The following is a 57,671-nucleotide window of genomic DNA, read 5'->3' as shown; positions in this document are numbered from 1 at the left end:
ACGGCGATGATGAGCGTGTTCTTCACCACGATCCAGAATTGGCCGTCCTTCAGAAACGCGAAATTATCGAGCCCCACCCACGGGGCGTTCCATATGGTGTAGCCGATATGGAAGTTTTTGAACGCAACTTGAATGCCGGCCATCGGAATGTAGCTGAACAGAAACAGCAAAACGACGGCCGGCGCGATCATGATGTACTGGGAGCGGTATTTTGCCAGTCGATCGAGCATGGGATCACCTCTGTACGCTCCATTATACGGACCGGACGAAAGCGGAGGTAGAACACAACGGTTGGATTTCTATCGCTATGATTAGCGATTTCGGGAGGAGGAGGGGCATGGCGGATGAAAATACTTTCATACGCGGAAGAACGCCTGCGGACCGCCCGGACCCGGCGAATGCGCCAGAAACGCGCAAGAACGCGCCAAAACGGCCGCTCTTATGGGAACGGCCGCCAACGCGCCGGACCCCGGGACGGCAAAAACAGCCGTCCGGATAACATCATGCGTTCCGTACGGCTGCTGCTGCTTGCTATAAACGGACCCTCCGGGCGCCGGCGCATTGCTTGCCTGCTTCCGAATGAGTTTCATGCGAACTAAGCCGGCGGCAGGGCGAAGTTTACTGTAATTTTGGGGAAATACTGTACAATCGCGATGCGTGCCGGTTTGCGCCGCGCTCCTGGTACCCTCCGGGATAGGAATGCGCCGGGATGACAAGCCGCTAGTCCAGCGCGCGCCATCACGCTATAATAGTGGCAAGCTTGTCCAAAAAAGATACCCGAAGGAGCGTATTCCCTATGTTTGAGCATCTCGTCATTTTCAAATTCAACGCATCCATTACGCCCGAGCGCGAGCAGGAGCTGTTGAACAAGCTGCTGTCGTTCAAAGGCCGGATTCCCGGCATCGTCGACATGTCTGCAGGCATCAACGTCACGGAGGAAACGGACAACATCCACGGCTATTCCCTCGGCCTTCGCGTCACGTTCGAGAGCCAAGAAGCGCTGCGCGCATACGGCCCGCACCCGCTTCACCAGGATTTCGTCGGCGGATTAGCCGGCGTGCTGGAGGGCGTCGTCGTCGTCGATTACCCGGTCCGATAATCCGGCGGCAGTTCCGTCCGCAGGCGCCGAAATCAATTTCGGATAGGAATCGGCCAATGCCAGCCATTGGCGCCGCGCTCCGCCCGAAGTACGATGGAAGCATCAGAAGCGAGAGGGGCATGACCGATGAGAAATATGATTCCGGCGCTTACGACGCCGATTACGCAAGCGCAGGTCGATCAATTTCATGACCAGGGGTACCTGATGCTGAAAGGCGGCTGCTCGGCCGACCTGATCGATGCCTTCAACGGCCATATCTACGACCTGCGCAATCAGGATCCGATGCCGGAGTGGGCTGCGGTCGACGAGAGCAAGAAATTTTCCATCCGCCTGTTCAACCCGCATTTGCACGACAGCTTCTCGCGCCAAGTGATGAAGCTGCCGGTCATCCGCGGCACGCTCGCCCAGCTGATGGGACGGGAAGCCAACTGCGTGCAGAGCATGTTCTTCTACAAGGAGCCGGGCTCGCCGGGACAAGCCGCGCATCAGGACTACTACTACATCAAGAACGATCCGATGACGATGATCGCGGCCTGGATCGCCATGGAAGAGAAGGTCGACGTGGAGAACGGCTGCCTCTGGGTCATTCCGAAGTCGCATCGTCTCGGCCTGCTGCCGCACGGCGCCGTCAAGAACCTCGACGAGCACGAGGCATGGACGGACGAGACGGAAGGCATCGACCTGAATACGCAAGTTCCCGTCGAAATGGAGAAAGGCGACATCCTGTTCTTCCATGAGCTGCTCATCCATTCGTCGAACCGCAACCGCAGCGCGGACCGCTGGCGCCGCTCGTACGTCTGCCACTATATCCGCGAGGACGCGACGACGACGCGCAAGGATTTGCAGAAGAAGTTCCCGTTATACTAAAACTCCGCTCGGGGTGCTAGGCAATCGCTTGCCCGCTGCAAAGCTTGCGGCAACGATTGGCGTTTTGGCGCTTGGCAATTGCCTCTGCGTGACTTGCGGAACAGCGTAACGCTAGGCGCGGGCTCGCTGGATATTTGGCAATTTCCTGTTGCGTGACTTGCGGAACGCTAGGCGCGGGCTTGCTGGTATTTGGCAATTGCCTGTTGCGTGACTTACGGAACGGAGGCGCGGGCTTGCTGGTATTTGGCAATTGCCTGTTGCATGACTTACGGAACGCTAGGCGCGGGCTTGCGGACATACGTTCCGCTATTAACGCGTTTTTCGGCCTTTCGCATATTCGTGCGGACACAGGATCCGCTATTTGCATCGGGAGGCGCGTTTTTCCACGCATTCTGCGCCTATAACGGATCTACGGTCCGTTAAGTCCCCGCTTGGCGCGGGGGCTCGAGCCGTGCTTGGCGCGGGGCTTCGAGCCCGCTTGACGCGGCGCGGGGGCTCCGGGCCCGCTTGGCGCGGGGGCTCGAGCCGTGCTTGGCCTCGGGGCTCCGGACCGCGCTTGACGCGGGGCTCCGGGCCGTGCTTGGCGCGGGGGCTCCGAGCCGCGCTTGGCCTCGGGGCTCCGGGCCGCGCTTGGCGCGGGGGGCTCGCCGCCCTTCCCTGCCCTTCCCTGCGCTACCCGGCCCGGCCGAACCGATTCCCGCAGCCAGTTCAGAGCTCGCTTGCTCACGAGCACCGCAACGCCATGCCATCTCCCTGCCTCATCGGGGCGGCTTGCACCTTATTACAGCCCGACCGCCCGCGCCGGGCTGTTCCCGTCCGCTCCGCAGCGAAATACGAAAGCCAGAGGAGCTGGACAACCATGCCGATAAACCTGCGCCATGACAAAATCAAGTCCGCTTACGCGGGCTCGATCGTCTATCCCCCCAAAGGGACGTACGGCCCCCGGATGCAGCACGACTTGCAGCTCTTCCTGCTGCATTCCGGCGAGCTCGACATTCATATCGACGGCGAGCCGCATGCGGTAAAGCCCGGTCAAGTCGTGCTGCTGAAGCCGCAGCACAACGAATACTTCGTGTTCGCCAAGGACCAGGAATCCTGGCACCGGTGGATTACGCTGGCGACGGAAGCGCTGTCAGCGCAGGAGCTCGCCGGCCTGGACGGTCTTCCGTTCAGCATGCCGATCCCGGAATCGCTTAATGCGCTCGTCGATCTGATGCTATCCATGCACAACGAATTCACGTCCGGCGACGAGCCCGTCCGCAGCCTTGGTTACGCCGCGCTCAGCCTGTTTGCCGCGTCCGGAAGCTCGCAGGCGAAGAAGCGTCGGCAGCATCCGTGCATTTTGGCCGCGCTCGGCTATATCCGCCAGCATTACGCCGCAGACATAACGCTGCAGGCGTTGGCCGCGCACGTGAACGTCACGCCGGAACATCTCGTCCGCCTGTTCCGTGCGGGGCAGCACCCGACACCGATTCGCTATCTCTGGCAGTACCGCGTCGTGAAAGCGACTGAGCTGCTGACGCAATCCGGCCTGACCGTAGCCGAAATCGCGGGTCGCTGCGGGTTCAAATCCGCGTTCCATCTGTCGCGCCTCGTGAAGGAACAAACCGGAAGCACGCCAACGGAGCTTCGCAAGTCCGCTTGGGGCGCAGAGCCTTGATCGCCAGGCTTGGCCGGACGAATGTTGGACGGTAACGCAGGTTCCGAACGGCTCGGCCATACGCACGCAAGGAACCCGCCGCGCAGCTCGTGCTCCTCGCGATATCGCAAACTCGCGAACTCGCAAGCCCAAGCTGCCCACGCGATTACTGTCGGGCACGCACACGCAAACCTATCCCCTAGCCAAACGGCTGCCCCTTCGGGCAGCCGTTTGGCATTTATGCGGTCGGAAGGCCGTTTATTGCTGCGGCCGATCATCCACAACCGCCAACCGTTGGCCCGCGCTCATCTCGCGGCCGCTTCGGATGGATGCCGTCCCAAAGCCAGTGCTCCGGAAGAGCCCGCAGTCCAGTGTCGCCGAACGGCCCTTGGCGAGGCGAATCGCCTTCCCGCGAGTCTCTGCCCGCTCGCGCGCCGCCTGTCGGTAGTCCACCGGCTTCGCTTCCCTGGCCTACCGCCGCTCGACGCTGCCGGCGCGCAGCATGAACGGCTCCGACCGGGCCGACCGTTCATCCATCCCGGCGCCGATATCGATTTGCTGCGCCACCCGCTGCCGGATCGATGAACAGCCAATCTTGGAACCTGGCTGCGGAAGGCCTTGGCGGCAGGACTGGACGGGCTGTTCCTGTCGGCTTTGCAGCGTTATAATAGGAACAAGGAGTGTGTTCACGCATGTTATTTATCGACAACGGCAACTGTACCGATCCGGCCTGGAATTTGGCGCTCGAGGAATACGCGCTGCGCAGCTTGGCGGGCGAGCAGGATTTTCTGCTGTTCTATATCAACGAACCTTCGATCATCATCGGCAAAAACCAAAATACCGCCGAGGAGGTCAATGCCGGCTACGTCGAACGGAACGGCATTCATGTCGTACGCCGTCTATCCGGCGGCGGCGCCGTGTACCACGACCTCGGCAATCTCAATTTCAGCTTCATCACGAAGGATGACGGCAAGTCGTTTCATAATTTTCGCAAGTTCACGGAACCGGTCGTCGCGGCGCTGCGCAAGCTAGGCGTCGATGCCGAGCTGTCGGGACGCAACGATCTGCAGGTCGGCGAGCGCAAAATATCCGGCAATGCGCAGTTCGCGTCCAAAGGCGTCATGTTCAGCCACGGCACGCTGCTGTTCGACTCGCAGGTGGACGCGATCGTCTCGGCGCTGAACGTCAATCCGGCGAAATTCGAATCCAAGGCGACGAAATCCGTACGCAGCCGCGTAGCCAACATTTCGGAATTTCTGAAGACGCCGATGACGATGGCGCAATTCCGCGCGTTCATTCTCGAATCGATCTTCGGCAGCGCCGAAGACGTGCCGGCGTATACGCTGACGGAGGCGGATTTGGCCGCCGTCGACCAGCTCGCGGACGAACGGTACCGCAGCTGGGACTGGAACTACGGCCGCTCGCCGAAGTTCAACGTCCGCCAGGTGAAACGGCTCTCCGCCGGCACCTATGACGTGCGGCTGTTCGTGGAGAACGGCGTCATCGCGGAAGCTTCCGTCTTCGGCGACTTCTTCGGAACCGGCGAAGTGTCGGACGTCACGGACAAGCTGATCGGCGTCAAGTACGACGCGGCTTCCGTCGCCGAGGCGCTGCAGGACGTCGATCTGACCGTTTATTTCGGGCCGGTGGACCGGCAGGAATGGTTGTCGCTGCTGTTCTGATATCAAGTAGGCTGCCAAATTCTGATGCATGGGAGTGGAATGAAATGAGCCGATCCGAGAATGTGACGTCATTACAAGCGCTTCAGCAATGGAAAGCGATTCCCCAGCAATATCGGGACAAGCTGGTACGCAACGTCTTCTGCGGCAAGTGCGGCGGCGCGGTCGAAATCGTGGATTACAGCATCAAGCAGGAGAAGTCCGCGCTGCTGCTGACCGGCAAATGCAAGACATGCGGGAAGCCGGTTGCCCGCGTCGTCGAGAACGAATAGCGCCTGCCGTCATTGCATATGATGCACAGGCGCGTAGATCAGTTAGCGGTCGTACACGCTGCGCATGCAGCTGCTGTCGGCCGTTTTTTTTGGCCTGTATCGGTTTCTCGCTCCCATAACGGGACGGCTGCCGGGAAATACTACATCCAAGCTTCACGAAAAATTATATTGTCTCCCACTCAAATTTGAGTATAATAACTAAGGGTATTCAAATTTGAGTAAGGTCTCAAGACGAAAGGGATGACAATATTGGACGCAAAACGCAGCAACGTCAAGCTCGTCATTGCAGGTCTGCTGCTCGGCTTATTCATCGCCGCGCTCGACCAAACGATCGTTTCCACCGCCATGGGCACGATCATCAAGAAACTCGGCGGCCTCGACAAGTTCGTGTGGGTCTATTCCGCCTATATGATCGCGATGGTTGTCGCGACGCCAATCTTCGGCAAGCTGTCCGACATGTACGGACGAAAGAAATTTTTTCTGACCGGCCTCATTCTCTTCATGCTCGGTTCCGTTCTGTGCGGCACCGCAACGAACATGGAGCAGTTGATTATTTACCGCGCCGTTCAAGGCATCGGCGGGGGCGCGATCATGCCGATCGTATTCACGATCATATTCGACCTCTTCCCGGCCGAGAAGCGCGGCAAGATGATGGGCCTCTTCGGCGCCGTATTCGGCATCTCCAGCGTATTCGGTCCGATCCTCGGCGGTCTGATCACGGACAACATCAGCTGGCGCTGGATATTCTACATCAACGTTCCGCTCGGCATTCTCGCGGTGCTGTTCATTCTGAACGCATACCACGAAACGAAGAATACGCGCAAGCAGTCGATCGACTGGCTCGGCGCGGTCATGCTCACGGGCTTCGTGCTCTTCCTCATGTTCGGCCTGGAGCTCGGCGGCACGGACGGCTGGGCGTGGAGCGCTGCCAAGACGATCCTCCTGTTCGTCGCTTCCGCGCTGTTCCTGATGGCCTTCCTGTTCGTGGAATTGAAAGTGAAGGAACCGATCATCAAGCTGAGCCTGTTCAAGAACAAAATCGTCACGAGCAGCATGGGCATCAGCCTGCTGTACGGCGGCGTCATGATCGCCGCCGCTTCGTATATTCCGCTCTTCATCCAAGGCGTCTTCCATAAGACGGCCACGCAGACGAGCACCGTCATGATTCCGATGATGCTCGGGGTCGTCTTGAGCAGTCAGGTCGGCGGCCGCGTCGTCACGAAATTCCGCTACCGCGACGTCATGATCGTGTCCGCGCTCATGTTGATTCTAGGCACCGCGCTGCTCGGCTTCGCGATGACGAACGAATCGAGCCGTCTCGTTATCTCGCTGTTCACGGTCATCGTCGGCCTCGGCATGGGCGTCTCGTTCTCCCTGCTGAACATCTCGACGCTCAACGCCGTGCCGCCGCAATACAAAGGCACGTCCTCGTCGCTGATCACGTTCTTCCGGACGATCGGCTCCGCGCTCGGCATCGCCGTGTTCGGCGCGATTCAGAAATCGTCGTTCCAGTCGAACATCTCCGAAGTGCCGAACTTGAATCCGCAGTTGGCGGAGAAAATCAAAGGCGGCCAAGCGCTGCTCGATCCGGACATCCAGAAGCAAATGGGCCTGCCGGGCGATCTCGCCAACAAGCTGCTCGATCAATTCGCGCATTCCGTTATTGCGATCTTTCAATGGGCGGTCATTCTGCCGGTCGTGGCCATCGTGTTCGTACTGATGATGGGCCGCGCTCGTATGGAAGTGAACAAAGCCGGCCAGCAAGGCGCTCCCGCAGCAGACGCTCCCGGCAGACCGGGACCGCAGGACGACAAAGGCAAGCCTTCTTACCAAGGGAGATAATGCGCGATGTCCATGAAGCTCTTGATTCTGGGGCTGCTAATGGAGCGCGAACGGCATCCCTACGAAATCCGGCAGACGATTAAACTGCGCAACTGGAACGAATGCTTCAAGCTCCGGGACGGTTCGCTCTATTATGCGGTCGACCAGCTGCGGCAGGACGGACTGATCGAGGCGGCGGAAGTCGTCTCGGTTCCCGGCGAGAACCGGCCGGACAAGACGATTTACCGCATCACGGACAGCGGGCGCGAAGCGTTCCTCCAGCTGCTGCAGGAGCAGTTCAAGCATACCTCGTACCCGCAGCATCCGCTGTTTCTGGCGATGCCGTTCGTGCGGCACGGCAGCAGCGACCTCATCGAGGCGTTGGTGCTTAAGCAGCTGGAAGATTGCGAGACCCGGCTCGCGCGGATGAAGTTTATCATGGAGCTGAAAGGGAGCCTGATACCGCGCGGTTCCTCGCTCATGATCGAGGGCTTCATCCGATTCGGCGAGACGGAACGGGCATGGCTGCAGCAGCTGCTCGAAGAGACGCGTTCCGGCAAGCTGTTCGAGCCGCATAAGATGACGACCGAGCAGTTGGAAGCCTACGTAATCCAGCTCAAGGAGTTCGAGAAGTCCGACTCCGGCGGCGAATAACGCGCTCGTTTTGCGAAGACCGTCTGCGAAGACGATGAATCGAAGCACATACTGCATCAACACCATACTGCATCAATCAACAGGCCGCTTGCCATGGGAGAACTAACTCCCTTTGGACAAGCGGCTTGTTTGCATCTCTCCGTCGGTTAACCGAATCATGTATTGACCAGTTCTCGCGTCATGAATTAAGGTTATATCGGACGGCTTGCTTGCGGGCGGCCGATCGCATCGGTCCCTCGTCGTGAACAACTGTAACCTTTTTCCGGTTTCCTGCGTCTATCATTCACAGCGTCTGCTTCGCGGAAGCTATCGGTATCACTATTGATTCGCTAGGAGCGTGCCGCATCGATGTTATTCAATACATACGTCTTTATTTTCGCCTTCTGGCCCATATCCGTCGCCGTCTATTTCATTCTGAACCGCTTCCGTTTCACGTTCGCCGCCAAATGCTGGCTGACGTTCTCCTCGCTCTTCTTCTACAGCTGGTGGAATGTGCGCTACTTGCCGCTGATACTCGGCTCGATCGCGTTCAACTATCTCTTCGGCCGGCTCATTCAGGCCGGGGCCGGGACGAAGCGCGGCAAGCCGCTGCTCGTCGCCGGCATCGCCGGCAATCTGCTGCTGCTCGGCTACTACAAGTACGCCGATTTCTTCCTAGGCGCCTTATCGGACGCGACCGGACATGCCTTTCCGGTACTCCGCCTGATTTTGCCGCTCGGGATCAGCTTCTTCACCTTCACCCAAATCGCCTATCTCGCGGACGCCTACAAAGGCAAAGCGAGCGAATACAATCTGGTCAGCTACATGCTGTTCGTAACGTTCTACCCCCACCTGATCGCCGGGCCGATTCTCCATCACAGCGAGATGATGCCGCAGTTCGACCGGCTGCGGAACAAAGTGTGGCAGTGGGCCAACGCTTCAAGAGGCGCGTACATCTTCTGCATCGGGCTATTCAAGAAGGTCGTCATCGCCGATACGTTCGCGAACGCGGCGAACGACGGCTTCGCGGGCGCAACGCATTTCATCGCCGCCTGGACCGCCTCGCTGTCGTACACGTTCCAGCTCTACTTCGATTTCAGCGGCTATACCGACATGGCGATCGGCGCTGCGCTCGTGTTCAACATCAAGCTGCCGCAAAATTTCAATTCGCCCTATAAGGCGACCAGCATTCAGGACTTCTGGCGGCGCTGGCATATGACGCTCAGCCGGTTCCTGCGGGATTACATCTACATTCCGCTCGGCGGCAACCGCCGCGGCGAAGCGGTCATGCTGCGCAACCTTGTCGTGACGTTCCTGATCGGCGGCTTGTGGCACGGCGCGGGCTGGACCTTTATCTTCTGGGGGCTGCTGCATGGCCTCGGACAAGTCGTCCACCGGTTCTGGGGCAAATTCGGCCGGCCGCTGCCCGTCTGGCTCGCCTGGTTCGTGACATTCATGTTCATCAACGCCACGTGGGTGTTCTTCCGGGCCGACAGCTGGGGACAGGCCATGCGCATTCTGAAAGGCATGGCCGGCTTGCAGGGCGTTTCGCTCGCCGACGTGAAGACGCTCTTACCGACGCTGCTGCTCATCGCGCTCTTCCTGCCGATCGTGCTGGCGCTGCGCAACTCGTCGCAGCTGAGCGAGACGTTCCGTCCGACGAGGCGCATGGCCGCCGCCGTCGCCGCGCTGTTCGTCTTCTCGCTGCTCTACTTCAACCGCATCAGCGAATTTCTCTATTTCAACTTTTAGAAAGGCATGTGACCGTTCGTGCAAACGCCCAATCCCGCTCCAATCCATCGTCCGAACGCGGCGCAGCCTCCCGTTCGGGGCGCTGCGGCGCAGCCGGCCCGGGCAACGGCCAAGGCGGCCAAGCGCATGCTCGCCTGGACGGCGCTGTTCGCCGTCGGCTTCGCGCTGCTGGCCTCGTTGGTTACCTATGCGGCGGATCCGCTGCAGTTCTATCATAAGCCGTTCGGATACCGCCCGGTCTTCTCGTCCGAGCAGCGGTACCAGAATCCGGGGCTGGCGCTCCATTACGACTACGATACGATCATCATCGGCACCTCGATGACGGAGAACTTCCTGCCGTCCGAAGTCGACAAGGCGCTCGGCGGCAAGACGCTGAAGCTGTCCATCCGCGGATCGACGGCGGACGAGCAGTACAAGATCGCCAAGCTCGCGATCGAGACCGGCAAAGTCAAGCGCGTGCTGTGGGGGCTCGATTATTTCGCGCTCAAGACCGGGGATCAGGATGCGGCAGGCCCTTTTCCCGATTACCTGTACGACGACAACCGCTGGAACGACTACCGGTATTTACTGAATTACAGCGTCTACGGGCAGTTCTTCAAAGGGATCTTCAAGCGGGTGACGGGCTCGGCGCCGCAAAGCCTGGAGACGCTGTATAACTGGAACGACAGCGTGCGCTTCGGCAAGAAGCTCGTGCTGAAGGATTACCGGTCGGCCGCCAACGAAGAAGCGTATTTCGGCTTGAACGAGGAGCCGCTCGACGTCATCAAGTCGCATTTCGAGACGCAGGTGCTGTCGTTGGCGAAGGCCCATCCGGAGATTGACTTTATTTTCTACTATCCGCCTTACAGCGTGCTGCGCGAAGCCGTCTGGGCGGCGACCAACGAGGCGCGGTTCGGGAATCAGCTGGCGATGGACGTCTGGATGTTCCGGCAGTTCGATGCGCTTCCGAACGCCAAAGTATACGACTTCCAAACCGCTGGCGAATGGACGTACGATCTCGACCTGTATAAGGATTTGTCGCACCACAATCAGGATGTGAATTCGGCCATTGCCGCGGCCATCGGCCGGGACGATCCGCGCTACCGGATGACGAAGGAGAACGCGCAGTCGTTGTCGGACGAGCTGGCGCAGCAGGTCCGGACGCTGGCAATGACGGAAGCCGGCGATCCGAAGAGCGTACGCGTGTATGCCGGCGGCGGCAAGACGGCCCCGCCGGAGGCGAGCTTCAGCAGCCGCATCATTCCGGGCCAAGGCGAGCTGCTCGTCCCCGCCAAGGAAGCGGCCGCGCTGCTCGGCGCAACGTTCGACTGGAACCAGTCGGCGAAGATGCTCGTCATGGCGCACGGCTCCGCCCGCGTCACCTTGACGCTGGATAAACCGGCGGCCGGCACCGGAGACGGCGGCAAGGTCGAGCTGGCGTATCCCGCCCGGCTCGTCGGCGGCAAGCTGCATGTCCCGCTGCTGCAGCTGGCAGAGCTGCTCGGCTTCCGCGTGGATGCGGAGCAGCCGAACGGCTGGAGCTTGCAGTATACGCTGACATTACAGGCAGCGAAATAATATGCGCATGCCGACAGCATTGTGCTCCTGCAACTCCCGTAATCCTGTGACTCTTGCAACCCTGCAACTCCTGCAACTCCTGCAACTCCTGCAACGACAACGAAGCGCCCGGCTGATCGCCGGGCGCTTCTTCGTTCGACGGCGCCAACGCGCTTACGCGCTGCAGCCTTCGCATTCGTAGTACTGATTGCCTGTCGTTTCCTTCGCTTCGAGCACCTTGCCAACGACGATATCGTCCAATTCCATGAACTCGAAATCGGCAACCTTGGCATGAACCGCGGCGCGGGCTTCTTCTTCGCTCTTGCCGATCCAGCTGAACGTCGCTTTCTTCCCGGTGGACGGTACTTCATATTCGAACAAATAGCGTGTCATCGCATTCGTCTCCTTCTCCCGATCGTCAAGCGATCTCTCTACTCTAGTATATCATGATTCGGTCGTTCGTTCTTTCATTCTCCTGAAAATAGGGCGCATGGCCGGGGCTTCCCTGCCGCACTCTCTTCCGCTTCCGGGCAGCGAGACCGCTAGCCGCTTCGCGAACATTATTCTGGAATATGAAACCCTTCGACATCTAAATCAAAAGAATAATATTTCATTTCTTTATGTTGTACCCAATGTTCCAGAGGTATAATCCAGGGGCGAAACGTGATAAAGCTGCGCAAGTCCGCAAGCCGAACATATCGAGCCTGGTTTATATCGTCATCGGGATCGGCGCTGCATTCGATTTGTCCAGCTCGCGCGCTGCCTTCATAATATACTTGAAGGTACTGTCCATACTTCTCTGAAGTGTATTCGGTCACGAATGCTGCTTCTTTCGCTATTACCTCGATTCCGGCTTCCTCAAACGCCTCTCTCTCTGCGCCTTTAAGAAAAGTTTCGCCGCGTTCGAGAGAACCCTTCGGTAAGCTCCAGCCATATTTGTTACTAACAGCACCGCGTTGTCCTCTAGAACAATGACACCGGCAGCAAGATGATGAGCCAATCCACCCACTCCTTGTAAAATTGTAAAAGATTCCGAAGCCGCCCCGCGATCCGCTGCTGCCCCGTCAAGGCCGCTCTACGTATCGCCGCTCGGCATCTTCCTTCAAGCGCGCTCTCTTATGCATGCGATGATTTCCCCCACGCAAGACTCGATCGCCTTATTCGTGCAGTCCACCGTCATATCGCCGTATTTTACATAGAGCGGCATTCTTTCGTCATAGACGTCTCGCAGGCATTGCCCGCTCTTCATGACAATGCCCCTCGCCGCCATGCCGCCGATTCTCCGCTCGATCTCTTCATAGGGGACATGCAGGTAGACGATCCGGCCGCCTTGTCTCAGGGTATGCATCGCTTGCTCCGAATAGACGACGCTGCCGCCCGTCGATACGATGCTATTGTCCAGCCGCAGCCCGGAGACGATTCGTTCTTCGACAGCCATGAAATGCGCGATGCCGTCACGATCGATTATGTCTTGCAGCAGTCTGCCTTCCTGCTGCTGGATGACGATATCCGTATCCACGAAATCCATTCCGAGCGCCTTGGCGAGCAGCACGCCGAGCGTGCTTTTTCCCGCGCCGGACATGCCGATCAGTACGATATTCATGCTTCCCCTCGCTTCCGCGGCCCAAAGGCGCCATGCTGAAATACCGGCACCGTGCCGCTGACGTTCAGTTCGCCCGCCAACGCCACGTCTTGCGCGAAGCCTTTCTCGATCAGCTCGCGCCCGGACGAGCACGCCAGCACCGTCTGCCCGATGTCGTGTTCAGCGCTTCTAAAGGCGGCAACGGCCATGCCCGCTTCCGGCGATAGATCGGACGGATCGAATCTGCTGAGGATAGCGCCCGCCGCAAGCATATCTTCGATTGCCGGACGCAGTCCGCCCGCCGCCCACTGCTCGCCGCAAGCGATGACGCTGACGATCTCGCCCGGATGATGCCGATCGATATAATCCGCAACCGCGGCGGCATTCCGCAAGCATCCGGCAATCGTTGCCGCCTGGGCAGCCTGGGCAATCAGAGTGCATGCCGAACCGTTCTGCGACGGCAGCACGATGCGGGAATGCAGAGGCAGCGCGCGCAGCGATGACGGCGACAGGGACGGCGTCGTGCCGCGCTTGCCGGCCAGCACGGCATGAACCGATTCCGCGAACGCGGCTGCGGACTCGTCCTTGTGCCCGTACGGGAACACCAGCGCTTCACTGGACACGGCGACTTCGACGCAAGTCGTGAACGATAACACGTCGACGATCACGACGGCGCCCGATAGCGGAGCCAGCCGCCGTACCGCTTCCGCGCCCCATTCGAAGCGAATGCGATAGGGAGTTTGGTGGAACACTTCTTCGTTAATCGGAAACCTCTCCTTTGCCTGGGCTTTCCCCCAATGTTCACCGTCATCGGCTGTTATAAGCTCGAACTTGGTGTACACTCTACGTTACGATTATTTTCCATACCACTACATTCGGGAATGGCGAAGCGGTTTCCTGTCGGGAGCGTCGTGCATGGAGGACTTGGAACAACTGCTCTGCCAGCATTGGACCACTTCTCCGGACGTATTGGCATCGGCGAAAAGGGGAATCTCAACCATAAGATCGCCGTTCGAGACCGAACTTCTGCTGCGGCGGCAGCTTATTCGGGCCCGGCGGCAGTAGCCTTGCAGAATGGCGAAAAGTCGAAAAGTTGCTACACGAGCAACTTTATTCGCGTCAGACCGGCAAAAATGCCGGTAAAGTTGCTGTTCGAGCAACTTTTCCTGCCTCTGACCGGCAAAAAGGCCGGTAAAGTTGCTGTTCGAGCAACTTTTCCTGCCTCTGACCAGCAAAAATGCCGGTAAAATTGCTGTTCGAGCAACTTTTCCGATGACGTAAATTTGTTTGTGTACCAAAGTTTGGAGTCTATCCAGACATAAGAAAAGTAGGGTATTCTCGGGATTGCGAAGTCACCAAGAAAGGAACCCTACTCAATGAATACTATACCCGAAATGGCACTATCTAATCTATTTGAAAATGCTGTCACTCAGTTCGTTAAAGACAATCTCGAGTCCATCATGCGTGCAGAAATTAAACAGTTCATGGAAGATGCGCCGGAAGGACACCCGAATAGCCGCAATGGCTACTACCGGCGCAGCCTGCACACCAAGTACGGCAATATCGAGGATTTATCCGTTCCTCGCGACCGCAATGGCGAGTTCCAGACGCAAATGTTCGAGCCCTACCAGCGCCGAGACGGGTGGCTCGAAGAAGCGGTGATTCAAATGTACAAGAGCGGGATGGGAACCCGCGATGTCGCACGATTCATCGAGGGGATGTTCGGAAGTCACTACTCGCCTACGACCGTGAGCAACATTACCGCCACCGTGCTTGAGGACATTCAGAACTGGCAGCAACGTCCCCTGCAGAAGCGTTACAGCGTGATCTACCTGGATGGCCTTTACGTCAAGCTAAAGCGCCGTACGGTCAGTGGCGAGGTCGTTTATTTCGCGATGGGAATCGACGAAGAAGGGCATCGTCAGATTCTGGGTTTCTACGTTGGCGGCCAGGAAAGCGCCAACGGCTGGCGTGACGTACTCAAAGACCTGTATAGCCGTGGAGTTCAAGAAGTCCTGCTGGGTGTGTTTGATGGGTTGCCCGGGCTAGACACGGCATTTCGTGAGACCTATCCCAAGGCCGACGTGCAGCATTGCGTCGTACATAAGGTACGGGCAACTTTCCCAAAAATCCGCGTGCAGCATAGAGCGGACTTCCTGGACGCGTTAAAGACCGTCTACAACGCGCCCGATCACGAGCTCGCGCTCGCCGAGTTCGATACGCTGAAAGCGAAGTGGGACAAGTTATACCCAAAGGAAATAAAGGCTTGGGAAGAGCAATTGACGACGCTACTAACGTTCTACAAGTACCCGTCCTTGATTAAAGAGGCCATTTACACATCCAATCCCATCGAGCGGATGAACAAAGAAATTCGCAAACGCCTAAAGCCCATGAACAGCTTAACGAATATGGATGCAGCCGAGAAAATTATCTATCTGGAGCTAACCGACTACAATGAGCGCTTTGAAACCCGGGTGATTCGCGGCTTCGGAGACCCGGTTGTGAAAAAGAAATTGACTGAGTTATTTAACAAGCGTTACCCACCAAATACGGGCGCGGAATAATCCCCCAAATCCATTAATCGCTTGAGCTACGTCCTTGACTACCGAACAAGTTCAGAAAATTCAATTTGTTGTTGGTGCGTTTCGGTGGGGGAATTTCCCCCACCGAAACGCACCAACAACGGTGACATATCCATCGTCCCGATGGATATTCCTACTAGCTTACACAAACTTCTTGACGCTACCACTTTTCCTGTCTCTGACCGGCAAAAATGCCGGTAAAGTTGCTGTTCGAGCAACTTTTCCTGCCTCTGACCGGCAAAAAGGCCGGTAAAGTTGCTGTTCGAGCAACTTTACCGGCCCAGCGGCACTTTCGGAGAGTGAATTTCAATTCCTGCTTTCAGGAAGGTTTTCGCGGCTGTTCTCCGCACGGAGCAGCGAATTTCTGCCTCCGGGAAGGATTTGTCCGAATAGCAACTTTAGCGACTATTTCGGCCAACGTCGGTGAAGCCGCCCGAGCAGCTTTTCGACTATTTCGCTATGCTGATTGCCTGCTGCTGCGGCAGCCTTTCTGGCCCAGCCGCACTTTCATGAGCGGCCGTAGCCCTTCCGCTCTCGTTGTCTTCAGCTTGGACAAAAAAAGGACCTTATCCGCTTGCAGCGGATTGAAGGTCCTTTCGCGTTTAAATCGGGATACTCCTATACGATCCGATAATGTCCTATTGCTGCTTGTTCGTTGCGCCGCCTGTCGCAGCGCCGGTTCCCGTGCCGGCGCCTGCCGCCGTGCCCGTTCCGGCCGTACCGCCGGTGCCTGCCGCCGTATCGTCCGGCTTCGGGTGCGGCGTGCCGTCCAAGCCGACGTACTCGTCGTACGCATCGAATATTTTCCGCGCGATCGGCGCGGCGCCATAAGCGCCGAAGCCGCCGTCAGGCACGACGACCGCTACTGCGAGGACAGGGTCCTCGGCGGGCGCCAGGGCGATGAACACGGAGTTCTCGACCTTCTTCCGATCGCCGACGTCCTGCTCGGACGTACCCGTTTTGCGCAGGAAGTTGTATTTGAACCCTTCGAAGCCCTGAACGGAAACCCTGCTCATGCCGTTATAGATCTCGTCCCAATATTCTTGCGGGAACGTTACGGTATTCAGCACTTTCGGCATGAAGCTTTGCACGGTCTTCCCGTCCTGATCGACGATTTTGTTGACGAACTGCGGCTGCAGCCGTTTCCCTTGATTGCCGAGCATCGCCGCGTACTGCGCCAGCTGCAGCGTCGTGTACTTGGCCTGCTGGCCGAAGGACGCCCGGATGAGCGCCGATTGCGAGCTCGCCGTCTCGGCTTCGTGGTAGTAATCGATAACGCCTTTGCTCTCGCCAAGCAGCCCGCTTCCGGTCAATACGCCGAGTCCGAACTGCTTGACGTAGTCGTCCCATACGTCTACGCCCTTGATGCCCTTGTATTTCTGATACAGCTTGTTCCCGACCTCCGAGGCCATGAACGTATTGGAGGAATGCGCGATGGCGTCCGCCGCGTCGATATTGCCGTACGCATGGCCTTGCGAGTCATGGATCGCGACCTGCGGCTTCGATTTGCCGAAATAGAACACGCCGGTGTCCCTGTACACGTCATGCGTCGTGAACAGCTTCTCGTTCAGGCCGATGAGCACGGACAGCGGCTTCTGCGTGGAGCCCAGCGGCACCATGGAGGACGGGTGACGGTTGCGCTCCTTCTCGTCGTCATAAGGCGGATACGCTTGGCGAATCGTGCCGTTCGCCTGGAAATACGTCGTCTTGGCATAGTCTTCCGGACTGATCGAGCCGCCCGACCATACGCTCGGATCGTAATCCGGCATGCTGGCCATGGCGACGACCTTGCCCGTCTTCACTTCCATGGCGACGGCGTAGCCCGTCGTCGCGTCCGCGCCGTCCCGATAGTAGCCCGGAGCGGTCTTCATGAACGCGAGATGATCCGTGATCGCCTGCTGCGTCATCATTTGCACGCGCTTGTCGATCGTCAGGAACAGATTATCCCCTTTGACGGGCACCGTGATCTCGGGCGGTCCGATAATCGTTTCCTTCGCGTTGACGGGATACTCCTTCAGCCCGTTCTCGCCGCGAAGCACATCCTGGTACATATATTCGAGCCCGTCGACCCCGACGTCCTCGTCGTCCAAATATTGCAGCTTGGCGTCTTCCTGATCCGCGATGTTCTTGTACTTGTTCATCGATTCCCGAACGCCGCGGTATTTCTTCAAATAGCCGATCAGCTGCACCGCCACATCGTCCTTGTCGTAGTTGCGGACGCTCTCTTCCATGATATCAAAGCCCGGATACAGCTCGCGGTTTTCGGAGAAATAAGCAATTTCCTTCTCCGACAGGCCCATCTTGATCCGCCGTGGAACCGCGTACGTGTTCTGGATATGCGCGAGGTCCATCCGTTTCTTGATTTCCTTGACGGTAAGCGACTGGGCCGGATCTCCGTATTTCGCGAAAATATCGAACAGCTGCTGCGCCAGCTTGTCCGCGTCCGCATCCTTCAATCCCGGCTGGATCGTGTAGTAGAGCGACTGCGTCGACGTTGAATAAGCCAGCTGCACGCCTTGGGAATCCAATATATTGCCGCGGATCGGCGGGATCTTCACGGACCGCGTGCCGTTGTCGTTCAATTGCTCCTGAAACTTCGGCGAATCGACGAATTGCAGGATCGCGAGCCTTACGATCAAAATACTGAATACGATGAAAGTCATGCCGAAAAACATATTCAATCGCAGCGTAAACCCGTTACGCTTGCGGTTTTCTTGGCTTTTGGCGTCATCATCCTGTGGTCTCATGCCAGCACTCCTTTGAAACGGTTGAACCGGCGCCGAACGCCTTGCCGCGATGCCGGTTCTATCTCCTTCGATTATGGCTAACTTATTTATTTCTAGGCGCGCGCGTCCGTTCCTGCCTGGTCAAGGAACGGCCACAATATAGCCAAATCCTGCCGCGCTTCGCCCGCATCCGGCGTCTTTAGAAACGTCATGTACGCCCAGAAAGTCCAGTCATTCAATACGACGAATGATAACGGCGGAAAGTTTCATGTCCGCCTGCGGCCGTCGTCATTAATTAATGGCAATTTCCTTGCGGCATAGGCGGGAAGACGAGCTCGACAAAAGCCTGTGCAGGCATGAAAATAACGGAGACGCTGCGATGATGAATCCGGGGCCAGCGCCGCAAGTCTCGGCAGGCGATTCCTGGCGAATCGCCAAGGCGCCGCCGCTTCTTCCGGCCGCAACGAAAAACGAAAGGCGCCTGCCCCGGGAACGGGACAGGCGCCTTTCGTATCTATTCCTGCTTCGCAGCCTTGCGGCCGGTCAGCTCCGGCCTCATGCCCGGGCTCGCTGCTAGGCGCCCGGCGCGCTTATCTGCCGCCGGATCCCGACGAACCGGCTCGCCGCGCCTCAAGCAGCAGGCCGTACAGCAGGGCGCACCATTCGCCGACCGATACGGCCGGGGCGGCTTCCCCGGCGCCGCCGGACGCGGACGGGCCGCCTTCGGCCGCAGCCGCGCTGTCCGTGCGCAGCCACGCGGCCGCCGGGCTGCTCGCGCGCGCCGCGGCGGAGGCGCTCACGCTGCCGCCGGCCGCTCCTGCCGTGCCGGCGGACAGCGCCCTCCCGGCCGCCTGCAGCCAGCGGCCGGCAAGCCCTTGCGTCAGCAGCGGGTGCCGCTGCCAATACGCGGCGGGCGACGGCTCTTCCCGCGGCAGCCGCGGCCCCATGTCCGCTCCCGCGGGCAGGACCGCGCCGGCGGCGGGCAGTGCCGGGAAGCGCGAGCCGCCCGGAAGCAGGCGGGCCAGCGCGAGCAGCGCGGAAGCCCGCTCGACCGTGAGCGGCTCGTCCGGCCGCGCTTCGTACGAGCGGAAAGCGCCCTTGGCTCCGAAATATTGGATCGCTTTGCCCATCAGGCCCGACGCGTCGATATCGCGGTAGAACCCGATCAGCTGATCGGCGGCGAGCAGTTCGTCCTGCAGATTGTCGATCGGGATGTCGCGCGGCGCGGCGCCGCCGGCGATCGCCAGGTCGGCGGCGACGCCCGCCGCATAGCCGAGCTGCATCCAGCAGGGCTCCATCCGGATCGTGCCGAGACCCATATGCGTCGCCGACACCGCCACCGGCACGAGCAGCCCGTCGACGCCGAGCGGGACCATGACGCCGTACGGAATTTGGTACACCTCCGTCAGCCAGCCAAGCCCGAGGAAGCCTTCGAGCGCGACGTTCCGCCCCGCGGCCTCGCGCTTGCGCGTCGCATGGGAATCGATCGCGTAGGCGCCTACCGCAACGCTGTCCGCATGAATCGGCGAGCGGCCGAGTCCCGGAGCGAGGCGGGCGTCGTTCTCGGTGAACCGGTATTCGCCGAGGATGCGTCTGCCCTCCCGGACGTACAATTGCGGCGGGAAATTGTCCGTATCCGCGAACTCGTCCGCCGCGTACCCCCAGCGCTGCGCGTCCTCGCGAAACGCTTCCGGAAGCGACTCGTCATGCTGAAGGAACCAGAGCAGCCCTTGGTAATAATGGCGATGGCGGTCCCGTACCCTCTGGCGTTCCTCTCGCCCGCCTTCCAGGTAGGTGCCGTTCTCCTCCGGCAGATCGCTCGAGCACATGCAGTAATGATGGTTATTCGTATCCGTCTTCCCGCCCGGCACCGGCAAAATATTCAGCACATCGCGGATCGAGCGGACTCTCCCCTCTGCCGCGTCGACGCTAAGGCTGGCGTATTCCTCTCGGTTATACGAAGCCGGCTTGCCCGGGGCAACCCGGTTCTCCGGCACGTCGGTCAGGCACAAGCGGTAATTGTAAGCCTGGATCCGGTCGTCGCCTTCGCCGGTGCTGCCCGGAAGCACTTCCTTGGACGGGCCGAAATTCATATAGAGCACGCCGGCGTACTCTTCGTTCCATTCGTCCCGCGATTCCCGTCCGACCTCATAAGGAACTCCGGCCATCGCCGCCAGATCCCCTTCGTAGGTGCCGTCGATGAACACATCCGCGGACAATGCGCTCCGGCCCTGCCATTCCCCTTCCCCTGCTTCCGTCTCAATCGCGATTGCGGTCAGCCGGCCGTCAACGGCCTCGGCGGACAAAAGCTCCGAGCGGCGCACCAGCGTCAGGCGGCTTTCCGCCGCGAGCATGTCCTCCAGAATCGCGCGCGCGACCGACGGTTCGAAGAACATCCCGCGGTTGCACGCTTCCGCCTCGGGTGAAGCGGTTCCGTATTGCGCCGTGTAATGGGCTTCCACGCGGTGCGCGAACTCGCGGTAAATCGCGCCCGAAGCATCGAGCCAATCGATGTCCGTGCGTCCGAGCCCGCTCGTCATCATGCCCCCTATGTATGGCGACGGCTCGAGCAGCAGCGTGCGCCTGCCTCTGCGCGCGGCGGCAACGGCCGCTCCGATGCCGCCCGGCGTGGCGCCGTATACGATGATTTCATAGTGCCGATCCGTTATCATCTCATCGCCTCCTGAACGTTTGCGCCTATTATACACGCTGCGAAATCCAGTCACGATGCAGAAAATCGTTTAATCGATGCACTTTTGTGCCAGCTCACTTGTTACAAGCGCAGGGTTGTACGGTGAGTTCCGTCGATGCATGCCGCGTCTCCCTCTCCTGCCTGTCCATACGCCTGAAAACCTTTTGTAATTCTCCGCCCCGGACGTTACACTTTTCCTATCGAGCTTGATAAGGAGCGTGTCCCGATGGAATATCCGCTGCAGGTCGGCTTTCACCATTATTCGGTCAATAAACCCCGCTTCGTGCTGCCGATCGGGCGGGATGACGACCATTGGCTGCTGTTCGCGCTTACCCACGGCCATTTCCGGTATCGGATTGCGGGTATCGAAGGGACCGCCGTGCCGGGCGACGTCATCGTCTGCCCGCCCGGCATCGACGTCAGGCGGGAGGCGCTTGCTCCGCTCACGCTCCATTATGCGGGCGTGCAGCCGACTTCCGGAGAGGCGCTGCTCCCGACGCCGCGCGAATTCGGTTCGGGCGGCCCCTATCGCTTCGCCGTCCGGGACACGAAGCGCCATTATGCGAACCTCCGCCGTATCGCGGCCGTCTCCGGCAGGCGCGACGCCATGTCCGCGCTTCGGCTGTGCCACGGCTTGAGCGACCTGTGGCTGCAGCTGCAGGAAGAGCTGGAGGATCGGCTGCAGGCCGCTTCGGCTCCGCCCGATTCGACGATGCAGGCGGTGCGCCGCGAGATCGAAGCCCGCGCCTTCGATGACGGCCGGCTGCAAGACATCGCCGCCGGCGCGAGCATGAGCCGCACCGTCATGACCAAGCGGTTCAAGGCAGCCTACGGCATGACGCCGCAGCAGCACGTGAACGCGCTCAGGCTGAGCAGGGCCAAACAGCTGCTGATCCATACGGATTATACGCTCGACCATATCGCCGGACTGTGCGGCTACGACAGCGGCTCCTACCTCAGCCGGGTGTTCCACGACGCGGAAGGCGCGCGGCCCTCCGAATACCGCAGACGGAACCGCTTGTAATGGAAGCCGGCCTGACTCGAGACTTTCAAAGTGCGCGCCCCTTCGGCAAACATTCCGCTTGTCTCGCAATCGCGGCGCTCGCGTGCCGTTTCTGTCAACGAGCGGTACGCGCACCGTGATGCCTTATCGATGACGACAATATGGCGCTTATTCGCGAAATTTAACGCGACCTATTTACATGCGATGCCTGGGCATGGTATATTTCAACACATATCGAAATAATGGCGAAAAGGCGGTGGGAACCCATGGTCGAGGACAACGAGGAGATCAAACAAGCGGTGAAGGTGTACAAAGCGCTCGGTGAACCGACCCGGATCAAAATAGCGATGCTGCTTACGGAAGAGAAGACGCTCTGCTGCTCGGATATCGGAAGCAAGCTCGAATCCGTCGCCGGCTCCACGCTGTCCCATCACTTGAAGCAGCTCACGGATTGCGGACTGCTCTCGCTGCGCAAGGACGGCACGTACATTTATTACAGCGTCAACAAGGAAGTCGCGCGGAAATACGCCCCTTATTTGCTGGGGTAGCCTTTTTTCGTTCTTTGTTTCGATAAATTTAGAAATATAAAAATAGCTTGACTAAGGGAGCTGGAGAGAATGTCTACCACATTGAAAATATATATGCTGGCCATCGTAAGTTTTCTTGTCGGCACGTCGGAATTCATCATCGCGGGCATCCTGGATCAAGTATCGTCCGATATCGGCGTCTCGGTGGCCGCAGCCGGTCAATTGATCACGGTGTTTTCCCTGGCGTACGGATTCGGTACGCCGTTCCTCATGGCGGCCGCATCCCGCGTCGACCGCAAGCGGCTCATGCTCTATGCGCTGGCGGTATTCGTCCTCGGCAACGCCGCCGCCTTCGTGCTTCCGGGCTTCGGCGCCCTCATCGTATCCCGCATCATCGTGGCGCTCAGCAGCGGCGTATTCGTCGTCACGGCGCTGACGGTCGCTTCCAAGCTGGCTCCGCCCGAGAAACAGGGCAGCGCCATCGCGACGCTCGTCATGGGCTTCAGCACCGCTCTCATCGTCGGCGTGCCCCTCGGCCGCCTTGCCGCTTCCGTCTATGATTGGAAAGCGGTCTTCGGCGCCATCGCGCTTCTCGGCCTGTTCGCGCTGTTGCTCATCGCGACCGCCATTCCGAAGACGGACAACGAGCTGCCCGTGCCGCTTCGCCAGCAGCTGCTGCTGCTTAAGAATCCCAAGATCGCCGTCGGTCTCGGCATTACGTTCTTCTGGATCGGCGGGTACGCCATCGCCTACACCTATATGTCTCCGTTCTTGCTGGACATTACCGGCATGAGCGGCGGCACCGTCAGCATCGCGCTCTTCGCCTTCGGCGTCGCCAGCCTGATCGGCTCCCAGCTCGGCGGGTACGCCACCGACAAGTGGGGCTACCGGCCGACGCTGGTCGGCGGCATGCTCCTGCACGCCGTATGGCTCATCGTCATTTCCTTCGCCGCCCATTCGCCGTCGCTCATGTTCCCCCTGCTCATGCTATGGTCGTTCTCCGCTTGGTCGTCCGGCCCGACGCAGCAGTACCATCTCATCACGCTGGCTCCCGGCGCGACGAGCATCATGCTCAGCCTGAACAGCTCCGTCCTGCAGTTCGCCATGGCGGCCGGAGCCGGCATCGGCGGCGTTATCGTGGAGGGAAGCTCGCTGACCGCCATTACCTGGATCGGCGCCGCCGGCGTCGCCGTCGCCGCAGCGATGGCCGCCGGAGCCTTCGGCTACTTCCGCGCCGGCGCAGGCGGCAGGCTGCCGAGGAAGGAAGAGACGCAAGAGAACAAAGCGAGCGCCTAAGCATCAGTCTTGCTGCTGCTTGCGCAGGACGCCGCTTGATTATCAGCTCGGCTCAATAATGACCGGCCGCTCTGCCGGTGCTTGCAAGCCCGTGGAGCTCCCGACGCCGAAGGAACAACCAATGAACCAACGGCTTGGGCGGCGCCTGGCATCGACGTCAAGCTGCGACGGAGCGGCTTCAACTATTCTTGCATAATGACGAATAAACGGGCGATTCTCCCGCTGCTGTCAGCAGCAGCGGAGAACCGCCCGTTTGCTTGGCGTTCGGTAAGCGTTCGTTATGCGTTCGTTAATCGATCGCGATGCCAAGCTCCTTCTTCAATTCATGAATGATAGCCGTGCCCGCGCTTTGGGGCGTATAGAGATTATTGACGTATGCGACCGCCAGCCGCCGTTCCGGATCGGCGAAACCGTTGGATCCTCCGTATCCGCCATGACCGAACGCGGAAGCGCCGCCCATAATGGAGCCGGGGGATCCCACCTGATAGCCCAAGCCTTTGTACTGGGGTTCCTGATTCGGCAGGTCTTGCAGCGCGGTCGCCAGTCGGATGCGGGATTCCGGCAGCAGCCGGATGCCATCCGCTCCGTCCTGCAGCAGCGCCGCGTAATGCTTCGCGATCGCCCGCGCCGACATGATGCCGTTGCTGGCCGGCACGCATGCGCGCCTCGCGTCCGAGCGGTTCATCCAATCGGCGAGCGGACAGATCCAAGCCGGAATCGCCTGCAGGCCCGTCGCCGGGAACGCGGACGGATCGAAGCCCGGTTCCTCCAAGAAAGCAACGCGAGCTTCCGCTTCCTCCGGAATCCCGACGAACAGCTCGGCCTGAATGCCGAGCGGATCGCAAATGTCCTCCTTCAGAATGCGCGCGAAAGGCCTGCCGTCCAACCGGCTGGCAATCTCTCCGACGATCCAGCCGAACGTAATCGCATGGTATTCCATCCGCTCTCCCGGCGGCCATTGGGGAACGAGCTTAGCCGTTTCCGCCGTCATCCGGTCCCAATCGACGACCTCGGCTAGCCCTACGCCTTCCGGCATATGCGGGATGCCGGTCGTATGGCTGAGCGCATGACGAATCGTAGCCCGCTCTTTCCCATGCACGCCAAACTCCGGCCACAGCTCGGCAATCCGCAGGTCGTAATCGGTCCCTTGCCGTTCCATGACATGATGGAGCACTGTCGAAGCAATGCCCTTGGTCGTGGAGAATACGGGAAAAATCGTGCTGCCGTCCACCGCTTGTCCCGTGCGCCGATCCGCGATGCCGGCGGAAGCGTCCACGATCAATTGCCCCTCGTAATAAGCGGCGAGCTGAACGCCCCGTTCCCTGCCCTCGTCGACCATTCGTTCGAGAAACGCTTGCATGTGCTGCTGGATGTCTTTCATTGGATAAGAGCTCCTTCTCAGCATGATATGAACCGTTAGACCTGTTCATCATATCATCCTGCTTGAATGGGCTACAATGCCCAATCCTCCGGCTTTTTCCGCCCGCTTCTTACGCCGGCGCCATCCAAGCTCCCGCCTGCAGCGCGCGGTCCGCCGTCTCGGCCGTCGCCACGGATCCGAGCGCCGCGGAACCGTCCAGCAGTCCCGCCCACTCCGCCGGAATTTCCGCGCCGAGAATGGCGTCGCGCAGGAAAACCATCTCGGCGATCATCGCCTTGCGGATGAAGAGCGGCGGCCGGACCGACGGATTGCCGTATACGATGCCGCCCTCCAGCTTGACGTATTGCGCTCGGCGCTCCTCGTTCTCTTCCGGCGTCTCGTGCATGTCGTACGCGATGACCCGGTCGTCCTTCCGCACCAAGATGCGGGAATCCTTGAAATCCAAGTACAACGCGCCGAGCGTGCCGTTGATTTTCACATAGTGCTCGCCCCAATGGAAGCCCGAGCCGTATTGCATCGTGCCCACGGCGCCGCCCGGGAACTCCAGGCTGAGCATCAGCACGTCTTCCTCGTCCCCGAAGCCTTCGCCTTGGTGAGCCAGATTCCCTCCGCTCATCGCGACGCGCTCGGCCGGACCCATAATGGATTGAATGATGTCCAGCTCGTGGATATGGTGAAACAGATGGCCGCCGGACATTTCCTTCTTCTTCTTCCAGCTGACCGTCTGCTGCTTGTTTTCCCATCCGGTACGTTCCCCGTGCGCCACGATCGGCTTGCCGATGACGCCGTCCGCGATCATGCCCTTTACCTTGCGGATGCCATGCATGAAATGCAGGATATGCCCGGCCATGAAGAGCACGCCGGCTTCGCGGCAGGCCGCGACCATCTCCTTGCAGTCCGCCAGCGACAGCGCGATCGGCTTCTCGCAGAACACGTGCTTCTTGTTCCGCGCGGCCAGCAGCACCGGTTCCTTATGATAATGGTTCGGACTGACGACCAAGACGACGTCGATATCCGGATGCTGGCACAGCGCCTCCAGTTCCTCGATGTATAAGCAGCCATGCCGTTCGGCGACGGCCTTGGCGGAAGCCCCGCTCCCGCCTTGGACCGCGACCAGCCTCGCGCCTTCCATATCGCTAAGTATCGCGGCGAACTCCGCCCCGAAATAACCGCAGCCGACGATGCCGAAGCCCAGTTCTTTCATTGTTCTCCATCTCCCTATCGTTGTATTCTATCGAACCGCAAACAAATCGACATGCAGTTTGACGACCGCTTTGCGCGCGATCGCTCCGCCCGTGTTGCCGGGCCGGTGCAAATCATGCGGGAACATGACCGCGTATTGGCCGGCGCGCAGCGGAAGCTCGTATGCTTCGGAGCCTTGCGGAAGGTACAGGGCGTAATCGCTCGCGTCAAGCTCGTCCGCATAAGGCGCGCCGCCCTCGGCCAATGGCAGCCAGCCGATCGTTTCGCTCCCTGCCAACACGTAGTGGATGTCGATATAGCGCTCGTGCCGTTCGAACGGCTTCTCCTCCGACGGCGAGCCGCAAACCTCGGATACGATAACGTACATCTCGCCCCCCAGGATGTCATGACGCCCGTTCGCGGCAGGATCGGCGCAAGCCCCGCTTCGCAATTCTTCCAGCGCCCGTACCAAGGCGGGATGCAGAAACGCGCGATCCGCGTCCAATTGCCCGATGTTCCCGATAATCATCCTTTCACCCCTCCGAGCGTGATGCCTTTGACGAAATGCTTCTGGAACGCGATGAACACGATGAATACCGGGATGAACCCGATCGTGGCCGCGGCCATCTGCAGCCCGTATTGCGCGTTGTATTCCGAAATCAACGAGGAGATGCCGACGTTGATCGTCATTTTATGCGGCCCGCTGAGCATGATCAGCTGCCAGAGATAGTCGTTCCAGACCGTCGTGAACGCGAAGATGGCCAGCGCCCCGGTCGCGGGCTTCACGATCGGCAGGAAAATCCGGAAGAACAATCCGATCTCCGTGCAGCCGTCGATTTTTCCGGCTTCGAGCAGCTCCGTCGGTACCGCTTGGCTGAATTGCTTCATGAGAAACACGCCGAACGGCAGCGCCAGCAGCGGCAGGATGACGCTCGAGAGATGGTTGACGAGGCCCAGGCCGCGCATCATCGAGAAGAGCGGCACGAGCGTAATCTGCTTCGGTATGAACATCGCGATAACGATGATCCCGAAAGCGGCGGAAGCGCCGGCGAACTTGCGTTTCGTCAAGGCATACCCCGCCATCGCGCAGATCAGGCAGATCAGGAAGCTCGCGACCGTGGAGACGAAGACGCTGTTGAACAGCCAATAGAAGACGTCCCCTGCCTTGATCAGATTGCGGTAATTGGCCAGCACCGGGGAGCTCGGGAAGAGCTCCGGCGGGAACTTCAGGGAGGAGGTCTGGTTCTTGAACGAACCGGTCGCCATCCAGTAGAGCGGGAAAATAAACAGCCCCGCGGCGACGTACAGCACGACGTTCGCGGCGATTTTCAACGTACGGTCCAGCATGGGTTTCATGGTCATCGGCTCCTCCTCCTATCCGTCCAGATTCGTTCGCATCAATTTGAATTGCAGCGCGGCCACGATGGCGATCAGCACCGCGATGACGACGCCCATCGCCGAGGCAAGGCCAAGCTGGCCGTACACGAATGCCGTGTTGTAGAGCAAGTACATGACGGTGGACGTCTTATAATTCGGACCGCCCCCGGTCAGCATCTGCACGACGACGAACGTCTGGAAGGCCCAGATCGTCGCCATGACCATGACGTACAGCAGCGTCGGCTTCAGCAGCGGCAGCGTGATATGCCAGAACTTGCGGGCCGGCGAGGCCCCGTCGATGTCCGCGGCTTCGTAATAGTCGGGCGAAATATTGCCGAGCGCCGCGAGCAGCAGCACGATCGGCTGTCCCACGTTGAAGGAGATGACCACCACGATCAGCGCCCCCAAGGCGAAACGGCCGTCGGCCAGCCACGCGACCGGCTCCATCCCCGCGAGCGATAGCGCATAGTTCGCTACGCCGTTCACCGGATTGTAGATCCAAGCCCAAACGATCGACAGAATGACCTGCGACGTGACGAGCGGCAGGTAGAACGCGCCGCGGAAGAACGAGGCCAAATGCTTGTTTTTGTTGAAAATAAGCAGGGCCGCGAACAACGAGAAGACCAGGACGACCGGCACGGAGCCGATGACGAACCCGAACGTGTTCGCGACGGAGACGAGAAAAACATGATCGTGCAGCAGGTACGTATAATTGCTCAGGCCAGCCCAGGATTTGCGTCCAAGCCCGTAATCGAACAAGCTGAGGTAAAGCGCGTTCAAGAGCGGATATACCTCGAACAGCAGGAAGAGAACGGCGAAAGGAGCGATGAATAGCAGGCCCGGCGCATGGTTTCGCAGCCCGGCGACGGGCAGGGAACCGATTCGTCTCATGATGTCAGCTCCTTTTCTTGAGAAAGATCCGCCCGCGCGGGCAGCCTGGGCGGCTGCCTCGCGGACGTTGCCAAACCGGGTTTACTTCGCGTTGCGGGCGATGATTTCGTTCGCTTTGGCCGTCCAATCGTCCAGCGCCTGCTTCGGCGTTTTCACCTTCGTGAACGCGGCCTGCAAGGCAGGGAAGAAGGCAGCCCGCGTCTCCGGATAGCCCGGGACGCCGAGTCCGATGTTGCCGACGTACGGCAGCAGCTTGATCGATTTGCCTTGGAAGGAGTCCTCGGCGTACAGATGCGCGAGCGATTTTCTAGGCGAGATCACGGACGGAAGCTTCGCGAAGTCCTCGACGCTCTCTTTGCTGTTGGCGTACGCCACGAACTTCTTGGCCCAGTCCATCTTGGTCCGGTTGCCCGTGTTCCATACCCACATGCCGTCGCCGAACAACGCGGTGTTCGTGCTCTTGCCGTCCTTCGACGGGAACGGCACGAGATCCATGTCGAACTTCGTTCCGTTGCCTTCCTTGAACGCCTGCTCGAAGATGCCGAGATGGCCGACGTTGCCCATCGTCATGCCGATCTGGCCGGCCGGGAACATCTTGTTGATGACCTCGGTCGCCTTCAGCCCCGCCGCGCCGGGAGGCACGACCTTGGCGTCGAAGAGGCTCACGAGGAATTGCAGGCCCTCGACGCCCTCCGGCGAATTGAGCGTGGCCGTCTTGTTGTCGTCGCTGAACGTTTTGGCGCCGAAGCCCCACAGCATCGCATGATGCGCTTGATCGCCGCCGGTATCCGCGGCGTACATCGCGTAGCCGTACTGGCCTTTCGCCGGATCGGTGACCGCTTTGGCCGCCTTCATGAACTGGTCGGTCGTCCAGAACGACATGTTCTTCGGCAGCAGGTCGAGCGCGCCTTTCGCCTTGAACATATCCTTGTTGACGATCAGTCCGATCGTCGCGACGCTGTTCGGTGAAATGTACGTCTTGCCGTTCACGGAGACGGCATCCAGCACGGCGCTGTCGAAGTCGTCCTTATCGATGGCGTCGTCGAGCGGAACGAGCAGGTCCTTGGACGCGTAGGACAGCGGCCAGAAAAACGAGCCCTGCTCGATGTCTGGCAGTTGGTTCGTGTTCGCGGCGATGCTTATTTTCTCGTTGATGTTGTCCGAAGGCACCACTTCTTTTTTTATCGTGACGTTCGGGTTGTCCTTCTGGAAGCCGGCGATGACCTTGTCGTACCAGCCGCCGATGGCTTCCTCGTCCTGCTTGACCCACCATTTCAGTTCTACCTTCTCGGCGTCGTTGGCATTCGAGCCGCTGCCCGCGCCGTTCTCGTTCGAGCTGCCGCAGCCGTACAGAAGACCTGTCGCAAGCACCGTCGTCAGTCCCGCCAGGATCGCTTTCTTCAATCGAACCCTCTCCCTTGTCTTGTTGTAATCGCTAACATTTACAATTGTACCGCCGGTTCGGGAGTGCGATAAGGAACGATATCGCGGCTAATGTTCACTTTCTTATGCCGTTATGAGAGCGTTCACATTCTTCCGGTCAACGTTCACGATCCCGTGACGAAAGCCGTTTCGTCATTCGTACCGCGAACGATATTGGCTCGGCGTAATGCCCGTCAGCCGCTTGAATACCCGGCCGAAATAATTGATGTTGTCGTAGCCGACGGTCTCCGCGATCTGGTAGCTCGGCAGATCCGTTTCCTTGAGCAGGACGGAGGCCGCGTCCACCCGGACTTGATTGACGTACTCGGAGAACCCCGTTCCCGTCTCTTTCTTGAACACGTAGCTGAGATAGCTCTCGCTCATGTTGACGATCTTCGCCGCGCTCTTGAGCGACAGATCCTCGCGGTAGTTGACCCGGACATAGTCGACGAGCCGCCCGATTTCCTCCCGGAACGTGTTGCGTTTGATTTCTTTCACATGCTCGCTATATAAAGAAATGAACGACAGGAACCAGTCTTCCAGCTCACTCAGCGTTTCGAAGGACAGCACCCGTTCGTAGATCGGCATCTCCGCCGCGCCGTCCTGGAAGTCGCTCGTCATCTCGAAGCCGTACTGCTTGCATGCGCGCAGCATGCAATGCGCGATGTCGAGGCATACCTTGAGCGTCTCCTTGACGGGCATTTGCGCTTCCCTCAGCTCGTCGATCAAGCCGGTCACGGACGCGCGGATCATCTCCTCGTCGTTGCGAGCCAGATAGCCCGTCAGCTCGTCTTCCCTGGCTTTCGCGAAGACGGCCCGAGTGGCGGGGGCGAACGGCTCGTCCCGCCACGCATACACGCGTCCCTTGCCCTTGTAGAAGCTTAACCGGCTTGCGCGCTTCGCCTCGTCGTAGGCGCGCTTGACCTCGGCGGGCGATATCATCGGCGCGCTGATCCCGACGCTTGCCGTCAGATCGAGAAACCTGCGCGCCGCCGAGATGATGGCTTCCCCCAGCTCCAGGGCGGCGCGCGCATTCCGGGCGGCTTCGCCATTCGGATCGGCTTCGCCTGTCCGGCCGGCTTGCCCGCGCTGCTCGGAGCACCCTTCCGCCAGCGGCAGCAGCACCGCCAGTCTACTCGGCGCAAGCCGGATCAGGCGGCTGTCCGGCCATTTTCGCAGCTGCTGCTCGGCCAGTCCGGCGAGGGAACGGTGCGCCTGCGTGTCCTCCCCCTCCTCGGCGGAATCCCGATGAACGCGAATCGCCATCAGCAGGCAAGGATGGTCGGCATCCGGAGGCGTCGCGAACAAGGCCGACAGGGCAGCCTGCGCTGCCGGGTAAGCCGAGTAAGCCGGGTTAGACAAGCCAGCCGGGTTCGAGCTAGCCGAGCCAGTCGGGCTAGCCGGGCCGCTCAAGCTAGCCACGCCGGTCGCCGCGCCGGTCGCCGCTCCGTCCAGCAGCGCCATGAACTGCGCCAGACGGGACGCATCCTCCCCGGACGACTTGTCCATCGCGAGCTCCATGCGTTCGTTCCGGATCTTGGCCCCCGCCTCCCCGATGAGCGCGGCGAGGTCCTGCGGCTTCATGGACGCCTTCAGGATATAGTCGTCCGCGCCCGATTTCATCGCTTTGCGCACGTACTCGTAATCCGTATGGGTGCTGAGCACGATGAAACGAATCGACGGATAGCGCGCCCGTACCTCCTCGATCAGCCGAAGTCCGTTCATGCGCGGCATGACGATATCCGTCAGGATCAGATCCGGCGGCTCCGCCGCTATGCGCTCCATCGCTTCCAGGCCGTCGGCCGCGTCCGCGGAGCAGACGAATCCTAACGACTCCCAGTCGATCAGCGTCCTCAGACCGACGCGGACCAGCATTTCATCGTCGACGATCATCACTTTAAGCATCGTCTCCGCCTCCTTCTCCGACATGCAGGCGATACGGGAGAACGAACGTGACGAGCGTTCCGCCGCCGGACGCCCGCTCGACCTGAAGTCCGTAACCGTAGCCGTATTGCAGCTGAATCCGCTGTTGTACGTTCGCCATGCCAATCCGGTCATGGCGATTATTATCCTCGCCGCCCGATTCCTGCAGCGACCTGCGAAGCCCGGCCAGCCTGGCTTCGTCCATGCCGATCCCGTTGTCTTGGACGGCAAGCACGAGATGGCCCTCCGTCGCCTTCGCGGCGATATGGATCTCCCCTTTGCCGTGCATCGGCTCGATGCCGTGATAGATGGCGTTCTCCACGACCGGCTGCAGCATGAACTTGATGACCTCCGCGTCCAGCAGCGATTCGGGAATCTCGTACGTCACCGTCAGCTTGTCGTTGTATTTGATTTTCTGCAGCGTAATGTAGTGGTCGATATACCGGACTTCCTCGCGCAGCGCGATCAGGCTTCCGCCCTTGCCGAGACTCATCTCCATGATCGCGCCCAAGCTGCTCAGCATGTCCGCGACGTCGCCGTTCTGCCTGAGATAGGCCATCCACTTGATGTTGTTGAGCGTGTTCAGGATGAAGTGCGGATTGATCTGCGACTGCAGCGCCCGGAACCGCAGCTCCTCCCGCTTCTCGTATTCCTGCTCCAGCCGGCGGATCAGCTCCAGGATGCGAATCGTCATCTTGTTGAAGGTACGCATCAGGGAGGCGATTTCCCTCGGCCCCTTGACCTCGAGCTCCGGCGCGAACGGATTGCGCTCCACGTCGCTCATTTTCTTGTTCAGCCGGTTGAGCGGCTTCGTGATCTGGAAGCTGAACAGCAGCGACACGACGGAGAACGCGATGAATATCAAGCTGATCAGAAGAAAATTGATTTTGCGCAGCTGCGAAATCTGTTTGAACAGCTCATCGTACGGCACGATCTGCACGACCTTCCAGCCGTTATTGCGAATCGCGCGATAGAATACGATGTTCTTGACGCCTCCCGTCTCCGCGACGAGGCTTCCTTGATCGCCCGCGCCTTGCAGCCCGCTGACGCGATCGTAGATCCGGCTGCCGACCGGATTCGCGCCGTCGCCGTACATGACGCGGCCTTCGTTGTTCACGATCAGCACGGAGCCTCGCAGCGATTGCAGCAGCCGGCGGACGTCCGCTTGGGTAATGCTGAAGAGCACGATGCCCGTCGGCTCGTCGTCCGGTTTGATTTTCATGGCGACGGAGAATAGCGGACGAATGTCCGCGGCCGTGTAATTGCTCGAATCGGGCAGCCATGCGAAGGAGCTGTCGCTGCGCAGCAACGCTTGAAACCAGGCGGAGCGCGCCAGCTCGGCATACTTGCCGGGCGGCGTGAACCAGGACGCGTACAGATGGCCGCGCAGATCCAGGACGGAAGAATAGCTCTCGGTAATGTAGGAGGTGTTGTAATTGCCGAACATCCGGTTCTTGTACGCGATCACTTGAAAATCCGACAGTCCGCCGTTCGAAGCCGCCAATTCGGCGGTCTCGGGCGCATTGGCGATGTTGACGGCGATGCTCATCATATCGTCCATCTGCCGCTCCAGATTCAAGCCGACGACGCTCAGCGTGCCTTGCGCGGATTCGCCGATCTTTTCTTTGATCGCCTGCTCGATCGGACGGTCGATGACGAGCACGGTCAACCCGAACGGAATGACGAGGAAGAAAACGACGGAAAAAAAGACGCTGGACCGGATGGAATATTGCCGTTTGCCCCAAAACTTCCGTTCCCTCACCTTTATCCTCCTTTTGCCTTATTATGCGGGCGTTTCCGCCTACGTATGCAGCGGCCGCCCGCGATAAACGAAGAAACCGCCCCCGAATGCGGGACGGCTTCTCCGGCGATCGAATGCCGGCGGCGCTTGCGATGTTAGCGATTCTTCATGCCCAAAGCAAGGCCGCGGCCCCGACCATCGCGCTGCGGTTGCCGAGAAACGACGGGCATACGCGCGCATGCCTGCCCATGGACGGCATGGCCCGTCTCTCCAGCTCGACTTGGAGCCGGTCGAAGAACGGCCGGCCGATGTCGGCGACGCCGCCGCCGATGACGATCGTGCCGGGATTGAACGCATGGACGAGGCTGGCCAGCGCCGCTCCGAGCGCGGCGAAGACGATATCCATGACGGCCTCGGCATCCTCGTCTCCCGCCAGCCAGCCGGCTACGACTTCCCGGGCATCCGGCGGCGAAGCGCCGCCGGGACGCCCTTGTTCGTTCAAGCGTTCCGCCATCAGCCGCGCGATGCTCGTCCCGGAAGCGTACGCTTCGAGACAGCCCCGGCCGCCGCAAATGCAAGCGCGGCCGTTCATGTCCACCGACAGATGCCCGAATTCGCCGGCGCCTCCGAACGCGCCGTGCACGAGTTCGCCGTCGATCAGGATGGCGCCCCCGATGCCCGTGCCGATTGCCAGGCACAGGACATTCGCTTCGTCCTTGGCGGCGCCGAAATGCTTCTCCGCGACCGCAAGGACGTTCACGTCGTTGTCGACGGCAACGGGACAATCGAACTCGCCTGACAAGAGATCCCGAATCCGCGTCCCCGCGTAGCCCGGGATCAGATCCGACGAGGCATACACCGAGCCTGTCGCAGGGTCGATCTGTCCCGCGGTGCCGACGCCGATGCCGCTGTGCGCGTAACCCGCCGCCCGAATATCGGCGATGAACGCGTGCAGTCCCGAGATGAGCCGGTCCATCAAGCCCGGCAGCGATGCCTGCGTGGGGAAGGTCCGCTGCAGCAGGATGCGGCCTTCGCGGTCGACCAGTCCCATGTTCACTTTCGTGCCGCCGATATCGACGCCGATCGCGTGCTGGGCCTGATTCCCGTTCATGGCTTTCTCCCCGCCGAGTCCGGAATCGCGCTCGCGAACCGCCGCGCGATCAGCTGCGGCCGCGTAATGGCGGAGCCGACGACGGCCGCGAACGCTCCCAGCTCGAACGCTTCGCGCAGTTGGTCCGGCGTCTCGATCCGGCCTTCGGCCACGATCGGCGCCGCGCCCGCGGCGGCGGCGGCCAGCTTCCCGACCAGCTCCAGATCGGGCTCTTGGCGCTGCGCGCTGTGGGGCGTATAACCTGACATCGTCGTCGATATCAGATCGAACCCCATGCCGATGGCGGCAATCCCCTCTTCGTAGGTCGATACGTCGGCCATGAAGAGCATGCCGGGGAACCGCGCCTTCGCTTCCGCGAAGAACTGCTTCAGCGTCTGCCCGCCGGGCCGCAGCCGTTCCGTGGCGTCGACCGCTACGATGTCCGCTCCCGCATCGACGACTTCCGCGACCTCGCGGATCGTCGGCGTGATATAGACCGGCGAATCGGCGTATTCGACCTTATGCAAGCCGATGATCGGCACCGCGACGCGCGCCCGGATGGCCCGGATATCCTGCGGCGAATTGGCGCGAATGCCGGCGGCGCCGCCTTCCAGCGCCGCCGCCGCCATCGCGGCCATATGCCCGGCCCCGTGCATCGGCTCATGCGGCAATGCTTGGCAGGAGACGATAAGCCCGCCTTTCAACCGGTCGATGACGCCGGTCATGATTGCGCATCCTTGCGCAGTTCCTCGATCGCTTGCATGATCTCGGCGTGGATTTCGACCGCTTGCGGCAGCTCCTGCTCCGAGAGGGCGGGAATCGGATTTCTCGGAAGTCCGATATCGACGCCGCGCAGCTTGATGATCGCTTTGCACGCCCCGTAGAAGGAGGACAGCGACAACAGCTTCGTAATGATGCCGTTCACGCGGAACTGCCATTTCCGGGCCAGCGCCACGTTGCCTTCGTTCATGAACCGGTCGATGCCGACGAACAATTCCGGCATGACGCCGTACGAGCCACCGATGCCGCCGGTCGCGCCCATGATTTTACCGGCCAAATATTGCTCGTCCGGCCCGTTAAACACCATGAAGCCGTCCCCGCCGATCGCTTTGAACTGCTGCAGCTCGTAGCTGCTCATCGTCGTGACCTTCACGCCGGCGACCTTCGGCTGCTTGGCCATCTTGGCGAGCAGGCGCGTCGTGAGGTGAAAGCCCGTCGTCAGCGGAATATGGTACATGATGAACGGCAGCTCCGTGCTGTCGACGATCGCCTGCCAATGCGCTTCGACGGCCGTCTCCGACAGCGGATAGTAGATGGACGGCACCGCCGATATCGCCGCCGCGCCCGCTTGCTCGGCATGACGCGCGAGCTCCACGCTGTCGCGGGTGGACGGGGCGCCGACATGCGCGATGATCGTCAGCTCGCTGCCGACTTCCGCCGTCACGGCCTCCAGCGTTCTTTTGCGTTCCTCCACGTTCTGCAAAATGCCTTCGCCCGTGCTGCCCCCGATATATAAACCGACAACGCCCTTGTCCGCGTAGAACCGTGCCAGCTGCCTCGTCCGTTCGACACTGACCTCGCCGGCCTCGTCGTAAGCCGCGTTCAACGCAATCGTGATGCCTTCAAATTTCCGTTCCATGATGTTCCCTCCCTAGGTTTGCGTAACCGCTTGCATAACCAAGTATAGCGCGGCCGTTTCGGGATTGCGTTTCACGTTTTCCGGTTTCTTTCGCACTATCTTTGGAACATCTCGGGGCGCGCTCGCGAGAACGCTTGATGGGCGCCGCACCGGCTGACAGCTCCTTGGGGTCAATCCCGAACAAGCAAGAGGACCTCCTCCCGTCAGCCGGGAAAGAGGTCCTGCGCAGGCAAACATGAACGGCGGGATCGACATTTCGTACCAATCGTACGCCTATGTCGTATTGTCTTCCGTCGCGACGTACGCGGTCAATGCGGCCGAATGACATTACGGTCTTTAGCCGAATCTGCACAACATGCGCGCGTACGTGCGGCGTGCGCTTCGTACGTGCAGCGTGCGGATCGGGGCTGTCCCGTACGTAAGTTAGGGGATAGAACCAAACCGTAAACCGCAAAGACCCAAGATGGGCAGACCTAGCGCTGCATCATCTTGGGTCTGTTTGCATCGACCGCTGCCATCTTGTGCAGATTGTGAGCAATCGAAAGCCATCCCACCTCCAAGCTGCCTTTTGGTAAGCCCTGAAGCAGAAACCTCCGGAATCCCCGGCTGCTCTTCCGTTGTCCGAAAACACTTTCCGACTCATGTATCCTCCGGAAAAGGGTGTGGGGAACGGACATGAGATCCTTTATTTGCTCGTATGCATCGATGTTTCGCTTGCTGCCGGACAGGAGATCCGCTATTTCTGCCGAAAGCCGGGTTTTGGCTGCATTCCGGAGCCAATAACGCATTCTATGTCCGATCGTTGCCTCCAAAATGCCGATTTCGATCAAATAGCGGATCGTCTGTCCACCTCCCGATGTCTGTTCGTGGAGGAGTAACACCGATGCATGCTGCCCTAGTGGTAGCGTTGTCAGCCGCGGGCCTTGACCCGAACACCTTCTCAACAGCCTGAGGATGGTGAAGAAACCTCTCATTAAGAAGGGCTTCCCGCCGTCGTCATCTAAGATGACTTATGGGACAGTCGCACCCCTCTGACGCCAAGGATTATATAATCCCCGCATCTCCCGCGTAGTGAATCGACAGCTCGCGCAGCACCGGCTCGCCGCTGCTTGCGATCACTTCCAGAATGACGCCCGACGCTTTGACCGCCGGAATGCGGATAATCGCCTTGTGCCCGATGTTGCGGCCTTCGTAGATGGCAACCGACGTACGGGTCTTCGCCGACAGAACCGATATGCGGAAGGAGAGCACGCGCTCGCCGTCCGTCAGGTCCTCTTGAAGGATGATGTGATCGATCAGATGCGGCTTCTCCGCATCGTACCGCCACTGCGTCCCTTCCCGCTTGCAGGCGGCAAGCGACGCGATCGGACTGCCGAAACGGCGGCGGATCTCGCCGCCGAGCGCCCCGAGATGCGCGGCGTCCTTCGCAGGCAGCAGCCCTTCGCGGTTCGGCCCGATATTCAGCAGCAGGTTCGCGCCGCGGCCGACGGATAGATAATAGAGGCCCATCAGCTCATCGACGCTCTTGACCATGTGCTCGTCGTTATCGCTGTAGAACCAGGTGCCGCCGTTCGCCCGCATCTGCACGTCGCATTCCGCAGGCAGCCACAGCCGGCTGCCGAGCTGCTCCTTCTTCTCCGAGTAGATCGAGAAGTCGACGGAATCGACCGTGTTCCAGCACGGGATCGGCGCGATGCCGTCCTCGTTGCCGACCCAGCGGAAGTCCGGGTCGCCCATGTTGAAGATCAGAATATTCGGCTGAAGCCCGCGGATCGTCCGGATAATCCGCGGCCAATCGTACTCGTGGTCCTCGGAGCCGCACCCGTCGAACCACAGGATGTCGATCTCGCCGTAATTGCCGAGCAGCTCCGTGATCTGGTTCACGAAATAATCGTCGTACGCCTGGGCGTCCTGCGAATAGAAGTCGGCCGAGCCGTCGTAAGGCGAGTAATACAGCCCCGCCTTCACGCCGTACTTGCGGCAAGCGTCGACGTACTCGCGCACGACGTCGCCTTTGCCTTCTTTCCACGGCGACGCTTCGACCGTGAACCGGCTGTACTTCGACGGCCAGTTGGAGAAGCCGTCGTGATGCTTCGCCGTCAACACCGCATACGTCATGCCCGCTTCCTTGGCGGTCCGGATCCATTGCTCGCAATCCAGGCCGATCGGGTTGAAAGCGGCGGGCGTCATCGGACGCTCGTCGAAATCGGCATAGCCTTCATAATACGTGCGCAAGCCGAAATGCAGGAACAATCCGAACTCCCAATCCTGGTAAGCCAGCTGCCTGGCCGTTGGTACGATGCGCGTTTCCGCCGCCGCGGCGGTCTGCGCGTTCTTCTCCGTCTGCATCCTCAAATCCGCCTTCCCCTAAACGAATTTTTGAATTTCCGTTAACATCTGTTCATTCCCGTTCATTCCCGTTACGCTTCCTGCCACAACTGGCGCAGGTTGTCCATCGCGATCCGCGACGCTCGTTTGCACTCTTCCATGCCTTCGAATTCGACCGTGACGTTGCCGTCATACCCGAAGCCTTTGATCAGCTTGACGATGCGGCGAAGCGGTATCTCGCCGTGCCCGACGATCGCGCCCCGCAAATAGTTGCCGTTGCTCGTGCGGAACCAGTCGCCGCCGCCCGGCGATTCGTCGAACGACCGGAAGTAGAAATCCTTGAAGTGCACCAGGGACGCGTACGGCAAGTTCTTCATGACGCCGATCACCGGATTCTCGTCGACGCACATGAAATTGCCGACGTCGAGCGTCGTCTTGAAATTCGGACGGTCCACCAGCTGCAGCACCCGCTGCACCCGGTCGCTCGCCTGAACGCTGAAGCCGTGATTCTCGATTGTCGTCGTGATTCCGTATTGCGCCGCGTAGTCCGCGATGATCCGGCTGCCCTTGACGATGAGCGGCAGGCTCTCCTCGAACCAGGCGATCGTCATCTGCTCCTTCTCGATCGTGAACGCCGTCACGTCGTGACGCATATGCTTGATGCCGAGCCGCCGAACGAGATCGACATGCGCCTTGACGCGCGCCATCTCCGCCTCGAACGCCGCTTCGTCCGGCTGCACGAAATTCGCCGGCATGGAGTAGTTGGACAGCTCGATGCCGGCCGCCTCCGCCTTCTCGCGCACCGCGTCGGCCAACTCCGGGTTATCCACGAGCGTAAAGCCGTACGGCACGATCTCCATATGCTCGCCGCCGTTCTCCTTAATCCAGTCAATCGCGTCCAGGACCGTCATTTCGCCGGACTTGAGCGCCCCCAACAAGCTGTACGTGCTTAATCCGATTTTCATTGCGTTACCGCCTCTCCCAGGTTTGAACTGCAGGCTTACGCCAAGTGAATCGATTTGATCTCGAACGGCTTGAACGTCAGCGCGATCATGCCGTCTTGACCGATGCTGCAGGCTTCCAGCTCGTCTTCCAGCAGATTGACGATGCTGGCCCGCTTCGCGGCAGGCGGCAGCCGGAATGCGATGCGATCGCGGTTGCCGGTCGATTCGTACAACCGCAGCACGATGCCTTCGCCGCTTTCGGCGATCTTCACCGTGTCGAGCACGACGGTGCGGCTGTCGAGCTCCAGCAGCGTATTCGTCGACGGCAGCTTCCCTTGACCGGCGCCGTTCCCGCTTCCCGCAGGCAGCCGAAGCGCGACGGCCGGATGGTTCAATTCCGCCGCTCTGCGCACGACCTCGGCGCTCCGCCAGTCCCGTTCATGCGGATACAGCGAATACGTGAACTCATGCTCGCCCTGGTCCGCCGTGTTATCCGGCCATTTCGGCGCGCGCAGCAGGGACAAGCGAAGGACGCCGTCCTTGACGTCGTAGCCGTATTTGCAGTCGTTCAGCAAGCTGACGCCGTAGCCGCTGCCTTCCGAGATGTCCGCCCAGCGGTGTCCGCACACTTCGTATTGCGCCTGCTCCCAGCTCGTGTTGCGATGCGTCGGACGCTCCAGGGCGCCGAACGGAATTTCGTAGGCCGCTTTGGTCGATACGATGTCGACAGGGAACGCGACCTTCAGCAGCTTGTGGCTCTCCTGCCACTGCACGCGGGTTCTGAAGTCGACGCGCTTCTGATGCGGATACAGGATCAGATCCTGCGTAATCCGCGATTGGCCCAGCTTCCACTCGAAGCGGATGATATCGGCCGTATCGCCGGACAAGATCAGACGCTTCCCGATCAGCTCGGCCTTGCCTGCAGGCTGCTGCTCGTACTTCGGATCGATATCCCAAGCATCCCAGTACGTCGGCTTGTCGTGGAAGAACTGCAGCTCGTTCGCCTTCGCGCCCGGCCGAAGCAGCTCGCGCTGCGCCGCCTTGTCCAGCCAGCGGACGATTTCGCCGCGCGCGTTGAACTCCAGCCGGTAGTGCACCGTCTCCCATGCGTCGAGATCGGCCGCGTTCGAGCCCGCGTCCCGCGTCTGCTCCGCCGCGCCGGCCGCTTCGCGCAGCCAGATCGTCATGTAGCCGAACGCCGGAATCGCCGGCACCGTCACCAGCAAGCCGCCTTGCCCGCCGCCCGCCCCTTCGCCCGGGAGCCAGTCGGATGGCAGGCGGAAGCCGGATTCGTCATACGCGCACAAACCCGCAAGCTCCGCCCCGCCCGCGATAAGAATCGTCTCTTCGCGCTCCCAGCCGAGGCTGTTGAATACGACGTAAGGCGTGCCTTCGCCCGCCGCGTCGACGGCGCCGGCCAGTGCCAGCAGCGCGCGGTCGAGCTCCTTGCCTCCGATCGCGAACAGTTCCTCGTACTCCGCCGCCGACGTCCCGTACGTTTCGGTAATCGCCGTGCCCGGAATGATGTCGTGGAACTGGTTCAGCAGCAGCAGCTTCCAGCCCCGGTCCATCGCGTCGGCGTCCATGTCCGCGCCCGCGTATGCGCCGGCGAGCGCGCCCCAAATCTCCGCTTCGCGGTAAAGCGCTTCCGCCTTGCGGTTGCTGCGCTTGTTCCGGCCATGCGTCGTCAGCGTGCCGCGATGCAGCTCCAGGTACAAGTCGCCATGCCATTCCGGCAGCGTCTGCGCAACCTCGCCGGCCGCTTCGAAGAACGCGCCCGCCGTGCTGAAGCCGCCCGCGGGAAGGCCCGGCATCAGCTCGCTGCGGCGCACGAGCTCGATCATGTCGCGCGTCACGCCGCCGCCGCCGTCCCCGTGTCCGTACAGCAGCATTAGCTCGTTCAGCTTGTCCTTCTGCCGGTACTCGCTCCAGCTCTTCTCGACGTTCTTCGGCCGCGTGTTCTCGTTCAGCGCATAGCTGAGGTACGACACGATCGGCGTGCCGTCGATGCCGACCCAGCGGAACAGCTCATGCGGGAATTTGTTCGTGTCGTTCCAGTTCAGCTTCGTCGTCATGAAGTAATCGACGCCGGCCAGCTTCAGAATTTGCGGCAGCGAGGCGCAGTAGCCGAACGTATCCGGCAGCCATTCGATCGCCGAGCCCTTCCCGAACTCGTCGCGGTAGAATCGCTGGCCGTGAAGGATTTGACGGACGAGCGACTCGCCGCTCGGAATGTTCAAATCCGGCTCCACCCACATGCCGCCGACCAGCTCCCAGCGTCCGTCGGCGACCGCTTGCTTGATTTTGGCGTAAAGCGCGGGGTCATGCTCCTTCACGAACCGATACAGCAGCGGCTGGCTCTGGGAGTAGACGAAATCCGGGTATTCCTCCATAAGCGACGTCATCGTCGAGAACGTGCGGCTTGCCTTGCGTACCGTCTCCCGCACCGGCCACAGCCAGGCGATGTCGATATGGGACTGTCCGACCATATGCATCTTGCCCTGCATCGGCGGCGCCGGGAATGCGGAGGCGATCCGGTCCCTGAGACGGCGCTCGATGGCGGACAGCCGCTCGCCGTCCTGCCACTCTTCCTCGGTCAGTTCGCCGCAGTCGTTCATCGTTTCATAGAGCATGTCCAGCTGCCGCCCGCGATTGGCGTCCGGCTCAGGCAGCAGGCTCATCGTCTCGTAGACGGCCTGCACGCTGTACAGCAAGCTCTGCGCCGCCTTGTTGATCCGGACGAGCTTCACCTCGAACCGCGTCACGGGCGGGCTCAGCGGCGCCTGGTTATTGAGCGGATCGACCGGCTCGGGAATCGGATCGAACAGCTCGAATTCCAGCTTCGGCGTCAAGCCCGCGCCTGCCAGGTACAGCGGCACGACGTTATGGTTGCGGTCGATGCCCTGGTACGACTTGCCGTTGATGCGCAGCAAGCCTTCGCCGCCGCCGGCGATCGTCAGCGCGGCCGTGCCCGGCTCCCATTCCCGCGGAATCGAAATTTGCTTGGACAGGAAATAAGTAATGCCGTATTGCCCGTCGAGCGTCATCTCCTTCTGCAGGCGCTCTTCGCCGTCCGGCAGCGTTTCATACTCGCCCGGAAGTCCGTAACGGGTTCTCTTGACCTGCCAGTCGTGCAGCGGAAGCGACTCCGCCCATTGGCGTTCCGATAAATGGTGGATAAAACGATGGATGCGTTGCATGTGTTGCCCCTTTCTCGACACAGCCGCGGCTGCGCCCTTTCCTGTCTTGCTGTCTGTGCTGCTTGCTGTCTGTTGTCTGTGCTGTCTGCAGTCTTGCTGTCTGTGCTGCTTGCTGTCTGCCGTCTGTGCTGTCTGTTATCTGCTGCTAGCTGCTTGCTTCTCGGCTAACGCCTCACCTTACATACGCCAACTGCCGGCGCAGAGTTGCGTCTCCCGTTCAATTCGCCCGGCAAGCGCGGCCTCGCGCGGACAAGCAGAAGGAAGTATGCCCGAAGGAATACTTCCTGTTGCCGTTTGACTTTACTTTTTCTCCAGCGCGGATTGGTAGATTTGGATGTATTGCGGCAGGTTCAAGCCGTCGAACCCTTTCACGTACGCATCCCAATCTTTATCCAGGCTCTTGTCGCCGATGATGAATTGCGCCATATTCGATTGTACGTAATCTTTAATGGAAGTTGCAAGCTGCGATCGTATCCGTATCTTCCGGACGAACGTAGGCGCTGGACGGGTAAAATTCCTTCGGCGTGTACGGCGCGTATGCCTTGGTCGCGTCAGCCAGACGTTTCCCGTAACCGTCGGCAGTCAGCGGATCTTGCGACGTCGCGAACAGGTCGCGGAAGTCCTTGGACAGATCCTTCGGTCCGAGCAGCGACCAGCTGTCGTTGCGGACGACGTTCGGGTCGACCGGCGCCAGATTGGAGAAGCTGTACTTGGCCGGCTTGCCGTCGATGTTCTTCTCGTCCGCGTTCGCCTTCTTCCAGCCGTCGCCTTCTTTCACGCCGTATTCGCTGTACAGCGCGCCTTCCTCGCTGTAGGCATAATCGGCGATCTTGATCGCCGCGATCTGCTGCGCTTCGCTCGCTTTGTTCGTGATCGCCATCGCGAATTCCCCGAAGCCTTGGGAAGCGCCGGCCAGCTGCACGCCTTCAGGCCCTTTCAGCGGTGGCACGATGACCCAGTGCTTGTGGCGCGTCTTCGTGTCGTCGTACGTATCGACCAGGTAGCTGAGCAGCGCCGTCGTGACGGAGCCGACGACTTCGTCGCCTTCGCGGTTGCCGAGCTGGCTTACGGCCTGGTCGTTCTGCGTAAAGGACGCTTTGTCGATCAAGCCTTCGCTGTACAGCTTGTGCATGTACGCGAGGCCTTCTTTCCACTGCGGCTTGTTCGCGGCAAAATCGACTTTGCCGTCCGTCACGGTCAAGTACTTGTCGTTATCGTTATAGATGAAAGCGTTCATCAGGAACGCATCGATGTTGCCGTTAAAGACGTATTTGTTCGGAGCGCCCGTCAGCGGGATTTCGTCCGCTTTGCCGTTGCCGTTCGGGTCTTTCGTCTTGAACGCCTTCAGCACGTTGTATAGCTCATCGGTCGTCGTCGGCACTTTAAGGCCGACCTTGTCGAGCCACTCTTGATTGATCCAGTACTTCTGCGAGTAGATGCAATGATCGCATTCGTTAAAGCGCGGAATACCGTAGATGTTGCCGTCCGGTGCTGTCATCGCTTCTTTCAAATACGGCTTCTTGTCCATCATCGCTTTGAGGTTCGGCGCGTATTTGTCGATCAGGTCGTTCAGCGGGATGAGCACGCCCTGCTTGCCGTACGTCATCAGATCGGCGTTCGTGAATTTGCCCTCCAGGAACACTTCCGGATAGTCGCCGCTCGCGAGCAGCAGCTGCCTGCGGTCGACGAGCGCGTCGGCCGGCGCCAGGTCCCACTTGATGTTGACGTTGAATTTCTGCTCGACGTATTTCGTATAATCGTTATCCTCGAGCGGCGCCTTCCCTTGCGGCGCGAAGAATCCGATCGTGGTCGGTTTGGACGATGCGGCCGAGCCCGAAGCCCCTGCGTTCGCGCCGTTCGCGCCGCTGCCGTTCTCCTTGCTGCCGCACGCCGAGAGCGCGACGCTGCTGATCATGACAAGCATAAGCGATACCCAAATGGACTTTTTCAAAGCAATGATTCCTCCTTGGAATGATCATAAGTTCTGTGTACCCCTCAAGCCCCGGCTTGAGCGGGCTCCCCCTGCCTTGATGCCGTTGATGCGATCTATGCCGTGCCGCCTCACCTCCGCCTATAATTCACCAATCGCAAGCTGCCTATGAAATCGGCCATCTTATGCATTCGGCTTCCAGGCCGGATCTAGCCCTTCAGCGAGCCGATCATCACGCCTTTCACGAAATGCTTCTGCACGAACGGGTACATGATGAGCACCGGTATGCAGGCGACGACGATCAGCGCGTATTTCAGCACCTGCTCGAAGCCCTGATCGCGCAGCTTCTGCGCCGTGTTCGCCAGCATTTCCGGATCGGCCGCGTTCAGAATGAGCATGTTGCGAAGCACGTACTGCAGCGGGAATAGATGTTCCGATTTCAAATAGATCAGCGCGTCGAAGTACGCATTCCAATGGCCGACGGCATACATCAGCGTCATGACGGCGAGGATCGGCTTCGACAGCGGGAGGACGATGCTCCACAGGTAGCGCGTGTCGCGGCAGCCGTCGATTTGGGCCGCTTCCTGCAGCTCCGCCGGGATCGACGACATGAAGAACGTCCGGGCGATGATAACCTGGAAGACGGAGAACGCGCCCGGGAGCCAGAGCGCCCAGCGGGTATCCAGCATGTGCAGGTTCTTGACCAGCATGTACGTCGGAATGAGTCCGCCGCTGAAGAACATGGTGATCATCATCAGAATCATGATGTATTTGCGCCCCGGCATCATGCGCTGCGACAGCGGGAACGCCATCAGCACGGTGAAGACGATGTTGATGAACGTGCCGACGACCGTATACACGATGCTGTTGTAATAGCCCAGCATGAGCTGCGAGCTTTTGAAAATCGACTGGTACGCCTTCAGCGAGAAGTGAACCGGGTAGAGCCATACCTGCCCGGAGACGACCGCGCCCGGCGAGCTGAGCGACGAACTGAGAATATAAAGGAGCGGGTACAGCACCGACAGCGTCAACGCGCCGAGCAGCGCGTAAATCACGACGAGCAGCATGCGGTCGCCGAACGGTTCCCGGATTTTGGTCTTGGTCAACATAGACGGCCGCCTTTCTACCACAAGCTGTTATCTGAAACTTTACGGGCAATTGCGTTGACGATCACGAGCAGAATCAGATTGATCACGGAATTGAACAATCCGACCGCGGTGGAGAAGCTGAAGTTCGCCCCCAAGAGGCCGACCTTGTACACGTAGGTGGAGATGACCTCCGACGCGCTGGTGTTCAGCGGATTCTGCATCAGATAGATTTTCTCGAAGCCTACCGCCATGACGCTGCCGAGGCTCAGGATCAGCATCGTGACCGCGATCGGGATCAAGGAAGGCAGATCGATGTACAAAATCTTCTTGAACCGGGAAGCCCCGTCCATGCGCGCCGCTTCGTAGAGCGAAGGATCGACGCCGGCGAGCGCGGCAATGTAGATAATGGAGGCATAGCCCATCTCCTGCCAGACGCCGGACCAGACATAGATGGACTTGAACAGCTTCGGCTCGCCCATGAAGTTCGTGTCCGACCAGCCGAAGAACGTCAGCACCTTGTCCACGACGCCGACATGCGGCGACAGCATCAGAATGATGATCGATACCATGACGACGGTCGAGATGAAGTGCGGGGCGTACGTAATCATCTGCACGGTTTTCTTGAAGAAGCCCGTCCGGATTTCGTTCAGCGCCAGCGCCAGCAGAATCGGGATCGGGAAGCCGGCCAGCAGCGAATAGAAGCTGATGATCAGCGTGTTCTTCAGCAGCAGCGGGAAATTCGGCGAACGGAACAGCTCGTCGAAATGCTTGAAGCCCACCCACGGGCTGCCCAGAATGCCTTTGATGACATTGAAATCCTTGAAGGCGATCATGACGCCGAACATCGGGATATATTGGAATATAATGAGATAAAGCACCGGCAGAAGCACGAGGAGATACAGTTCCCAGCTCCGTCTCATTTTCAACCATGTTACCATCCGCATTTCTCCTTCGATTTCAGAATCAGTGTTGTTGTCCGAATCCCCTGGCCGCGATCACGTCTTATCGCGATCAATGCGACACGACCGCCGAGAGGCCCGTTCGGATCGATAGCCTGATTCTAGCCCTGCGCCGCGGACAGGGGCAATTCGTAAGATTCGGCGAGCATGCAATTTTCGCCGGAGCGGTTATCCGGCGCATGGCGAGCGGTAGAATGATGCATGCCGGCGCGGGCTTCGCCTTTTTCTACGGTGCATGATTTTCGCCGTCCCGGCCGGATGCACGCAAAAAAACCTTGAATGCCGCCGAGCTTCGGCAGTTTCAAGGTTGATCGGTTTTATCGCGCCGCCTGCTTCTTGCGGTAGTCGCTCGGCGACATGCCCGCCACGTTCTTGAACGCCCGGTTGAAGGAATTGTAGTTGAAATAGCCGACCTCGCCGCTGATTTCCTGCAGCGATTTGTCCGTCGACAGCAGCAGCTGCTTCGCCTTGTCCATCCGCAGGCCGATCAGGAAGTCGACGAAATTGCAGCCGGCCTCTTCCTTGAACAGCTTGCTGATGTTCTTCGCGTGGATCGCGAATTTGTCGCTTAGATGATCGAGCGATAAATCCGGATTCGGATAATTCCCTTCGATATACGCGCGAATATCGCCGATGACGGCCCGCGTCCGCTGCGAATCCTTCAGAACCGTCAGCTTGGCGGACGCCGCCTCGAAGATCAGCGTGCAGCCCTGCTTCAGCTCCTCCAGCGTCTCCCAATCGGCCAGCAGCTCCAGCAATTCCGCCCCGGTATCCTTCCACACGTTGCGATAATCCTTGGGCAGCTCCTGGAACAACCGGTTCAGCTGCTGATGCAGGAACTGCATGATGCTCTCGATCTCCTTGCGCGACGAGACGGCGTCCTTCATCTGATCGAACAGCTCGTCCATCGGCTTCCGCCATCCGCCCTCGGCAAGCCGGGTCGCCTGCGCCAGCGCATGAATCGCGCCGAAATAATCGTGCGTGCGGAATTTCGCGTCCTCCAGCTCCGCCCCATCGAGCATTCTGCCCGTGCCGAGCACCGCCTTGTATTGCAGCAGGTCGCCCGCGATCTCGTGCGAACGCCGGATTTCCTCGAGGGTAGCCGCCATGCCGTGGACGCCGATCGTGACGGAGAAGCTCAAATTGCCGCGCACCCATTCCACGATCTGCTCCCCGACGGACAGGCTGAGCGCCGGGCCGTCCGCCTCGTCCGGCACCCATACGATCGCGGACATTCGCCGTTCCGATATCCATTCCGCCCATACCGAAGCGCCGTTCATCGTCGCGATCTCCTGCGTCACGCTGGAGACGACGAATTTCAGCACCGATTGATCCTGATGATGGTAACGCTCGGCGAACTGCGCGTAGCGGTCGATTTCAAGCTCCAGCATGAAGGCCAGCCCGCCTGCCGGATGGATGTGGAAGGCAAGCAGGTCCGTCTGCCATTCCGTCTCGCGAACCGGGACGATGCCTTCGACCGCATCCTGGAAGCGGTGCTTCTTCCGCAAAATAATCGTTTCCTTGTCCTTCTGCCGCGTTCTGGTCGTCTCTTCCATCAGCTGCTCCAGCGCGCCCTGAATGAAGCCGAACTCATTGCCGCCGGGCTGGCCGATCTCGGACTCGGGCTTCATCAGCGCGCTCGTCCGAATGAGCGACACGAGCTGGCTGATCGGCTTGTAGTTGCGGCGCGTAATATGCACGACCCACACGATGCCGAGCAGCACGACGGCAAGCGCGATAATGACCCATACGCTGTAGAAGTTGAGCGCGATCCGGGACAGCGTACCGCTTGCCGGACCGCTCGCGGCCGTCCAGCCGGTATACGAGGACACGTATTCGGCCAGCACGCTTCTGTTCTTCGGCGCGTCGGCGCCGTCATCCATCAGCACGCCGCCGGAGCTGTCGCTGAACCGGATGAACGTCACCTTCGGATTGTACATCGGCGCGATCGTCTTCTTGAGCTTCGCCAGGCTGACATTGATGACGATGAACCCTTGCTTCGCCGACGTAAATTGCGGGTAGCCCTGCACCAGCGTAATGACGCTCGACGACGACGACGAGGGATACGCCTTGTAGCTGCGTTGTCCCGACCATTTGCCGAGCGGCGCGCGCTGTTCGATATACGGCTGGATGAACGACTGATCCGGGAATTCCGCTTGCTGCGCCGAACCGTCGCCAAGAATGAATTGATCCTTCAAGCGGATCATATAGACCGAATCGATAATGCCGTAATTGAGCTTCCAGTCGTCAATTCGCGTGTTCGCCTGGATATTGCCGTAGACGTCGTCGCTGTCCGTGCCGAAGAACCGTCTCAGTTCGCCGGACGACAGCGTATCGCGCAGAATTTGATAGTCGATCGCCTGCAGGGAGCTGTCCGTCATCCGCACGGCCTGCTCCGCGAGAAACGCGTTCGCCTTCACCGTCTGCTTGCGGTTCTGCTCGCTGAGCGACTGGAAGAACACGACGAACAGGATCGCGACGACGACGACGAAGACGGGAAGATACGATAGTAATAATTTGCGAAACCAGCTTCTGTTCATATGATCCCTCCCGTCGCCGGTTCGCCGGCGCATCCTGCAATTTGGAATGCCGCATCATTCACTTTGAACAAATCATTTTACACGATTTGCGTCAGCAATTCTACCATTGCTGCTCCATGCTTAAGGAAGCAGGCGGAAAACATGCGCAATCGGAGCTGCGCCGCCGTTCAATTGACTCGCCGGAAGCTGCAGCGCAAGTCCCGCGCCGTTCTGCTCGAAGGCGGCAGGCTCGCCGGTGCCGACAAGCTCGACCTTCGCGACCGTGCCCGTATACGGGATCGTAATCGTCTCGCTGACGCGGCTGTCCTCGCCCGCGTACAAGTACGTGCAGTAGACCGTCTCGCCTTTGCGCGTGAAGGCGCACTCGCCCGTGAAGTACGGGGCGCAAATACGCGTGCCGTAGACCGCTTCGCCATGCGCCTTCAGCCAGGCGCCGAGCTCCTTCATGCTCCGCAGGGCGCCCTTCGGCAGTCTGCCGTCCGGCTGCGGACCGACGTTCAGCGCGAGATTGCCGCCTTTGGCGACGACCTCCATCAGGATGCGCACCAATTGACGCCCGGATTTATAACGATCCTCGAACCCGAAGGAGAACGACGTGCCGATCGTGATGCAGCTCTCCCACGGCACGTTCAGCGGGCGCTCGGGGATGGTCTGCTCCGGCGTGACGTAGTTCTCGTACGGGCCGCCGACGGTGCGGTCGGCCGCCAGCAGCCACGGCTGCGTCCGGCGCGCGCGTTCCACCGCTTCGCCGAGGCGGATATCCTGGCTGACGCGGCCGCCGTCCCGTACCCATCCGGCATCCAGCCACAGAATATCGATCCGGCCGTATCGGGTCATCAGCTCCATGATCTGGTCATGCGTGAAGCCGACGAATTGCTCCCACAGCTCCGGATTCGCCTTCGGATCGTATGACGGGCCGCGCCAAGTATGCGTGCCGCGTTCCGTGCCCGGCGCCCAATAGTACGGCGTATGCCAGTCCGCCTTGGAGAAGTAGGCGGAAATCGCGAGCCCCTTGTCGCGGAACGCGTCGAACAGATTCTTGCAGACGTCGGCATAGCGGTGCGAACGGAACGGCGTCTCGCTGCCGGTGATGCGGTAATCCGTCGTCTGCGTGTCCCACATGCAGAAGCCGTCATGATGCTTCGTCGTGAAGATCAGATATTTGAAGCCGCCTTCGGCCGCCGCTTCCGCCCATTTCCGCGGTTCGAAACGGATCGGATTGAACGTCTTGTTCAGGTCGAAGTATTCCCGCTTCATTTCCTCGTAATCGTTCGTCCAATCGACGTCGTTCCGGGCCCAGTCGCCGTCCTCGTCGCTCAGAATCCACGATTCGACCATGCCGATCTGGGAATACGGGCCCCAGTGCATCATCAAGGCCAGCTTCTGGTCCTTGAACCATTCCAGCCGCTCCAGCGTCACCGGGTTCTCCGGCTTCACCCAATCGGTCTCGCTGCTGTAATTATGAACGCCGTTCTCGACCTCTTGGACGGTCTCGTTCATCGCTTCGCTCATTGCTGCATCCTCCTCGTATGTCGGTTCCTCTATCGCTTATTGGCGGTTGTCGTAGCGGTGGTCAAGCATCGGCGCGTCCGTCAGGACGACCGCGGCTTCCCGCGCATGATGCAGCTCGAAAATAACGATTTCATTGTCGCCGGCGCGCAGCAGCGGCGCAGGCACGTACAGCGTCCGCTGCGGCCCCCGGTTCCAGTAACGGCCAAGGTTGAAGCCGTTGACGAAGACGACGCCTTTCGTCCAGCCTTCCATGTCGAGGAACGTGTCGGCGATTTCGCCGATGCGGAACGTTCCCCGGTAGAAGCGCGGCTGTTCCCCTTGTTCGTTCGACGATTGGCTGTCATGGCTGTCATGGCTGTCACGGCTGTCATTGCGCTCATAGCGCAGCGCGGACAAGTCCTCCAACGGCAGCGGGCGGACCGTCCAGCCGAAGAGAAACTGGAAGCCGAGGCGCACGCCTTCGGTAATGCCCTTCGCATCCTTCAAGTAAGGGCCGTAATTGATCCTGCCCATGTTCTCCACCAGAATATCGAGCCTTGCTCCTTCCGGCGGAATGGCGATCGGCAGCGATTGTACCGTCTGCCCCCGCTCGATCATGCCTTGGTACGCGCCGTCGAGGAAGACCAGCGCCCTGTCCCGCGCCTCTTGTATGAAGAGGCGCTCCTCCGGCCGCGGTCCGCTGATCCGCGTCGTGTACAAAATAAACCCGTATTGCTGCCCGAATTTCTCCATCGGCAGCGGCGCAATCGCCTCGACCGGTGCGGACAGCGCGTCCAGCTGCCCGAACAAGGCCGCACGCTCCGTCAGCTCGACGCGGCCGTAGGCTCGACGCCCCGCCGGCGGCGGGAGCTCCGGCAAGCTTGCCAGCTCCGTCTGCGCATGCCGGGCGATGATGTCGCGCATAGCGAAATATTTGGCCGTCGGCTCGCCGGTTTCGTCGAGCGGCGCGTCGTAGTCGTAGCTCGTGACCGTCGGCTCGTACAGATTCGGCTCCTGGCAGTTCGCGCCGTTGTAGAAGCCGAAATTGGTGCCGCCGTGGAACATATAGAAGTTGACCGACGCGCCCAGCGCCAGCATCTCCTCCAGGACGGCCGCGGCATCCGCCGCGTCGCGCGTATGATGCGGCTTGCCCCAATGGTCGAACCAGCCGTTCCAGTACTCCATGCACATGAGCGGCTCGTCCGTCCGGTATTCCCGGAGCTTGGCGAAGGCCGAAGCCGGCTGCGAGCCGAAATTGACCGTCGCCAGCACGCCGGGGACGGAGCCGCCTTGCAGCAGCGCGTCGGTCGGGCCGTCGGACGTGAACAGCAGCGTATCGACGCCGCGCGCGATCAGCGCTTCCTTCAGGTATTCCAGGTACCGCGCGTCATTGCCGTAGCTGCCGTACTCATTCTCGATCTGCACGGCGATGACAGGCCCGCCGTTCGTGCAGAGCAGCGGCTTCAGCCGCGGGATGAGCGCGTCGTAATACGCGTCGACCTTCCGCAGGAACGCCGGATGGCTGCACCGCAGCTGCATATCGGAATCGGCGAGCAGCCACGCGGGCAGACCGCCGAATTCGAATTCCGCGCAAATATACGGACTCGGGCGTACGATGACGTGAAGGCCGAGACTTCCCGCAAGCCCGATGAAGGAGCAGACGTCGGCCATGCCGTCGAAGCGGAACTCGCCTTCCTTCGGTTCATGCACGTTCCAGGCGACGTACGTCTCGACCGTGTTCAGGCCGCAGGCCTTCAGCTTGAGCAGCCGGTCCCGCCAATACTCCGGCACGATCCGGAAATAATGCATCGCTCCCGAGAGCAGGCGGACGGGTTGCCCATGATTCTCAAACGCGCCGTTAGTTATCGCAAAAACACTCATTGCCGCACTCCTTTGTCAGCTCGGTCGTAGGAATAAGAATAAACGCGCGCGCACGCGCGCTCAACGGGATTTTTTCGGTTCGTTCACCTTTTTCACCCGCCGGGAACACTTTGCGATTTTCGCGAATCCGGTTTGCGGCGAAAAAAGCGAAGTCGCCTTCAGAAAAACGCAAAGAGGCGATCCCATCGTCGCCACGAACGACGCGGGAAAGCCTCTTTAATCAGTTCCGGCTTACAGCAAGCCCTGCTCTTTCAAATTCAAATAGCTGACGGTCGCCGTCTCGATCCCGGTGAGATTGCGGAGCTGGTCCTGCTCCACCGTCATCCATTCCACGCCGATCTCCCTCGCCGCTTCAATCGAAGCCTGGATGTTCACCACGCCCGTGCCGACAGCGGTCCACTTGCCGACCTCGTCGGTTCCGTAGACGTCCTTCAGATGGATGGCCGGCACGCGGCCCGCCATCTTGCGCAGAATATGCGCCGGATCGGCGCCGCCAAGCGTAATCCAGGCGACGTCCAGACGGAAATACAGATGCGCCGGATCGGTATGCTCCGCCAATATATCGAGCGAGTACACGCCGTTAAAGGCACGCTCGAACTCATGCGCGTGGTTGTGGTAGCAGAACCGCAGCCCTTCCGCCTTCATCCTGGCGCCGGCGGCATTGTACAGTTCGGCATCGCGAAGCAGCTGCTCCCGCGTATCGACCACATCCCACCAGAAGGTGACATCCTTCGTCTGCAGCGCGAGCGCCTCGCCGATCACCCGATCGAGCGCCTTCGGGTCTCTCAGCTGCTCCTTGTTCACGCTGTGGGTCGCAACCTGCAGTCCCAATTCGCGGAATCGCGCCACATTCGCTTTGACATCCCCATTAAGCAGCTCTCCCGAGCCTTCAATGCCTTCGTAACCGATTTCGGCGATACGCTGCATTGTTCCCCAGAAGTCCTGCTTCGATTCCTCGTTCACGATTCCGATTAATCCCAGCTTCGGTCTTGACATCGTCAGGCTCACGCTCCCTCTCTGGCAAATTCGCCGTTCTCCAGCATCGTAATAAACGGACTGTCCGTTACCCCTTCAAGCGGCAGCGTTACGCGCGCGTGACGGCGCACCGATTCATAGACGGCGAAAATAATTTCCGAGGCGCGAAGGGCTTTCCGATGCGAAACCTCCGGTTCCTCGCCCGATACCAGGCAATCGATGGCATGGCGGACATAGCCCTCCATCTGCTCGGACATCGAGGACAATTCCATCTCCGGCTTCCAGGACGGATCGTTGTAATTGACGGCGCGGACGATCTGTCCGTCCCACATCGCCTCGATGAAGCCCTCCGTGCCGAACACGCGAACGCCGGCCCAGATCTTCGATGCGTCCCCGGACGGCTCCCACGTATCGATCTCGCCGGAGACGAGATTGGCTTGAACGCCGTTCGCGAACACGATCCGCCCGGATGCGCCGCACTCGGACGGAACGTTGAACCAGTTATAGGTCTCGGTCGTATCCACCGCGCCAAGCACCCATTTGGCCGGCGTTTCGTCCATGTAGCTGATGGCCTGGTCGAAGGTATGGATCCCGCAATCCAGCAGGTTCGGCGGCGAATACAGATCCATCCGCACCACCTGTCCGATTTTCCCTTCCTTAATAAGGCGGCGTACGGTTTGATTGCCCTTGGCGAATCGGCGCTGCAGCGAGAAGGTCAGCTGGCAGCCGTGTTCCTCGGCGATCCGGCCCATCTCCTGGCATTCCCCCCAGGCAGGCGACATCGGCTTCTCGCACAGCACGGCTTTGACGCCCGCTTCCGCGCAATCGCGAAAGACCGGCAGATGCAGCGGCGTCCACAGGCAGATCAGCACGACATCGGGCTTTTCCCGGGCAAGCATTTCCTTGTGATCCGTATAGATATTTGCCGTGAAACCGAACTCGGCATTCAGCTTTTCGGACGATTCGACCGAAAGATCGGACAGCCCGACAACCTCGCATCTGCCGTCGGCCTTCACGCCCACCGCATGCTCATGCGCGCGCCGGCCGCAGCCGATGAAAGCAACCCGATATACTGGCGTATTCACTCGTACATCCGCTCCTTTATATGGAGGGAGCTATGAACACGGGTCTTACCCCCATGCGCATAGCTCTCTCGTTGATTGATCGATTCGATTAGTTGACCGGCGTAAAGTCGGCGAGTTGTCTTTCGACTTCTGCGATTACTTTGTCGATGCCGGCGTCTTTCAGTTGTTTTCTGTAATCGGCAACGGCTGCTTTCGGATCCTTCTTCGTCTTGCCGAGCATCAGCTGCATGCCCAATTGCTGGTTGACGTTGGAGATCGCCGCGATTTCCGTCGATACGTTCTTCGGATCGAAGCTGAAGCCCATGTACGGATCGTTGATGGCATCTTTATTCCATTGCTCATACAGGCTGCTGCGGATCGGGTTCTCCGTGTCCATCGGCAGATTGTATTTGTCGTTCCGCAGGGACCATGCCGCGAAGCCGCCGCCGTCTTTCTTCTCGTCGAAGTTAGCAGGCGTCTTCTTCATGCCGTCTTCGATGACATATTGACGGCCTTCAATGCCGTATTGAATCAGGTTGTAGTAGGATGGATCAGTCATGAATTTCTCGATGGCCATCAGCGAACGCTCCGGATTGTCGGTCGTCGAGCTGATTACCGTAGAGTTCTCTACGCCCAATTTGCGTTTGATCTTATGATTGGCTTCCGCGAAGGTATAGAAGTCCAGATTCGCATCCGGCTGCGCTTTCGTGTCCATGCCGTACTTGCCGATCCAGTCCTGCGCATGCGTCAGGTAGCCTGCGGAGTTCGCCGCTCTGAAGTTCGTGCCCGCATCGACCTTCGAGGACATAATGTCTTTCGGCCAGTAGCCTTTGTCCGCCCACTCGCGCATTTTCACGGCCCAGTCTTCAAACTCTTGCGTGAAGGCAGGGTGGAACACGGTTTTGTAATCTTCCGGACTCTTCGTCACGAGGTTCAGCTCGGACGTATTGATGCCCGGCGCGTTCAGCCACATGTCCGTCGTCTCGACGAGCATCCGGTACATGTTGAACGCATCGTCGGCATTGCCGTTGATTGGCGGATAGGACTCGTTCTTCACGACATTGTCCATGTATTTCTCCATGTCCGCGATGCTGCTGATTTTCTCCATGCCATACTTCTTCAACAGGTCGGAGCGGTAAGCGTAGCCTGTCGGCGTGAATTCGCTGTACAACGAAGGAACGCCGTAGATTTTGCCGTTAACCTTCGTCGCTTCCCACGTCGATGCGGGAATTTCCGCTTTCAGTTTCGGAGCAACCTTATCCAGCATGTCCGTAATATCTACGAGCGCGTCCTGATTAGCAAGCGTGAAATACGACACCGGAGCGCCCGGCGATGCGTGGGACATGTCGAACTTCTCGCCGGAAGCGAACAGCAGCGGATACTTGGTCGCGATATCCGGCCAGTCGATATACTTGACTTCGATCGTCGCGTTGATATCCTGCTTCAGCTTCTTGTTGATCTCGGCCAAAATGTCTTTATTCGCAACGCCTTCGGAGCCCCACAGGTAATAAACCAGCTTAACCTCTTTGGAGATGTCTACGCCGTTCGCGGTAGTCGCCGAATTCGTCGACCCCGTGGACGACCCGTTATTGCCGCCGTTCGATGCGGCATTATTGCCGTCATTCGATGATCCGCAGCCGGCCATCAGCCCTCCCATCATCGTAAACGCCAGTAAAATGCCCGAAACCTTCTTGCCCTTGTTTCTCATTTTTCTCGCTCCCTTTTTTGTTTGCTTAAGCTTATATAATAGATGCCCTTCTTAACGAGGGACATGTATTACCTATCCTTTGACGGCACCGATCGTCAGACCGGATACGAAATAACGCTGCGCGAACGGATACAGCAGGATAATCGGCCCCGTGGCCATGACCGCGGTAGCCATCTTGATGGATTGCGAAGGCAAATCCGCCGTGTTAATGACCGCGCCCTGATTGATAAGCGCCTGCACGTTCGTCTGGTTGATCATGCGCTGCAGAACGTATTGCAATGGGAATTTGTCCGGCGTTTGAATGTACAGCATGCCGTTATACCATTCGTTCCAGAATCCGAGCGCCGAGAACAGACCGATGGTCGCCAGCGCCGGAACGGCCAGCGGCATGAAAATCTGCCAGTAGATCCGGAAGTCCCCCGCGCCGTCAATGGTCGCCGATTCATACAAGGAATCCGGGATCGACTTCATGAAGTTCCGCATCAGGAAGATCGACCATGCGCCGACGACGCCCGGCAGGATCATCGCGAACAAGCTGTCCTTCAGGTGCAAATATTTGACCATCAGGATATAGCTCGGAATCAAACCGCCGGCAAACAGTGTCGTGAAGTAGATCAGGAAGGAGAAGAAGTTGCGGTATTTAAAGTCCTTCCTGTTCAATACGTACCCTGCCATCGACATCATCAACAATCCAGCCACGGTGCCGACAACCGTAATGAAGATCGTTACGCCGTACGCCTTGGACAGCGTAGACGAGTTGTGGAGCAGCAGCTCATAAGCTTTTATGGAAAAATGTTTCGGAATCAATTTGTAACCTTCGCGCACGATTTCCTGCTCATTCATGAAAGAGGAGGAAATCATCAGGACAAAGGGAAACACGCAAGCCAAGGCAAAGCAGACGATGCTCACATAACTGACGACTTTAATGACAATGCTGCTGAAGTCTTCTTTTCCTACGCCTTTCGTCTCCATGGTTTCAACCCCCTTCTAGAATAAAGCGCTGTCCGGCTCGATTTTGCGAACGATCAAATTGACCGTTAACACGATGATCAGGCCGAATAACGACTGGTAGAACCCGACGGCTGCGCCCATCGAGAAGTTGAACTGCCCGACAAGGCTGCGGAAGACATACGTATCGATAATGTCCGTCTGCGGGTAGAGCACCGAGTTCGTGCCGATCAGATTGTAGAACAGATCGAACGAGCCCTTGA

Annotated in this window: 47 protein-coding genes and 1 pseudogene (2 of these 48 running past the window's edge); 14 read left to right on the top strand and 34 right to left on the bottom strand. The window is 59.7% G+C overall.

Annotated elements, in window-relative coordinates; genetic code table 11:
* Nucleotides 1–230, bottom strand: partial view of an ABC transporter permease gene (locus GXP70_RS06800; protein ID WP_162355753.1) — the 5' portion only. 664 nt of this gene lie to the left of the window's left edge; only the first 230 of its 894 coding nucleotides appear in the window; its start codon is at nt 228–230; the stop codon falls past the left edge of the window.
* 566 nt (nt 231–796) lie between these two features.
* Between GXP70_RS06800 and GXP70_RS06795 the strand changes: the two genes are divergently transcribed.
* The 9 genes from GXP70_RS06795 (at nt 797) to GXP70_RS06755 (ending at nt 11,319) form a co-directional block, all read left to right on the top strand.
* Nucleotides 797–1,099 carry a Dabb family protein gene (locus GXP70_RS06795; protein ID WP_162355752.1) on the top strand — a complete coding sequence of 101 codons (303 nt, stop codon included), beginning with the start codon at nt 797–799 and terminating at the stop codon, nt 1,097–1,099.
* A 126-nt stretch (nt 1,100–1,225) separates the two neighbouring features.
* The gene (locus GXP70_RS06790) at nt 1,226–1,966 is read left to right on the top strand and encodes a phytanoyl-CoA dioxygenase family protein (RefSeq protein ID WP_225442695.1); all 741 of its coding nucleotides are present in this window, start codon (nt 1,226–1,228) and stop codon (nt 1,964–1,966) included.
* Nucleotides 1,967–2,825: 859 nt separating this feature from the next.
* Nucleotides 2,826–3,626, top strand: coding sequence for an AraC family transcriptional regulator (locus GXP70_RS06785; protein WP_162355751.1), 801 nt, complete (start codon nt 2,826–2,828; stop codon nt 3,624–3,626).
* 671 nt (nt 3,627–4,297) lie between these two features.
* A complete protein-coding gene (locus GXP70_RS06780) occupies nt 4,298–5,287 on the top strand; it encodes a lipoate--protein ligase (protein ID WP_162355750.1) in 990 nt (329 codons plus the stop codon).
* A 44-nt stretch (nt 5,288–5,331) separates the two neighbouring features.
* On the top strand, nt 5,332–5,556 hold the full coding sequence (locus tag GXP70_RS06775; RefSeq protein ID WP_162355749.1) for a hypothetical protein: 225 nt from the start codon (nt 5,332–5,334) through the stop codon (nt 5,554–5,556).
* A gap of 249 nt (nt 5,557–5,805) precedes the next feature.
* Complete coding sequence (locus GXP70_RS06770; RefSeq protein WP_162355748.1) at nt 5,806–7,398, top strand: MDR family MFS transporter; 1,593 nt, start codon at nt 5,806–5,808, stop codon at nt 7,396–7,398.
* 6 nt (nt 7,399–7,404) lie between these two features.
* Nucleotides 7,405–8,031 carry a PadR family transcriptional regulator gene (locus tag GXP70_RS06765; protein WP_162355747.1) on the top strand — a complete coding sequence of 209 codons (627 nt, stop codon included), beginning with the start codon at nt 7,405–7,407 and terminating at the stop codon, nt 8,029–8,031.
* A 348-nt stretch (nt 8,032–8,379) separates the two neighbouring features.
* On the top strand, nt 8,380–9,762 hold the full coding sequence (locus GXP70_RS06760; RefSeq protein ID WP_162355746.1) for an MBOAT family O-acyltransferase: 1,383 nt from the start codon (nt 8,380–8,382) through the stop codon (nt 9,760–9,762).
* 18 nt (nt 9,763–9,780) lie between these two features.
* Nucleotides 9,781–11,319 (top strand): copper amine oxidase N-terminal domain-containing protein, encoded by a 1,539-nt coding sequence (locus GXP70_RS06755; protein ID WP_162355745.1) that lies wholly within the window; start codon nt 9,781–9,783, stop codon nt 11,317–11,319.
* Nucleotides 11,320–11,472: 153 nt separating this feature from the next.
* Here the strand turns inward: GXP70_RS06755 and GXP70_RS06750 are convergent, their stop codons facing one another.
* The 4 genes from GXP70_RS06750 to GXP70_RS06735 form a co-directional block, all read right to left on the bottom strand.
* Nucleotides 11,473–11,691 carry a hypothetical protein gene (locus tag GXP70_RS06750; protein ID WP_162355744.1) on the bottom strand — a complete coding sequence of 73 codons (219 nt, stop codon included), beginning with the start codon at nt 11,689–11,691 and terminating at the stop codon, nt 11,473–11,475.
* A gap of 167 nt (nt 11,692–11,858) precedes the next feature.
* Nucleotides 11,859–12,299, bottom strand: a complete 441-nt coding sequence (locus tag GXP70_RS06745; protein ID WP_225442839.1) for an NUDIX hydrolase — start codon at nt 12,297–12,299, stop codon at nt 11,859–11,861.
* Nucleotides 12,300–12,400: 101 nt separating this feature from the next.
* Nucleotides 12,401–12,901: a shikimate kinase gene (locus tag GXP70_RS06740; protein ID WP_162355743.1), complete on the bottom strand. Its 501-nt coding sequence runs from the start codon at nt 12,899–12,901 to the stop codon at nt 12,401–12,403.
* On the bottom strand, nt 12,898–13,632 hold the full coding sequence (locus GXP70_RS06735) for a 2-phosphosulfolactate phosphatase (protein ID WP_162355742.1): 735 nt from the start codon (nt 13,630–13,632) through the stop codon (nt 12,898–12,900). Before GXP70_RS06735 ends, GXP70_RS06740 begins: the two co-directional genes overlap by 4 nt.
* Nucleotides 13,633–13,677: 45 nt before the next feature.
* Between GXP70_RS06735 and GXP70_RS06730 the strand changes: the two genes are divergently transcribed.
* Both GXP70_RS06730 and GXP70_RS06725 read left to right on the top strand, forming a co-directional pair.
* The gene (locus tag GXP70_RS06730; RefSeq protein WP_162355741.1) at nt 13,678–14,127 is read left to right on the top strand and encodes a hypothetical protein; all 450 of its coding nucleotides are present in this window, start codon (nt 13,678–13,680) and stop codon (nt 14,125–14,127) included.
* 129 nt (nt 14,128–14,256) lie between these two features.
* A complete protein-coding gene (locus GXP70_RS06725; protein WP_162355740.1) occupies nt 14,257–15,444 on the top strand; it encodes an IS256 family transposase in 1,188 nt (395 codons plus the stop codon).
* 656 nt (nt 15,445–16,100) lie between these two features.
* On the opposite strand, the gene GXP70_RS06720 is transcribed toward GXP70_RS06725, so the two are convergent.
* Nucleotides 16,101–18,209 (bottom strand): peptidoglycan D,D-transpeptidase FtsI family protein, encoded by a 2,109-nt coding sequence (locus tag GXP70_RS06720; protein ID WP_162355739.1) that lies wholly within the window; start codon nt 18,207–18,209, stop codon nt 16,101–16,103.
* 569 nt (nt 18,210–18,778) lie between these two features.
* The gene (locus tag GXP70_RS06715) at nt 18,779–20,860 is read right to left on the bottom strand and encodes an FAD-dependent oxidoreductase (protein WP_162355738.1); all 2,082 of its coding nucleotides are present in this window, start codon (nt 20,858–20,860) and stop codon (nt 18,779–18,781) included.
* Nucleotides 20,861–21,106: 246 nt separating this feature from the next.
* Between GXP70_RS06715 and GXP70_RS06710 the strand changes: the two genes are divergently transcribed.
* The 3 genes from GXP70_RS06710 to GXP70_RS06700 all read left to right on the top strand — a co-directional run bounded on the left by GXP70_RS06710 (nt 21,107) and on the right by GXP70_RS06700 (nt 23,706).
* Nucleotides 21,107–21,904 (top strand): helix-turn-helix domain-containing protein, encoded by a 798-nt coding sequence (locus GXP70_RS06710; RefSeq protein ID WP_162355737.1) that lies wholly within the window; start codon nt 21,107–21,109, stop codon nt 21,902–21,904.
* A 245-nt stretch (nt 21,905–22,149) separates the two neighbouring features.
* Entirely contained in the window at nt 22,150–22,431 is a 282-nt protein-coding gene (locus tag GXP70_RS06705; RefSeq protein ID WP_162355736.1) for an ArsR/SmtB family transcription factor, read from the top strand.
* 69 nt (nt 22,432–22,500) lie between these two features.
* Complete coding sequence (locus tag GXP70_RS06700; protein ID WP_162355735.1) at nt 22,501–23,706, top strand: MFS transporter; 1,206 nt, start codon at nt 22,501–22,503, stop codon at nt 23,704–23,706.
* 289 nt (nt 23,707–23,995) lie between these two features.
* On the opposite strand, the gene GXP70_RS06695 is transcribed toward GXP70_RS06700, so the two are convergent.
* The 27 genes and pseudogenes from GXP70_RS06695 to GXP70_RS06570 form a co-directional block, all read right to left on the bottom strand.
* On the bottom strand, nt 23,996–25,087 hold the full coding sequence (locus tag GXP70_RS06695; protein ID WP_162355734.1) for a serine hydrolase domain-containing protein: 1,092 nt from the start codon (nt 25,085–25,087) through the stop codon (nt 23,996–23,998).
* 109 nt (nt 25,088–25,196) lie between these two features.
* Nucleotides 25,197–26,291 carry a Gfo/Idh/MocA family protein gene (locus tag GXP70_RS06690; RefSeq protein ID WP_162355733.1) on the bottom strand — a complete coding sequence of 365 codons (1,095 nt, stop codon included), beginning with the start codon at nt 26,289–26,291 and terminating at the stop codon, nt 25,197–25,199.
* A 27-nt stretch (nt 26,292–26,318) separates the two neighbouring features.
* Complete coding sequence (locus tag GXP70_RS06685; RefSeq protein ID WP_162355732.1) at nt 26,319–26,798, bottom strand: NanQ anomerase/TabA/YiaL family protein; 480 nt, start codon at nt 26,796–26,798, stop codon at nt 26,319–26,321.
* The gene (locus GXP70_RS06680; RefSeq protein WP_162355731.1) at nt 26,795–27,631 is read right to left on the bottom strand and encodes a carbohydrate ABC transporter permease; all 837 of its coding nucleotides are present in this window, start codon (nt 27,629–27,631) and stop codon (nt 26,795–26,797) included. The genes GXP70_RS06685 and GXP70_RS06680 overlap by 4 nt, the downstream gene beginning before the upstream one ends.
* A gap of 12 nt (nt 27,632–27,643) precedes the next feature.
* Nucleotides 27,644–28,537 carry a carbohydrate ABC transporter permease gene (locus tag GXP70_RS06675; protein ID WP_162355730.1) on the bottom strand — a complete coding sequence of 298 codons (894 nt, stop codon included), beginning with the start codon at nt 28,535–28,537 and terminating at the stop codon, nt 27,644–27,646.
* An 81-nt stretch (nt 28,538–28,618) separates the two neighbouring features.
* Complete coding sequence (locus tag GXP70_RS06670) at nt 28,619–29,941, bottom strand: ABC transporter substrate-binding protein (protein ID WP_162355729.1); 1,323 nt, start codon at nt 29,939–29,941, stop codon at nt 28,619–28,621.
* A gap of 171 nt (nt 29,942–30,112) precedes the next feature.
* Nucleotides 30,113–31,864: a response regulator gene (locus GXP70_RS06665; protein ID WP_162355728.1), complete on the bottom strand. Its 1,752-nt coding sequence runs from the start codon at nt 31,862–31,864 to the stop codon at nt 30,113–30,115.
* A complete protein-coding gene (locus tag GXP70_RS06660) occupies nt 31,857–33,644 on the bottom strand; it encodes a cache domain-containing sensor histidine kinase (protein ID WP_162355727.1) in 1,788 nt (595 codons plus the stop codon). Before GXP70_RS06660 ends, GXP70_RS06665 begins: the two co-directional genes overlap by 8 nt.
* A gap of 145 nt (nt 33,645–33,789) precedes the next feature.
* On the bottom strand, nt 33,790–34,734 hold the full coding sequence (locus GXP70_RS06655; protein ID WP_162355726.1) for an ROK family protein: 945 nt from the start codon (nt 34,732–34,734) through the stop codon (nt 33,790–33,792).
* Nucleotides 34,731–35,438, bottom strand: coding sequence for an N-acetylmannosamine-6-phosphate 2-epimerase (locus tag GXP70_RS06650; protein WP_162355725.1), 708 nt, complete (start codon nt 35,436–35,438; stop codon nt 34,731–34,733). The genes GXP70_RS06655 and GXP70_RS06650 overlap by 4 nt, the downstream gene beginning before the upstream one ends.
* Complete coding sequence (locus GXP70_RS06645; RefSeq protein ID WP_162355724.1) at nt 35,435–36,352, bottom strand: dihydrodipicolinate synthase family protein; 918 nt, start codon at nt 36,350–36,352, stop codon at nt 35,435–35,437. The genes GXP70_RS06650 and GXP70_RS06645 overlap by 4 nt, the downstream gene beginning before the upstream one ends.
* Before the next feature lie 473 nt (nt 36,353–36,825).
* Nucleotides 36,826–37,005: pseudogene (locus GXP70_RS06640) on the bottom strand (transposase); the annotation flags it as partial.
* Nucleotides 37,006–37,396: 391 nt separating this feature from the next.
* Complete coding sequence (locus GXP70_RS06635; protein WP_162355723.1) at nt 37,397–38,701, bottom strand: alpha-L-fucosidase; 1,305 nt, start codon at nt 38,699–38,701, stop codon at nt 37,397–37,399.
* 71 nt (nt 38,702–38,772) lie between these two features.
* On the bottom strand, nt 38,773–39,645 hold the full coding sequence (locus tag GXP70_RS06630) for a sugar phosphate isomerase/epimerase family protein (protein ID WP_162355722.1): 873 nt from the start codon (nt 39,643–39,645) through the stop codon (nt 38,773–38,775).
* A 35-nt stretch (nt 39,646–39,680) separates the two neighbouring features.
* Nucleotides 39,681–42,824: an alpha-mannosidase gene (locus GXP70_RS06625; protein WP_162355721.1), complete on the bottom strand. Its 3,144-nt coding sequence runs from the start codon at nt 42,822–42,824 to the stop codon at nt 39,681–39,683.
* A gap of 300 nt (nt 42,825–43,124) precedes the next feature.
* Nucleotides 43,125–43,250: a hypothetical protein gene (locus GXP70_RS30030; protein WP_263864103.1), complete on the bottom strand. Its 126-nt coding sequence runs from the start codon at nt 43,248–43,250 to the stop codon at nt 43,125–43,127.
* Between the two features lie 19 nt (nt 43,251–43,269).
* Nucleotides 43,270–44,775, bottom strand: a complete 1,506-nt coding sequence (locus GXP70_RS06620; RefSeq protein ID WP_225442694.1) for a type 2 periplasmic-binding domain-containing protein — start codon at nt 44,773–44,775, stop codon at nt 43,270–43,272.
* A 188-nt stretch (nt 44,776–44,963) separates the two neighbouring features.
* A complete protein-coding gene (locus GXP70_RS06615) occupies nt 44,964–45,863 on the bottom strand; it encodes a carbohydrate ABC transporter permease (RefSeq protein WP_162355720.1) in 900 nt (299 codons plus the stop codon).
* A gap of 14 nt (nt 45,864–45,877) precedes the next feature.
* A complete protein-coding gene (locus GXP70_RS06610; protein WP_225442693.1) occupies nt 45,878–46,780 on the bottom strand; it encodes an ABC transporter permease in 903 nt (300 codons plus the stop codon).
* A gap of 338 nt (nt 46,781–47,118) precedes the next feature.
* On the bottom strand, nt 47,119–49,341 hold the full coding sequence (locus GXP70_RS06605) for a helix-turn-helix domain-containing protein (protein ID WP_162355718.1): 2,223 nt from the start codon (nt 49,339–49,341) through the stop codon (nt 47,119–47,121).
* 120 nt (nt 49,342–49,461) lie between these two features.
* Nucleotides 49,462–50,853 (bottom strand): alpha-L-fucosidase, encoded by a 1,392-nt coding sequence (locus GXP70_RS06600; protein WP_162355717.1) that lies wholly within the window; start codon nt 50,851–50,853, stop codon nt 49,462–49,464.
* A gap of 36 nt (nt 50,854–50,889) precedes the next feature.
* A complete protein-coding gene (locus GXP70_RS06595) occupies nt 50,890–52,713 on the bottom strand; it encodes a glycoside hydrolase family 35 protein (RefSeq protein ID WP_162355716.1) in 1,824 nt (607 codons plus the stop codon).
* A gap of 231 nt (nt 52,714–52,944) precedes the next feature.
* Nucleotides 52,945–53,709 carry a sugar phosphate isomerase/epimerase family protein gene (locus tag GXP70_RS06590; RefSeq protein ID WP_162355715.1) on the bottom strand — a complete coding sequence of 255 codons (765 nt, stop codon included), beginning with the start codon at nt 53,707–53,709 and terminating at the stop codon, nt 52,945–52,947.
* A gap of 8 nt (nt 53,710–53,717) precedes the next feature.
* Nucleotides 53,718–54,773 (bottom strand): Gfo/Idh/MocA family protein, encoded by a 1,056-nt coding sequence (locus GXP70_RS06585; RefSeq protein ID WP_162355714.1) that lies wholly within the window; start codon nt 54,771–54,773, stop codon nt 53,718–53,720.
* An 88-nt stretch (nt 54,774–54,861) separates the two neighbouring features.
* Complete coding sequence (locus GXP70_RS06580) at nt 54,862–56,460, bottom strand: ABC transporter substrate-binding protein (protein WP_162355713.1); 1,599 nt, start codon at nt 56,458–56,460, stop codon at nt 54,862–54,864.
* A gap of 72 nt (nt 56,461–56,532) precedes the next feature.
* Nucleotides 56,533–57,432 (bottom strand): carbohydrate ABC transporter permease, encoded by a 900-nt coding sequence (locus GXP70_RS06575; RefSeq protein WP_162355712.1) that lies wholly within the window; start codon nt 57,430–57,432, stop codon nt 56,533–56,535.
* Nucleotides 57,433–57,447: 15 nt separating this feature from the next.
* A protein-coding gene (locus GXP70_RS06570; protein WP_225442692.1) for an ABC transporter permease crosses the window boundary here: on the bottom strand, nt 57,448–57,671 show its end. 721 nt of this gene lie beyond the right edge of the window; the window shows 224 of its 945 coding nt (coding positions 722–945); its start codon lies off the right edge, out of view; the stop codon is at nt 57,448–57,450.

This window comes from Paenibacillus lycopersici (genome assembly GCF_010119935.1).
Taxonomy (GTDB): domain Bacteria; phylum Bacillota; class Bacilli; order Paenibacillales; family Paenibacillaceae; genus Paenibacillus_Z; species Paenibacillus_Z lycopersici.
This window is presented reverse-complemented; position numbering and strand designations above follow the sequence as displayed.

Bases quoted from the DNA above. Each gene is read 5' to 3' on its own strand.
- GXP70_RS06795 (WP_162355752.1), top strand. From the start codon at position 797: ATGTTTGAGCATCTCGTCATTTTCAAATTCAACGCATCCATTACGCCC.
- GXP70_RS06790 (WP_225442695.1), top strand. From the start codon at position 1,226: ATGAGAAATATGATTCCGGCGCTTACGACGCCGATTACGCAAGCGCAG.
- GXP70_RS06785 (WP_162355751.1), top strand. From the start codon at position 2,826: ATGCCGATAAACCTGCGCCATGACAAAATCAAGTCCGCTTACGCGGGC.
- GXP70_RS06780 (WP_162355750.1), top strand. From the start codon at position 4,298: ATGTTATTTATCGACAACGGCAACTGTACCGATCCGGCCTGGAATTTG.
- GXP70_RS06775 (WP_162355749.1), top strand. From the start codon at position 5,332: ATGAGCCGATCCGAGAATGTGACGTCATTACAAGCGCTTCAGCAATGG.
- GXP70_RS06765 (WP_162355747.1), top strand. From the start codon at position 7,405: ATGTCCATGAAGCTCTTGATTCTGGGGCTGCTAATGGAGCGCGAACGG.
- GXP70_RS06760 (WP_162355746.1), top strand. From the start codon at position 8,380: ATGTTATTCAATACATACGTCTTTATTTTCGCCTTCTGGCCCATATCC.
- GXP70_RS06750 (WP_162355744.1), bottom strand. From the start codon at position 11,691: ATGACACGCTATTTGTTCGAATATGAAGTACCGTCCACCGGGAAGAAA.
- GXP70_RS06740 (WP_162355743.1), bottom strand. From the start codon at position 12,901: ATGAATATCGTACTGATCGGCATGTCCGGCGCGGGAAAAAGCACGCTC.
- GXP70_RS06730 (WP_162355741.1), top strand. From the start codon at position 13,678: ATGTTCACCGTCATCGGCTGTTATAAGCTCGAACTTGGTGTACACTCT.
- GXP70_RS06725 (WP_162355740.1), top strand. From the start codon at position 14,257: ATGAATACTATACCCGAAATGGCACTATCTAATCTATTTGAAAATGCT.
- GXP70_RS06720 (WP_162355739.1), bottom strand. From the start codon at position 18,209: ATGAGACCACAGGATGATGACGCCAAAAGCCAAGAAAACCGCAAGCGT.
- GXP70_RS06715 (WP_162355738.1), bottom strand. From the start codon at position 20,860: ATGATAACGGATCGGCACTATGAAATCATCGTATACGGCGCCACGCCG.
- GXP70_RS06710 (WP_162355737.1), top strand. From the start codon at position 21,107: ATGGAATATCCGCTGCAGGTCGGCTTTCACCATTATTCGGTCAATAAA.
- GXP70_RS06705 (WP_162355736.1), top strand. From the start codon at position 22,150: ATGGTCGAGGACAACGAGGAGATCAAACAAGCGGTGAAGGTGTACAAA.
- GXP70_RS06700 (WP_162355735.1), top strand. From the start codon at position 22,501: ATGTCTACCACATTGAAAATATATATGCTGGCCATCGTAAGTTTTCTT.
- GXP70_RS06695 (WP_162355734.1), bottom strand. From the start codon at position 25,087: ATGAAAGACATCCAGCAGCACATGCAAGCGTTTCTCGAACGAATGGTC.
- GXP70_RS06690 (WP_162355733.1), bottom strand. From the start codon at position 26,291: ATGAAAGAACTGGGCTTCGGCATCGTCGGCTGCGGTTATTTCGGGGCG.
- GXP70_RS06685 (WP_162355732.1), bottom strand. From the start codon at position 26,798: ATGATTATCGGGAACATCGGGCAATTGGACGCGGATCGCGCGTTTCTG.
- GXP70_RS06680 (WP_162355731.1), bottom strand. From the start codon at position 27,631: ATGACCATGAAACCCATGCTGGACCGTACGTTGAAAATCGCCGCGAAC.
- GXP70_RS06675 (WP_162355730.1), bottom strand. From the start codon at position 28,537: ATGAGACGAATCGGTTCCCTGCCCGTCGCCGGGCTGCGAAACCATGCG.
- GXP70_RS06665 (WP_162355728.1), bottom strand. From the start codon at position 31,864: ATGCTTAAAGTGATGATCGTCGACGATGAAATGCTGGTCCGCGTCGGT.
- GXP70_RS06655 (WP_162355726.1), bottom strand. From the start codon at position 34,734: ATGAACGGGAATCAGGCCCAGCACGCGATCGGCGTCGATATCGGCGGC.
- GXP70_RS06650 (WP_162355725.1), bottom strand. From the start codon at position 35,438: ATGACCGGCGTCATCGACCGGTTGAAAGGCGGGCTTATCGTCTCCTGC.
- GXP70_RS06645 (WP_162355724.1), bottom strand. From the start codon at position 36,352: ATGGAACGGAAATTTGAAGGCATCACGATTGCGTTGAACGCGGCTTAC.
- GXP70_RS06635 (WP_162355723.1), bottom strand. From the start codon at position 38,701: ATGCAGACGGAGAAGAACGCGCAGACCGCCGCGGCGGCGGAAACGCGC.
- GXP70_RS06630 (WP_162355722.1), bottom strand. From the start codon at position 39,645: ATGAAAATCGGATTAAGCACGTACAGCTTGTTGGGGGCGCTCAAGTCC.
- GXP70_RS06625 (WP_162355721.1), bottom strand. From the start codon at position 42,824: ATGCAACGCATCCATCGTTTTATCCACCATTTATCGGAACGCCAATGG.
- GXP70_RS30030 (WP_263864103.1), bottom strand. From the start codon at position 43,250: ATGGCGCAATTCATCATCGGCGACAAGAGCCTGGATAAAGATTGGGAT.
- GXP70_RS06615 (WP_162355720.1), bottom strand. From the start codon at position 45,863: ATGTTGACCAAGACCAAAATCCGGGAACCGTTCGGCGACCGCATGCTG.
- GXP70_RS06610 (WP_225442693.1), bottom strand. From the start codon at position 46,780: ATGGTAACATGGTTGAAAATGAGACGGAGCTGGGAACTGTATCTCCTC.
- GXP70_RS06605 (WP_162355718.1), bottom strand. From the start codon at position 49,341: ATGAACAGAAGCTGGTTTCGCAAATTATTACTATCGTATCTTCCCGTC.
- GXP70_RS06600 (WP_162355717.1), bottom strand. From the start codon at position 50,853: ATGAGCGAAGCGATGAACGAGACCGTCCAAGAGGTCGAGAACGGCGTT.
- GXP70_RS06595 (WP_162355716.1), bottom strand. From the start codon at position 52,713: ATGAGTGTTTTTGCGATAACTAACGGCGCGTTTGAGAATCATGGGCAA.
- GXP70_RS06590 (WP_162355715.1), bottom strand. From the start codon at position 53,709: ATGTCAAGACCGAAGCTGGGATTAATCGGAATCGTGAACGAGGAATCG.
- GXP70_RS06580 (WP_162355713.1), bottom strand. From the start codon at position 56,460: ATGAGAAACAAGGGCAAGAAGGTTTCGGGCATTTTACTGGCGTTTACG.
- GXP70_RS06575 (WP_162355712.1), bottom strand. From the start codon at position 57,432: ATGGAGACGAAAGGCGTAGGAAAAGAAGACTTCAGCAGCATTGTCATT.